Source organism: Leptospira weilii (genome assembly GCF_006874765.1).
Taxonomy (GTDB): Bacteria; Spirochaetota; Leptospiria; order Leptospirales; family Leptospiraceae; genus Leptospira; species Leptospira weilii.
On the sequence record NZ_CP040840.1, the window covers coordinates 1,720,001 to 1,777,671 of the forward strand.

The 57,671-nt window shown below is 41.7% G+C and carries 49 protein-coding genes and 1 other RNA gene (2 of these 50 running past the window's edge); 24 read left to right on the forward strand and 26 right to left on the reverse strand.

Annotated features, from left to right (window positions below; translation table 11 throughout):
• Together FHG67_RS08110 and FHG67_RS08120 are read left to right on the forward strand one after the other, a co-directional pair.
• Positions 1-540: the 3' portion of an enoyl-CoA hydratase-related protein gene (locus FHG67_RS08110; protein WP_061230904.1), read on the forward strand. 234 nt of this gene lie to the left of the window's left edge; the window shows 540 of its 774 coding nt (coding positions 235-774); its start codon lies beyond the left edge, outside the window; it ends in the stop codon at positions 538-540.
• Between the two features lie 1,075 nt (positions 541-1,615).
• On the forward strand, positions 1,616-2,161 hold the full coding sequence (locus FHG67_RS08120) for a DUF192 domain-containing protein (protein ID WP_004495409.1): 546 nt from the start codon (positions 1,616-1,618) through the stop codon (positions 2,159-2,161).
• Positions 2,162-2,191: 30 nt separating this feature from the next.
• Here FHG67_RS08120 and FHG67_RS08125 read toward each other — a convergent pair whose 3' ends face one another.
• A complete protein-coding gene (locus FHG67_RS08125; protein WP_002556510.1) occupies positions 2,192-2,797 on the reverse strand; it encodes a DUF3332 domain-containing protein in 606 nt (201 codons plus the stop codon).
• 165 nt (positions 2,798-2,962) lie between these two features.
• On the opposite strand from FHG67_RS08125, the gene FHG67_RS08130 reads away from it, so the two are divergent.
• The 4 genes from FHG67_RS08130 (at position 2,963) to FHG67_RS08145 (ending at position 6,163) form a co-directional block, all read left to right on the forward strand.
• Complete coding sequence (locus tag FHG67_RS08130) at positions 2,963-4,417, forward strand: MBOAT family O-acyltransferase (RefSeq protein WP_004495410.1); 1,455 nt, start codon at positions 2,963-2,965, stop codon at positions 4,415-4,417.
• Between the two features lie 130 nt (positions 4,418-4,547).
• Positions 4,548-4,907 carry a PilZ domain-containing protein gene (locus tag FHG67_RS08135; RefSeq protein ID WP_026054498.1) on the forward strand — a complete coding sequence of 120 codons (360 nt, stop codon included), beginning with the start codon at positions 4,548-4,550 and terminating at the stop codon, positions 4,905-4,907.
• Positions 4,908-4,970: 63 nt separating this feature from the next.
• The gene (locus FHG67_RS08140) at positions 4,971-5,594 is read left to right on the forward strand and encodes an RNA polymerase sigma factor (RefSeq protein WP_002556497.1); all 624 of its coding nucleotides are present in this window, start codon (positions 4,971-4,973) and stop codon (positions 5,592-5,594) included.
• 5 nt (positions 5,595-5,599) lie between these two features.
• Positions 5,600-6,163 carry an LIMLP_12425 family protein gene (locus FHG67_RS08145; RefSeq protein ID WP_002556506.1) on the forward strand — a complete coding sequence of 188 codons (564 nt, stop codon included), beginning with the start codon at positions 5,600-5,602 and terminating at the stop codon, positions 6,161-6,163.
• 112 nt (positions 6,164-6,275) lie between these two features.
• On the opposite strand, the gene FHG67_RS08150 is transcribed toward FHG67_RS08145, so the two are convergent.
• The 3 genes from FHG67_RS08150 to FHG67_RS08160 all read right to left on the reverse strand — a co-directional run bounded on the left by FHG67_RS08150 (position 6,276) and on the right by FHG67_RS08160 (position 8,204).
• Positions 6,276-7,217 (reverse strand): tetratricopeptide repeat protein, encoded by a 942-nt coding sequence (locus FHG67_RS08150; RefSeq protein WP_061230905.1) that lies wholly within the window; start codon positions 7,215-7,217, stop codon positions 6,276-6,278.
• 64 nt (positions 7,218-7,281) lie between these two features.
• Positions 7,282-7,569, reverse strand: a complete 288-nt coding sequence (gene hpf / locus FHG67_RS08155; RefSeq protein ID WP_002556490.1) for a ribosome hibernation-promoting factor, HPF/YfiA family — start codon at positions 7,567-7,569, stop codon at positions 7,282-7,284.
• A 185-nt stretch (positions 7,570-7,754) separates the two neighbouring features.
• Positions 7,755-8,204 (reverse strand): tetratricopeptide repeat protein, encoded by a 450-nt coding sequence (locus tag FHG67_RS08160; RefSeq protein ID WP_002556493.1) that lies wholly within the window; start codon positions 8,202-8,204, stop codon positions 7,755-7,757.
• Positions 8,205-8,331: 127 nt separating this feature from the next.
• Here FHG67_RS08160 and rnpB point away from each other — a divergent pair.
• Positions 8,332-8,728: RNase P RNA component class A (gene rnpB / locus FHG67_RS08165), an RNA gene on the forward strand.
• A gap of 238 nt (positions 8,729-8,966) precedes the next feature.
• On the opposite strand, the gene FHG67_RS08170 is transcribed toward rnpB, so the two are convergent.
• Complete coding sequence (locus FHG67_RS08170) at positions 8,967-9,908, reverse strand: histone deacetylase family protein (RefSeq protein WP_036086916.1); 942 nt, start codon at positions 9,906-9,908, stop codon at positions 8,967-8,969.
• A gap of 983 nt (positions 9,909-10,891) precedes the next feature.
• Between FHG67_RS08170 and FHG67_RS08180 the strand changes: the two genes are divergently transcribed.
• The gene (locus FHG67_RS08180) at positions 10,892-12,070 is read left to right on the forward strand and encodes a putative glycoside hydrolase (protein WP_004495400.1); all 1,179 of its coding nucleotides are present in this window, start codon (positions 10,892-10,894) and stop codon (positions 12,068-12,070) included.
• Here FHG67_RS08180 and FHG67_RS08185 read toward each other — a convergent pair.
• Positions 12,065-12,865 carry an enoyl-CoA hydratase/isomerase family protein gene (locus FHG67_RS08185; RefSeq protein ID WP_002626824.1) on the reverse strand — a complete coding sequence of 267 codons (801 nt, stop codon included), beginning with the start codon at positions 12,863-12,865 and terminating at the stop codon, positions 12,065-12,067. The two genes, FHG67_RS08180 and FHG67_RS08185, sit on opposite strands and share 6 nt — an antisense overlap.
• Positions 12,865-13,392, reverse strand: coding sequence for a hypothetical protein (locus FHG67_RS08190; protein WP_002626822.1), 528 nt, complete (start codon positions 13,390-13,392; stop codon positions 12,865-12,867). Before FHG67_RS08190 ends, FHG67_RS08185 begins: the two co-directional genes overlap by 1 nt.
• Before the next feature lie 350 nt (positions 13,393-13,742).
• On the opposite strand from FHG67_RS08190, the gene FHG67_RS08200 reads away from it, so the two are divergent.
• On the forward strand, positions 13,743-15,029 hold the full coding sequence (locus FHG67_RS08200; protein ID WP_002626820.1) for a DUF1577 domain-containing protein: 1,287 nt from the start codon (positions 13,743-13,745) through the stop codon (positions 15,027-15,029).
• Between the two features lie 915 nt (positions 15,030-15,944).
• Here FHG67_RS08200 and FHG67_RS08205 read toward each other — a convergent pair.
• From FHG67_RS08205 to FHG67_RS08215, 3 genes are all read right to left on the reverse strand, one after another.
• Positions 15,945-17,150, reverse strand: coding sequence for a tetratricopeptide repeat protein (locus FHG67_RS08205; protein WP_004500298.1), 1,206 nt, complete (start codon positions 17,148-17,150; stop codon positions 15,945-15,947).
• Between the two features lie 242 nt (positions 17,151-17,392).
• Positions 17,393-18,088, reverse strand: a complete 696-nt coding sequence (mtnC, locus tag FHG67_RS08210) for an acireductone synthase (protein WP_004495436.1) — start codon at positions 18,086-18,088, stop codon at positions 17,393-17,395.
• A complete protein-coding gene (locus FHG67_RS08215) occupies positions 18,089-19,477 on the reverse strand; it encodes an MFS transporter (protein WP_004500258.1) in 1,389 nt (462 codons plus the stop codon).
• A gap of 265 nt (positions 19,478-19,742) precedes the next feature.
• Between FHG67_RS08215 and FHG67_RS08220 the strand changes: the two genes are divergently transcribed.
• A complete protein-coding gene (locus FHG67_RS08220) occupies positions 19,743-20,693 on the forward strand; it encodes an alpha/beta hydrolase (RefSeq protein ID WP_004495392.1) in 951 nt (316 codons plus the stop codon).
• 230 nt (positions 20,694-20,923) lie between these two features.
• On the opposite strand, the gene FHG67_RS08225 is transcribed toward FHG67_RS08220, so the two are convergent.
• Positions 20,924-21,922 (reverse strand): hypothetical protein, encoded by a 999-nt coding sequence (locus FHG67_RS08225; protein ID WP_016759601.1) that lies wholly within the window; start codon positions 21,920-21,922, stop codon positions 20,924-20,926.
• Positions 21,923-22,048: 126 nt separating this feature from the next.
• On the opposite strand from FHG67_RS08225, the gene FHG67_RS08230 reads away from it, so the two are divergent.
• The 3 genes from FHG67_RS08230 to FHG67_RS08240 all read left to right on the forward strand — a co-directional run bounded on the left by FHG67_RS08230 (position 22,049) and on the right by FHG67_RS08240 (position 25,034).
• Entirely contained in the window at positions 22,049-23,137 is a 1,089-nt protein-coding gene (locus FHG67_RS08230) for an endonuclease/exonuclease/phosphatase family protein (RefSeq protein ID WP_004500338.1), read from the forward strand.
• A 352-nt stretch (positions 23,138-23,489) separates the two neighbouring features.
• A complete protein-coding gene (locus tag FHG67_RS08235) occupies positions 23,490-23,948 on the forward strand; it encodes a VOC family protein (RefSeq protein ID WP_002619019.1) in 459 nt (152 codons plus the stop codon).
• A gap of 289 nt (positions 23,949-24,237) precedes the next feature.
• A protein-coding gene (locus tag FHG67_RS08240; RefSeq protein WP_415857783.1) for an IS5 family transposase occupies positions 24,238-25,034 on the forward strand; the annotation gives its coding sequence in 2 pieces (ribosomal slippage) (positions 24,238-24,583 and positions 24,583-25,034; 798 coding nt in all).
• Positions 25,035-25,271: 237 nt separating this feature from the next.
• On the opposite strand, the gene FHG67_RS08245 is transcribed toward FHG67_RS08240, so the two are convergent.
• Genes FHG67_RS08245 through FHG67_RS08270 form a run of 6 tightly spaced genes read right to left on the reverse strand, consistent with a single transcriptional unit; the run spans position 25,272 to position 35,899 of the window.
• Entirely contained in the window at positions 25,272-26,732 is a 1,461-nt protein-coding gene (locus tag FHG67_RS08245; RefSeq protein ID WP_002619020.1) for an adenylate/guanylate cyclase domain-containing protein, read from the reverse strand.
• A 24-nt stretch (positions 26,733-26,756) separates the two neighbouring features.
• Entirely contained in the window at positions 26,757-27,131 is a 375-nt protein-coding gene (locus tag FHG67_RS08250; protein ID WP_002619008.1) for a DUF1987 domain-containing protein, read from the reverse strand.
• Between the two features lie 2 nt (positions 27,132-27,133).
• A complete protein-coding gene (locus FHG67_RS08255) occupies positions 27,134-27,688 on the reverse strand; it encodes a SiaB family protein kinase (protein WP_004500278.1) in 555 nt (184 codons plus the stop codon).
• A gap of 37 nt (positions 27,689-27,725) precedes the next feature.
• Positions 27,726-33,080 carry an AAA family ATPase gene (locus FHG67_RS08260; RefSeq protein WP_004500339.1) on the reverse strand — a complete coding sequence of 1,785 codons (5,355 nt, stop codon included), beginning with the start codon at positions 33,078-33,080 and terminating at the stop codon, positions 27,726-27,728.
• 23 nt (positions 33,081-33,103) lie between these two features.
• Complete coding sequence (locus FHG67_RS08265) at positions 33,104-34,078, reverse strand: ketoacyl-ACP synthase III (protein ID WP_002619002.1); 975 nt, start codon at positions 34,076-34,078, stop codon at positions 33,104-33,106.
• Between the two features lie 33 nt (positions 34,079-34,111).
• Positions 34,112-35,899, reverse strand: a complete 1,788-nt coding sequence (locus FHG67_RS08270) for a CoA-transferase (protein WP_002619007.1) — start codon at positions 35,897-35,899, stop codon at positions 34,112-34,114.
• A 417-nt stretch (positions 35,900-36,316) separates the two neighbouring features.
• On the opposite strand from FHG67_RS08270, the gene FHG67_RS08275 reads away from it, so the two are divergent.
• The 3 genes from FHG67_RS08275 to FHG67_RS08285 all read left to right on the forward strand — a co-directional run bounded on the left by FHG67_RS08275 (position 36,317) and on the right by FHG67_RS08285 (position 39,152).
• Positions 36,317-37,186 (forward strand): acyl-CoA thioesterase, encoded by an 870-nt coding sequence (locus FHG67_RS08275; protein WP_002618993.1) that lies wholly within the window; start codon positions 36,317-36,319, stop codon positions 37,184-37,186.
• A 216-nt stretch (positions 37,187-37,402) separates the two neighbouring features.
• Positions 37,403-38,161: a glucose 1-dehydrogenase gene (locus FHG67_RS08280; RefSeq protein WP_002619024.1), complete on the forward strand. Its 759-nt coding sequence runs from the start codon at positions 37,403-37,405 to the stop codon at positions 38,159-38,161.
• A 172-nt stretch (positions 38,162-38,333) separates the two neighbouring features.
• Positions 38,334-39,152: a PP2C family protein-serine/threonine phosphatase gene (locus FHG67_RS08285; protein WP_004496277.1), complete on the forward strand. Its 819-nt coding sequence runs from the start codon at positions 38,334-38,336 to the stop codon at positions 39,150-39,152.
• Here the strand turns inward: FHG67_RS08285 and FHG67_RS08290 are convergent.
• Complete coding sequence (locus FHG67_RS08290; protein ID WP_004496271.1) at positions 39,127-39,654, reverse strand: SiaB family protein kinase; 528 nt, start codon at positions 39,652-39,654, stop codon at positions 39,127-39,129. The two genes, FHG67_RS08285 and FHG67_RS08290, sit on opposite strands and share 26 nt — an antisense overlap.
• A 10-nt stretch (positions 39,655-39,664) precedes the next feature.
• Complete coding sequence (locus FHG67_RS08295; protein ID WP_004496275.1) at positions 39,665-40,957, reverse strand: beta-ketoacyl-[acyl-carrier-protein] synthase family protein; 1,293 nt, start codon at positions 40,955-40,957, stop codon at positions 39,665-39,667.
• 698 nt (positions 40,958-41,655) lie between these two features.
• Between FHG67_RS08295 and FHG67_RS08305 the strand changes: the two genes are divergently transcribed.
• Complete coding sequence (locus tag FHG67_RS08305; RefSeq protein ID WP_004502266.1) at positions 41,656-43,128, forward strand: adenylate/guanylate cyclase domain-containing protein; 1,473 nt, start codon at positions 41,656-41,658, stop codon at positions 43,126-43,128.
• Positions 43,129-43,466: 338 nt separating this feature from the next.
• Here FHG67_RS08305 and FHG67_RS08310 read toward each other — a convergent pair whose 3' ends face one another.
• The 6 genes from FHG67_RS08310 to FHG67_RS08340 form a co-directional block, all read right to left on the reverse strand.
• Positions 43,467-45,311, reverse strand: a complete 1,845-nt coding sequence (locus tag FHG67_RS08310) for an ATP-binding protein (RefSeq protein ID WP_004502269.1) — start codon at positions 45,309-45,311, stop codon at positions 43,467-43,469.
• A gap of 618 nt (positions 45,312-45,929) precedes the next feature.
• On the reverse strand, positions 45,930-46,934 hold the full coding sequence (locus FHG67_RS08320) for a lysylphosphatidylglycerol synthase transmembrane domain-containing protein (RefSeq protein WP_004502032.1): 1,005 nt from the start codon (positions 46,932-46,934) through the stop codon (positions 45,930-45,932).
• Positions 46,935-46,948: 14 nt separating this feature from the next.
• Positions 46,949-47,299, reverse strand: a complete 351-nt coding sequence (locus FHG67_RS08325; RefSeq protein WP_002618785.1) for a histidine triad nucleotide-binding protein — start codon at positions 47,297-47,299, stop codon at positions 46,949-46,951.
• Positions 47,296-48,192 (reverse strand): ROK family protein, encoded by an 897-nt coding sequence (locus FHG67_RS08330; RefSeq protein ID WP_004499374.1) that lies wholly within the window; start codon positions 48,190-48,192, stop codon positions 47,296-47,298. Before FHG67_RS08330 ends, FHG67_RS08325 begins: the two co-directional genes overlap by 4 nt.
• A complete protein-coding gene (locus tag FHG67_RS08335; RefSeq protein ID WP_142499733.1) occupies positions 48,189-48,854 on the reverse strand; it encodes an ABC transporter ATP-binding protein in 666 nt (221 codons plus the stop codon). Before FHG67_RS08335 ends, FHG67_RS08330 begins: the two co-directional genes overlap by 4 nt.
• On the reverse strand, positions 48,851-49,375 hold the full coding sequence (locus tag FHG67_RS08340; RefSeq protein WP_002618788.1) for a hypothetical protein: 525 nt from the start codon (positions 49,373-49,375) through the stop codon (positions 48,851-48,853). Before FHG67_RS08340 ends, FHG67_RS08335 begins: the two co-directional genes overlap by 4 nt.
• 114 nt (positions 49,376-49,489) lie before the next feature.
• Between FHG67_RS08340 and FHG67_RS08350 the strand changes: the two genes are divergently transcribed.
• Positions 49,490-51,055 carry a tetratricopeptide repeat protein gene (locus FHG67_RS08350; protein WP_002618781.1) on the forward strand — a complete coding sequence of 522 codons (1,566 nt, stop codon included), beginning with the start codon at positions 49,490-49,492 and terminating at the stop codon, positions 51,053-51,055.
• A 105-nt stretch (positions 51,056-51,160) separates the two neighbouring features.
• Here FHG67_RS08350 and FHG67_RS08355 read toward each other — a convergent pair whose 3' ends face one another.
• On the reverse strand, positions 51,161-52,786 hold the full coding sequence (locus tag FHG67_RS08355) for a long-chain fatty acid--CoA ligase (protein WP_004496280.1): 1,626 nt from the start codon (positions 52,784-52,786) through the stop codon (positions 51,161-51,163).
• 609 nt (positions 52,787-53,395) lie between these two features.
• Between FHG67_RS08355 and FHG67_RS08370 the strand changes: the two genes are divergently transcribed.
• From FHG67_RS08370 to FHG67_RS08395, 6 genes are all read left to right on the forward strand, one after another.
• Positions 53,396-54,790: an NHL repeat-containing protein gene (locus tag FHG67_RS08370; protein ID WP_244947484.1), complete on the forward strand. Its 1,395-nt coding sequence runs from the start codon at positions 53,396-53,398 to the stop codon at positions 54,788-54,790.
• A gap of 529 nt (positions 54,791-55,319) precedes the next feature.
• Positions 55,320-55,547, forward strand: coding sequence for a hypothetical protein (locus FHG67_RS08375; RefSeq protein WP_004496278.1), 228 nt, complete (start codon positions 55,320-55,322; stop codon positions 55,545-55,547).
• The gene (locus FHG67_RS08380) at positions 55,544-55,846 is read left to right on the forward strand and encodes a type II toxin-antitoxin system RelE/ParE family toxin (protein ID WP_004496273.1); all 303 of its coding nucleotides are present in this window, start codon (positions 55,544-55,546) and stop codon (positions 55,844-55,846) included. Before FHG67_RS08375 ends, FHG67_RS08380 begins: the two co-directional genes overlap by 4 nt.
• Positions 55,847-55,950: 104 nt before the next feature.
• The gene (locus FHG67_RS08385) at positions 55,951-57,144 is read left to right on the forward strand and encodes an LCP family protein (protein ID WP_061231038.1); all 1,194 of its coding nucleotides are present in this window, start codon (positions 55,951-55,953) and stop codon (positions 57,142-57,144) included.
• Between the two features lie 6 nt (positions 57,145-57,150).
• A complete protein-coding gene (gene rsfS / locus FHG67_RS08390; protein WP_002618786.1) occupies positions 57,151-57,522 on the forward strand; it encodes a ribosome silencing factor in 372 nt (123 codons plus the stop codon).
• A 29-nt stretch (positions 57,523-57,551) separates the two neighbouring features.
• Positions 57,552-57,671, forward strand: partial view of an MBOAT family O-acyltransferase gene (locus FHG67_RS08395; RefSeq protein WP_002618780.1) — the 5' portion only. 1,419 nt of this gene lie beyond the right edge of the window; 120 of the gene's 1,539 nt are visible here — the first part of the coding sequence; its start codon is at positions 57,552-57,554; its stop codon lies beyond the right edge, outside the window.

Consider the following 57,671-nt stretch of genomic DNA (forward strand, 5'->3'; position numbering starts at 1 on the left):
GAAGAATTTTCCAAGTTGGGAAATGCGGTATTCCAAAAATTGCATCAATCCAGAATCGTTTCGATCGCAGCGATCAATGGTTTTTCCCTCGGTGGGGGAATGGAACTTGCCCTTGCGTGCGATATACGAGTCGGATCGGAAAAGGCGAAGTTGGGATTGCCCGAGGTTTCCTTAGGATTGATTCCCGGTTTCGGAGGAACACAAAGACTTGCGAGATTGATCGGTTATGCACGTGCGATCGAACTCGTGGTTACCGGCGATATGATCACCGCCGAAGAGGGATATAGAATCGGGATTCTTAATAAACTTGTAAAAGAAGGAGAGGATCTATTATCTTTTTCTAAAGCGATTGCGGATTCCATTCTGAAAAAAGGACCTCAGGCGATCGAAAGAGTCAAAAGAACGATCCAACAGGGATTGGATGTTACTTTGAAAGACGGGATTTCCATCGAAGAAAAAGCGTTTGGCGCATGTTTTGACGGAGGACAATCCAAAGAGGGGATGACTGCATTTTTGGAAAAAAGGCCGCCTCGATTTTAGTAGGACTTTACACCACTACTCATCTCTACATAATAGAGTGTCCAAAATTCTGCGCCTAAACGCGGGATTTGTGCTCAAATGAACGATACTCTATTTTATTGGGATCGGTAATGCCTAACGCTAAACCGGTAATGAGATCTCCTTTCGATCGTAGATCGAAAGGACCGACTTCTTTGTGACTACGCTTCGCTCCGTCACTGCGTCATAACTAACCCCACAAATTAAGAAGGCTTTTGGAATAATAAGAGTCAAAGACTGATATTTTTCAAGTGTTCCGACAAGAATGAGACTTTTTACTTGCAAGAAGTATGATTTTCTGATAGAGAAAAACCTTCCCGAGCCTTTCCACCTATTTCGCGGCCCGTAGAAACATAAGAGAGAGCGAAATAAAGTTTATTCGCCCCACCACCCAAAATTAGGGAAACTCGGGCACAACGTTTCCTAACCTCAGTAAACACCTTCCTATGGGTCGGTGTTTAGGGCTCGTTGAAGGAACGTAAGCGCAGAGTTTTCCTAAACTCAAATCTCGCTCCCGAAGGATCGCGAGATAGGTCGCTCTGAAGGAACTCAGACGCAGAGCTTTCCTAGGGGCCGCTCTGCGGGACGTAAGTTTCACTGTCGTAATTCCGACAGATTTATCTTCGGGTCCAATTACTTGTGGGGTTGGTTATGCACTGCGTGAGCACTTCGATCTCCGGCGCGTCTCAAGGTAGAGTTCGTTTCTTTTTTACATGTTTTCTTATTTCGATGGTATTGGATTGGCATGGGAAAGTTCAATCTCTTCTCTGCACTCCTATGGTACTAAAAAAAGAGTTGTTGAAAAATTAATTTCCTATCCATTTCTGCTTCATTGAAATGGACGTTTGAAGCCGTTTTGTTAATCCGAATCATAGAATTTTTCAACAACTCTAAAGAGTATCTGATTCTTTCGAAAGGCTTCAAAACTGCTTTCCCAAAGCGATTTTTTCTACAATAACCTGAAGAAATATAGTTTAAAAGGAAAGCTCGATGTTGCTTCGGCAACGTAGGTCGTTATTACTAGTAACTGCCTCAACTGTTCAAAGGAAAAATAACAATGCTCGCACCCAAATTCAAAGTTTTATTTACAGCGTGCCCCAAAATCCCAGTTTACTTTGTCAGAAAGATCAAGCTGGTAACTCAATGTCTCGCTTCTATTGGCGCTCGACGGGTTCTGATACTCAGTTTTATTTTTGGAGTTTCATACAACGTTTCTCCTAGGGAACTCGAAAGAATTACGATTTATGTGGATGAGCATCCGCTTCTCGTAGAAATCGCAAATACGCCTGCGGACCGTGCCAGGGGTTTGATGTATCGAAAGTCTATGGGTGAAAATGAAGGAATGCTTTTTGTTTTCGCAAAACCGGAATATTTGAGTTTTTGGATGAAGAATACTCGGATCCCTTTAAGCATCGCGTATTTCAATCAGGATAGAAGAATCACGGATGTGCACGATATGAAGCCCAATCAAACGACCGAATTGTATCATTCAAGCGAAAAGGCTTTGTATGCTTTGGAAGTAAATCAGGGTTGGTTTTCTAAAAGAAAAATCGGCAAATACGGAGTGTTAAAAATTCCGGATCGAGTGAGAGCGGTTCAGTAATCGGGGGAATTCCCCGATTACTAAGATATATTAAAGAGATTCGGAAACTAGTTTCGCTTCCAGGTCGGTTAACGTTTTTGTATCGACTACTCTGCTGGACTTCAGTTTGCCTTGTTCCGCCATTTTCAGGATCGTTTTAGATCCAATGGTTTCGGAAGAAATTACGACCTCTTCTAATTTGCCGTTTTTTTGCGCGAAAAATTTTCCGGGTTCGGCGCGAAAAACGATCAGGTTTTGATAATCTCCTTCTTTTTCGAGTTGGATATCCAATCTTTTCCCAAAATCGGAATAACTCAATAAAAGTTTTTCTCCGTTTTCCTCGTAGGTCTTAACGTATTTTCCGTTTTCGTCGTATTCGTTATAGCCCACCGGGTTGCTTCCTGACCAGAATTCGATTAGGTTAAAGAGAATTAAATCGAAGAAAAATCCGATCCCATAAAGAATACTGAAAGGAAAATACATTACGAGAGTCTTAATGAGCTTCGCCAATAAGCCACTGCCGATATTAAAACTGTCGTTTACTTCGTACACTTTTTTAACGATTGCAAACTTACCGAAACAGTTTGCAAAAGAAACGAGAAAAATCATCGGTGCAAGAATCGCTACGACCGTTTTACGAAATTTGTTTTGTTGCATGAAAGGACAACTCCTTGATCGAATTTTTGAAAATTGAATCGCTTCCGGGAAATTATGCAAGGTTTTTCTTTTTTCAAAGAGTAAATTCGAGTTTGAGTGAGAGGCATAATTCCTTGACCGGATCTAGGTTTTAAAAAAGATAGAAGGAGATCGGGAGCGAAAGGTTTGCTTTTTCCAACTTTAGAATTTTTCGTATTTTTTATCTTCGTATTCCTGGTTTATTGGTATTTGATTCCCTACTTTTTCGGAAACGATACGAAAGCTCTCTCTTTCACTCATTTTTTTTTGCTAGTCGTCAGCTATTATTTTTACATGAGTTGGGACTGGAGATTCGGCGGTTTGATATTACTTTCTACCGTGATCGATTTTGTTCTCGCCGCGAAGATCGATTCTTCTCGGGATCAAAGGACCAGATTCGCGCTGATCACAGTCAGTTTGGTTTTGAATCTCGTCTTTATATTGGGTTTTTTCAAATATTATAATTTCTTTGCGGACTCCATCAATTTATTTCTCGGGCATTTCGGAGTAAAAAATGCGCTTCCGATTTTACACGTTATTCTTCCCGTGGGAATCTCCTTTTATACGTTTCAATCTTTGAGTTACACGATCGACGTGTATCGAAGGCAAATTCTTCCCGAAAAAAGTTTTTTACGATTTGCATTGTTCGTTTCTTTTTTCCCTCAACTTGTAGCGGGGCCGATCGTGACGGCCAAAACCTTTTTACCTCAATTGGACACGGCTAAAAATTTAACGGAGATTCGATTTAGAAAGGCGATCCGTTATTTCATCCTGGGTTATATCAAGAAAGTTGTGCTTTCGGATAACGCGGCTCCGATCATCGAAAAAATCTTCGGTCATCCAGAAAACTACGGAACGGTCGCGCTTTGGTTAGGGGCTACTTTATTCCTCATACAAATTTACTGCGATTTCAGCGGTTATACGGATATGGCTTACGCATCCGCGTTGTTGTTAGGCTACGAGTTACCGGAGAATTTCCGAATGCCTTTTATTGCAAGAAGCGTTACGGAGCATTGGAGAAGATGGCATATCACTCTTTCCACTTGGCTTAGGGATTATGTGTATATTTCCTTGGGAGGAAATAGAGCGGGGGCTTTTCGCCATAGATTCAATCTTTGGTTTACGATGTTTATAGCCGGTTTTTGGCATGGGGCGGCTTGGACGTTTATCATCTGGGGAAGTTGTCAGGGGACGATTTTACTTTTGGAAGCTCTTTATGGAAGTTTAAAGGAAAAATATTTTCGAGATTTTCGGATACTTCCGGATAAAATATTGGCGCCTATTCAAATCATTCTTACCTGTTTCGTGTCGGTAGCCGTAGGAACTTGGTTTCGCGCCGAGTCGTTTACGAAAGGCTGGACCATGTTGAAAAAGATGTTCATTTACACGGAAGGAGGTTTGCGTCCTTATATGCTGAAGACTGGAATTCCGGTTATCCTTTGTGTGATTGCTGGTCAGTGGCTTGGTTATTTCATCTTCGAAAAAAAGAGGGAATGGAATCCGCCCGTATGGTTCGAGTTCTCGTCTTATCCGATCATCGCGGTGATTTTGGCACTTTTGACCCCGGATTTGGAACTGCCGTTTATCTATTTTCAATTTTAATTATAGAAAGAATTTCGGTTAATAAGGATTATACTAATGCGAACTATGTCTGAAGGAAAATCGATTTAAAAAGGATCGGGACAAAATCTTTCTGGACAAACATTTGTTTCGCTTCGACTCTGATCCGGATATGTTTGGCAATCCGGACGAACAACCGAGAAGTCGTAGATACTATCCGGGTATTTATGCCGATTATATCATACAAATCGAATTCGGTTTAATTACACTTCATGCGGAACTCGTTAACATTTCCGAGACTGGAATTTGTATCATCTTAAACGGAGAGGATTTGGACGTTACGGAGCCGGTTTACGGTTCCGTAATAGAAAAGGAATCGGGAAAACGTCTTGAATTCGAGGGTGATATCGTATGGGCTGGTCCGGAAGTGATCGATCATAAGACAAGATTTGCCTATGGGCTCAGATTTCGTGTGCCTATGGTTTTGACGGAATCTTTGGTTTTGATCAATCTTTCTTTGCAAGATCCCTAATTCTGTCCTATCTATCCTAAGTTTCCGGATTGCCATATCCGCTTTCTTTGGGATCTTTGAATCATGGATTCATCTTCTACAAAGATAGAGCGGAAACAAATCATTCCTAAAAAACCGACCTTAAGAGAGATTGAAATCGGTCTTCTCAGAAAGATCAAAGAAGGGGACGACGAGGCTTATATTCAACTCGTCAATCCGTTTCGGGAGAGGCTCTATCGCAAAGCGGTTTCGATGGTGAAGGATGGAGACGATGCGGAGGATATCGTTCAAGACGCGCTCATCTCCGGATATAGATCGATTCGTAACTTTCGTGCGGATTCTGGAGTTTACACCTGGCTTTATCGAATCGTAGTCAATAAATCCAAGGACATGTTAGCGAAACGGAAACGAGCTAAAGAGAATTCTATGGATGATAAGGAATACCAGGTAACGGATGATCGGGTAGGATTCGAAAAAAAAGTTGAACTTAGTGATGAGTCCAACTATCTAATTAGCAAAATCAACGACTTGGAAGATCTCTATAAAGAGGTGATTGAACTTAGATACTTCGAGGAAATGTCTTACGCGCAGATCGCCGAAGTTCTGGGAACCAACGTGGGAACCGTAAAGAGTAGGCTCTTTAAGGCGAAAGAATTCCTGAAACATTTGATCTTACAAGACGGCAAGGGTGAAGGATACTTTAGGTAAGAAAGATGGAACGTTTACAGTCAAAATTCAAAATTCCGCTTTTTCTTCGAAAGGAAGACGGAGATTTACTTAAGATTGAAAATTCGCTCGTGAAAACGATGTCCGAACTCAGGGACAAAGAGTTACGTAGTATTAACTTGAGCGAGGAGTTTTCGATCCGATTGAAAAATCAACTCAAAGCAATTCGGCCCGAGCCCAAAAAAGGATGGGAAAGAATCCGGGAAAACATCCTCGCCAATCGTGGTTTACAATTTTCCTTTTCAGCCGTTTTGATAACTGCAATCGTATTCGTAACTTATAATCGAATTCAAAGTCCCGACGTTCCCAATTTATCCGAAAGATCCGGTACCATATTCGAGCAATCTTCAACGGGAGATTTTCAGGACATTCCTTCTTCCGGTAAATTCCGATCCGAATCGGACAAAGTTCTTCTTAGGCAAATTCCTTCCACTGCGGAAGCCAGAAAAACGATCGATTCTCTCCGAAAATATTTTTCTGAAAGAGGAGATTTGGGAATTGCGGAAGAATTGGATCGAATTCTCGAACAAACCCAGGGAAATAATCCTTAACTTTACGCTCAAGTTTTTAGGGCAAAGTCGTCCTTGTCCCGTTAACCGAAAGTGGAAGTTCCTATAGGAATCGAATGAACCAAAAACGGTGTGCAAATAGGATAGAAACTTTCTATTTCTTAATACCGCTTTGTCTTCTTTGAAAAAAGCCCGGGTCTACTGAGTCCAGGATCTTCTTGGATTCTTGGTAGATTTCGCCGTATTGCATTCCTCTGTAAACGTCCAGAAGCAGACAAGCATGTTGTAAGATTCTACAACGAATCTTAAAGTCATAGAGATCTTTTCTAGAATTCAAAGTGTCTTTCAAACGGATTAGATTTTGATAATATCCTAGAATTTCTTTTTCGGAATAATTCCTGGTTTCCTCGAAAATTCCCTGTTCCGCCAAAACGACCGGAAGAACTTCTTTCAGGTCAGATTCTTCTTGATAAGAACTTTTTAGTTTTTCGATCCAGGAAAAGATCGGCTCCGATTTCAAAATCGCCAGAGGCGCAGCGGAAGGGTCCTTTAAAAAAGCTTCTCGAAAAAGAAGGATGGCTCTTCTTTCCTCGCCGGTTTGAAAAAAGGATTCCGCTTTCAAGTAAAGGAACTCGGGGGAATTCCTTTCCACGGAAGAAGAATAATTTAAAATTTCGATCGCATTTCGATAATCTCTAAAGCGAATGAGTTCGCGTATTAGACCCAACAGTGCGGAGGGATCTTGAAAGTGAAGACCTTCCCTTTGAACCGAGATTTTCAACTGACCGACAGCTTCTGCTAAAACCGATTCGGAAACGGCGCGAAAGGAAGAGGTTCCAGTGAATTTTCTCAATTCGAACGCGTTTTGAAATTTAGAAAAATATTGAACGAGAAGATGGCTTCTTTCTCTTCCTTCTTTCGTGTTGTGAATTCGATCTATGCGGTTGTCCCAGTAAGAGGAGACGAAATAACCGGCGATTACCTCCGGATTTTCCGGGTCTTCTCCGAGAAGGAAATCGAAAACTTTTTTTGCCTTATCGAAATCTCCGTTTGAAAGGTATTGGTTTGCTTCTTCGAGTTTTCTGAGAAAGGACATTTGAGGATTGGTTCTTTAGCTTAAGTCCGGTGGAGAATTCCACCGGGCGGAATGCCGAAATCGGTCAGTGATTCGCTTTTTTGTCGTGATGTTTACTCACTTGTTTGACGATTTTGTCTTCCAAACCGTCGATACAAGCGTAGATATCCTTGCTTGAATTCTGTGCGTTGAATTTGTTACCGTCTCCGTGTAAATTCAGGTTTGCAGTGACTTCTCCGTGGATCATTTCAAAAGAGATTTCGAAGGACTGAACCGCATGAAGATATTTTGAAACTCGATCCAACTTGCTGTTTGCGTATTTTTCGGCTGCTTTGGAATGATCGACGTTTTTCCAGTTATAATTTATTTTCATAGGCTGCTCCGAATTGTTATTGTACCGGATAAATTGAAGGGCGACGGGGTCCAAGATCCGGAATTTCAGGTTAGTCTTGAAAGAGGAAGAGTCAAATCAAAAAAAGCCCGCCCTTTTTAGGTGGCGGGTAAGTAAGTTAGAACTAGAGATGGGATAAATTCACGAGGTTTGAGCGAGGGGAAGAATCACTCCGCTTTTGCAACGCTTTCCATATGGATGGAGCATGCTTCTTGATATTTTTTATAAGCTTCTTCTTCCGCATTCAGAGCGGAATCGATGTCTCCGATTTTCTGATAGATCGAAATTACATTTTTAATGTTCTCAAGGGCTCGGCAGGACTTTCCTTGGCGGAACTCGGAAATGGATTTGAGATAAAGAACCAGAGCGTAACCGGAAGATTCTTTTTCTCCCATTTGCTCGCGGACTGTTAGAGATTGGTTGTAAAGATCGATTGCAGAGTTGTAGTCTCTTACTTTTTGTTTGAGGCTTCCCAAAGCGCTTAACTTATTTGCGAGCTGGATTTCATTCTCAGGTGTGAATTTATTCAGTTCCTCTTCTACCTTTTCGGCTTCTGGAATTGCGTAAAGTCCTGTAAAAATGCTTAAAAAGAGGGCAATTGTCGCAAACTTGTTCATCTTATCACCTCAACTCCAGTCTTCTTGCATAAATATATGCAAGTGGCGTACCAAATTTTTAGGAGGTTCTGAGATTCTTTCTTTTTTTTCTCGTTTTGCTGAGCCTTCGCAAAATAGTCGAAATCAAACATTCTGCTGGATGATCGCGCTGCTTTTGGGAAACCAAGAGGGTGAGGAAAGTCCGGACACCAGGAAACACGGGACCGGGTAATTCCCGGAATTTTTTCTTTGAGAGAAATTTTAGAGAAAGAATATGGAAAGTGCAACAGAAAGGATACCGCCTCGTCGGAGAAATTCGGCGCGGTAAGGGTGAAATGGCGGGGTAAGAGCCCACCTTCGATTTCGAGAGAGATCGGGAACGGTAAACCCTCCCGGGTGCAATCTCAAATAGGCAGCCTTTTTGCCGTTTCCGCAGGGCTGCGGGTAGAGAGCAAAGACTCCGATCGGTAACTTTCGGAGCAAGATAAATGATCATCCATCTCTTCAGGAGAGGACAGAATCCGGCTTACAGGCAGAATGTTGGTATTTCGGTTTTAAAATCTCGTTTTCGTTTTGATCAATTTTTGTGTTTAGAATTTATTAGGGGACTTCTGTGGGAACTCCAGCGTTTTGCTAGAAATATGTTGAATAGAGTCGTTGAAAAATTAATTTCTCTATCCATTTCTGCTTCATTGAAATGGCGTTTGAAGCGGTTTTGTTAATCTGAATCATGGAATTTTTCAACGACTCTAATGATTGTAGTTGAATTTCTTTTGAGGTTTTTTAAGAAAAAAAATTGAAAACCGCTACATGAGCTTCTACGGATTCCGATAAAGCGGTTAAATTATAACCGCCTTCTAAAAAGGATAATACTTTACCTCCGCAGATTTTGTCGGCACTTTCTAAAACGATTTTAGTTAAGTCTTCAAACCCTTTAGTTGTGATATTCATTCCTCCCAGAGGATCTTCCTTGTGCGCGTCAAAACCCGCGGATATTAATACGACATCCGGTCCGAAATGCTCCATTGTAGGAATTACGACTTCTTTGAATTTTTGAATATAGGCTTGGCTGTCGGAATTCGCTTGCATCGGAATATTTTTTGTAGTCTCAATACCTTCGTTTTTTCCGGTTTCACTGGAAAGGCCGGTCATAGGGTAAAATGGAAATTGATGAATCGATAGGTAGAAAACATTTGGATCTTGGTAAAAAATTTCTTGGGTTCCATTTCCATGATGAACATCCCAGTCGATAATAAAGATTTTCTTGAATCCATTCTTCTGTAAATACCGAGCGGTAATGGCAACGTTGTTTAACATACAAAAACCCATGATTCGATTGTGTTCCGCATGATGACCTGGAGGTCTAAGAAGCGAAAAACCGTTTTTGATTGTTCCTGAAAGTAAGGCGTCTGCAAGGGTTATTCCGGAGTTTGCGGCGGAATAAGCGGCAATCCACGATTTTTCCGTGAAAGGGGTATCGGAATCAAAGTAACCTCTTTTTCCTTTTGAACGTTCAATTTTTTGAAGATGAGTACTGGAGTGAATTTCATGGAAGAACTCACTGGGAACCTTCTTCATTTCGGGGAAGAATAAAGAATTAAAATAACTGGTTTGACGTAACTTATTAATACATACAAGTAGTCTATCGGAACTTTCATAGTGTGGAATTTTTGGATCCGCGTTATGATAAAGAAAATCTTCTGAGTAAATGAAACCTGTCTTCATTTTCATTCCTATCACTTCGTTCAATATCTCTATTCGCCTAACGTAATAAACTTTTCGACCTGAGGATCTTAGAACTCATAAGGCGATATTGTCGCCCCGCTTTTTAATCGCTCAATGACTCGGCGCCGGGTCTTATCGTATTTGATTTCAACGACAAACTCGTTAGCTTGCTCTCGGTCGTGTGCTGCAAGCATTAGGAGCGCGTTTTTTATACCTCGCTGCGCTCGCCAACTGGGGCCCTGGTTCGACGTATCGAGGGATACCGCGAATGATTCGTGTCTGGTATTTGAGGCCGAGAGCGAACGCTGCTTGGAGTAATAACAGGAGCGCTTGTACACGGCTTCCTCGGTTCTCTATTCGAGTGGAAAGTGAGAATGCCTCTTCAACTTCGGCTGCAGCCAGCTTATATTGTGCCCGTTGGATTAGAACGGCAATCGGCCAGGCCGAACTTGCACATACGGCATATGGATCGTCCTGAGACTTCGCGGTTTGGAGCGATTCTTTTAGTACCTTTATTGATTTTGCGTCCGGCCGCATATGCTTTGCAACATGCGATAGGGCCTGCGTGCGATACCATGGAGCGTCGATCCGTTTTGCTCGCTCATATGCAGCTTCCGGGTCTGTCGTGGCCAAGCGGGCAACCTGATCACGCAAGCTAGCGTTAGACATATTTGTCCTCGTATAGAGAATTAAGTTTTCAAAGGCCTTTCTGAACACATACAGGCGGTACCAAATCCGCAAGAGAAAAACCAAAAATTTTAATAAAAAATGCCATATTTAAATTTGAACTGTTTTTTAGTTGAATGTAATGAATTCCGACATTTATTAAAGAACGGAGTGTTTATTACTGATCCCTATAAAATAGAATATCGTTAATTTGAGCACAAATTCTGCATTAGGCGCAGGGATTTTGGACACTATTATATAGAGATGAGTAACTTACAACTTACCGCAAGACTATAAGGTTTCGTATTTTTTATACTGTGAATAAAATTATCATATTCATTCTTACTTTTTTTCTATGGGCCTCTTCTTTGTTTCCTGATTTTGATTTTCCTTTTCCTGTAAGAAACACTCAGAAGAATTCGACTCAAACGACTTCTTCCGAGTCTCGAAATATAAAAACCGAATCTTCCGAAGTTCGAAAAAAAAACGAGAGTGATAAACCAGCTATAAAGATAAAAGCGGAAGCGCCTACGGTTCGGTTGAAAACGCAAATTTTCAAACCTGATCAAAGTATGGACACAAAGGTGGAAGCCGTGGCGACTCAGGATAAAGAAAGTTCTTTGAGGAGTTCCGAACTACAAACGACTTCTAACATAAAAGTTCCGGAATTTTCAAGAGGGATCTATATTTCGCAAAGAACCTTGAAGAAAACAAAAGAATTTTACGATCTCAGGAAAAAAGGGAAACAATACGGAGTTAACTTTCTTGTAATTGATATTCAACCCTCGGCTCCGTCGAAGGAAACTGTGGAAACTTTGATAGCCGAAGGTTTCTATCCTGTTGCCAGAGTCGTAAATTTTGACGGAGGGCTTCCGACCGAAAAGCCGTCTAATCAAAGGGTCGCTTCGATACACAAATCGATTCGGTCCGCTTGTAAATCTGGTTTTCCAGAAATTCAATTGGATTATATTCGTTATGCGGATAACCTTCGATTGAAACTAACTTACGAAACAAGGTATAAAAATATTGCCGCAATTATTAAGGATATCAGAAAGGAAACTCTCGAATGCGAGAACCTTCCCTATCTTGGGGCCGATATTTTTGGCCGCATTCCATTCAACGAAAACGATATGATCGGACAAAAAGTGGAAGTGTTCGCTCAGGTTGTAGACGTTCTTTATCCGATGCTTTATCCGTCGCATTTTTACGGTATGCCGACAAGAATCAAAAATCCCTATCAAACGGTATATGACGGAACGATTCTTACCATTAAAAGATCTCTGAAGACAACGAGAGTCGTTCCGTACATTCAAGGATTTAATATGTCCGTAGGGAAGTCCGGACTCTCGCTTTCGGATTATATCAAAGCGCAGATAAAGGCCAGCTACGATAGTGGAGGGAACGGCTTTGTGGTCTGGAACGCTTGGAACGACTATGAGTCTACCTTCCAAGCGTTAAAGGACTACGATAAGGAAACAAAAGAAAACCGATTATAGCCCTTTGAAGATCGGTTTTCTCTTTTGTTCGATTGCTTTGATCGTTTCTTTGAAATCGGCGGAGATGAAATTTCTCGCTTGAGACTCTGCTTCTTTTCTAAGGGCGGTTTCTAATTTTTCCCTGTCGTAAGTGTTCTTCTTTAATTCGCTGAGAGCCAAAGGCGCACTTTCGGACAATGCGATTGCGATTTCAGTCGCTCTTCCCAAGACTTCCTTTTGTGGAACCGAGTCATTGCAAAGCCCAAGTCGGAATGCCTCTTCTCCATTTAAGGTTTCCGCTAAAAATAAAAGCCGATTTGCAATGTGAGTTCCAAATAATTCCTTCACGGTATAACTGGAGCCCATACCCGGATGGATTCCAAGTTTAACAAAGTTGAATTGATATTTAGCCTCATTGGCAAAAACCCGGATATCACACGCGAAGGCAAGTGAAAGCCCGGCTCCGATTGCGTGACCGTTTGCGGCACAGATTACCGGAATGTCCAAACGTCTTACGGATAAGAAAAGATTATAAAATTCGAACATTGTTTTTTTGTTCGTTTCATAGTCTTTGTTTGAAAACGATTTCAATAATTCGAAATTACCGCCTGCGGAAAAGATATCATTCTTTCCGGTTAAAATAACGACCCTCGGTCTGTTCTTTTCAGTTGTTTCTATCAACCCATCGATGATTTTTTTGAATTCCAAACCCATTTCCCTGGTCATAGAATTTCTGGTTTCAGGGTTATTGAAGCTTAACTTTAAGATCTTGTTTCCGGAACCTAGATCGATTGTGTCTTGGTCGATGAATCCCATTAAACTGCCTTTTTCTCCAGCTCGAAACTTTCATACCAGATTCGGTCGGATACGGTCAACGGTTTTTCCCCAATTCCCATCTGAGTGTAATATTCGAGAAGGACTTCCAGATGAACCGCTTCCTGGTCCTCTAACGTCCAGAAGGTGGAATCAATGGATTTTGAAATAAGCGCCTGTCCTCTGACCGAATCTTGAAAATATTTCGGCTTGCCTGAAAAAATCAAGTGAGCGGAAATAAGATCGAATCGAATCGTTTCCAGGATTTTTTTGAATTCGATCTCCGACTTATCGAAATATCTGGATGCAATTTCGGTTTGAAAATAATCTCCCCAGGTTAGGATATCCGGTTCCACTCCGGTTCTTTCTTTAATTTGCGCGATTTTGTCTTCTTCAATAAAAGGAGTGGTCGCAAATCTATCAACAAGTTCCTTCAGAGCGATCAGATCTAGGATTTTTCCGGTTGATAGCTGCCCTTGTTTCATCATATCGAACAATTCCGGGTTGAGTTCCGACTTTTTTATATCCATACATTCTTTTTCGGGTCATTCCCAAAGCTTCCCGTGGATTTTTTCTAGGTATATCTCAAAAACTCTTTTTTCTAAGGATAGATTGCTGTTATTCAAAGTCATTCTTCAGGTAGACCGAAATGTACTTTCTTTCCGGAAAGTTCTGTTTTTTACACGGTTACTGGGTTGAACTGTAAATTGAAATGCGCCGTGTTTTCGGTTGAATGTAAAAAAAATTAATGGGACTTTATGTCTCTCATTGCCGATCCGGGAGCAGATTTAAGAAATGGGCTCTCAATCTTTGTAACTGAATTTCGACCCTTGAAAAACCGATATTCAAGATGGAAGTTTCCCTTTAACAAAATAAACGTATGGCAGTCGGAAGATCGGACAGTTTACAGGAACTCATCACAATTCTGGAAACGATGTTCGGAGAAACGATCATCGGAACCGACATCAATCTCGTAAAGCATCTATTCTATTATCTTAAAGCGGACGGAGTGGAATTCCCGTTTGACTATGACGGACAAAGATTTTTCGCAATCGTAGAAAACATAGAAGAGACGACCGTAGATCTAAGAATTCCAGGCGCAACGCAAGGATTGACTTTAAGGGCGAAAATCAGTTTTGAAATCATGAATATTCTCTATCAATTCGAAGTCGTAATTCTCGAATTTTTAGAGGAGTCGATCGTTCAAATTCGGATTCCGTCGGAACTCCAAGCCGCTTCTTTTAGAAAAAACATCCGGGTCGCGGTCGACGATCTGTTTATGAATTACGTGATACTTTTCAGGTCGCTTTCCGGCGGCGGAAGGGAGATCGGCAGAAATATTCAAGTCGAACAGAGATTTAATAATCTCATGCGCGAAATCAAAAAAGATAATCCCGATCTGAGATTGGTTAATATTATAATTTCAGAATATATTTCGAATGTTTCGAAGGGATACGAGGTCGTGTTTTTTTCGCAGAACCGGGAAGAAACCTTTTTAGATTCCTTTATTCGGAGGAATGATCGACCTCTATTTATCCCCGATACGTCCTTAATCATCAATTATATCCGTGAAAACGAGGATTCCGAATCGATTGCCGGAAATTATCGCGAAGAATATATTCGAATGGTTCTTGAAAACGGACAGGACTACGCGGATAAATTTTTTAGGGAGCTGCAAAAAAAGGAAATCAGAGAGTTCGTGATCTCTTATCTCGTCCTGCCGATCCGATTGTTCAACGACGTTGTGGGTTATGTTCGTGTTTATACTTCGGCTATGGATCGTTACTCGATCACTCCCTCTCAAGTGGGTTATTTGATTGAGCTTACGGAAATTTTCAGTTATTCTATGACCAAAATTTTCATTCGGGAAGACAATTTCAGACACACGAAGGCCGGGACTCGTGTTGTAGATATCAGTATAAACGGACTTTTATTCGAGATCGAAGAGAAAAGGATATTTCAGTATTTAAAAAAACATAATATTATAAAAATGTTTGTTCCGGTTTCGGAGAAGACGCTGATTCTGAGAGGGGAAGTTGTCCGATATATCGTCGTCGAAGATGGCAAATATCATCTCGGTGTGAACTTTTTCGACTCCAACCCGGATGATATGTTGATTCTTCAAAAATATATCTTTATGAGAATGGGACGCGTCCTTTCCGAATAGACGTTACTGATCTCTCTATAATGGAATTCCCGAGATTCCGCCTTTAAACGGGGATTTGCGCTAAAACTGACGATACTCTTTTAACGTGAATTCGGTATAACAAAATGCGAAAGCGATTCTATGTTTTGACCTGGCTGCCGATCCATAGAGAGGCAGCCGCTGAGTTAATGCCGATCCATAGAGAGGCAGCCGCTGAGTTAATGCCGATCCATAGAGAGGCAGCCGCTGAGTTAATGCCGATCCATAGAGAGGCAGCCGCTGAGTTAATGCCGATCCATAGAGCCATAGAGAGGCAGCCGCTGAGTTAATGCCGATCCATAGAGAGGCAGCCGCTGAGTTAATGCCGATCCATAGAGAGGCAGCCGCTGAGTTAATGCCGATCCATAGAGAGGCAGCCGCTGAGTTAATGCCGATCCATAGAGAGGCATTCGCTGAGTTAATGCCGATCCATAGAGAGGCATAACGTTATCCACAAATACTTGGATCCGAAAATAAATCTGTCGGAATTCCGACAAATCTTCTGTGAAACTTAGTTCCCACCCTTATTTTTGGGTGGTGGGTGATGAGCGACCCGTAGGGAGCAAATCATTGAGCCTGGAGGCGGGAAGGTTCGGAAGATTTTTCTCTATCAGAAAATCATACTTTTTGCAAGTAAAAAGTCTCATTCTTGTCGGAACACTTGAAAAATATCAGTTTTTGATCCTTATTATACCAAAAGCCTTCTTAATTTATGGGTAAGGTTATGATAGAGAGGCATTCGCTGAGTTTCCTGGGTCGTTCGATGGATTGATCGTTTCTGAATTCAATGTCTCACTCCCTATGGGTCGTTCGACAGGTCGCGAGGTGCGACGACTTATAAGGAGTCGTTGCACTTTAGTTTTTTATTCGCCCAAACTTTCAACCTTCGAACTCACGTTAATTTATGGATTTCAAAACGTACGGATCTCCCGGAATGGAAGCGGGTTTGAAAGTTTTATATTTTTCTAAAGAATCCGCGAACTTATTCTTCAGAATTTCGACTTCTTCTGATTCCCCCAAACCGCTTTGGCCCGTTTCGGAAGTCAATTCGCCGATCTTATCCAGATAAAGTTTACACGCTAAAAGATATGTTCTATAATCGGAGGGGTTGAGTTTATTCGTATCCTTAACAAGTTTTTCGGAAATTTCGAAATATGCGTCCGATCTTTTTCGATTTGCGGAAGCCTGAGTTTTGTCGGATTTGGATTTTTCCCTATAGAGATAATAGTAGGTTAAAGCGGAATTAATGAGAAGTTCTGGATCCGATCCGGTCAGTTTGAATGCTTCCTGAATGACCTCCATCGATTTGGAAAGAACGGACTGATTCTTAAAGCCTTCCGTTTCGTATTTACGGTTGAGGTAGTCTATGTATTCCGTATAAAATTCGAGTTCTTCCTGCGAGTTCGCGAATCGTTTCCGATTTTTCCAAGCCATCGAAAATTCCGATCCGGCCGATATATACGCTTCCCCCGTTTTTTTATAGAGAAGCCCTAAACGGAAATGGCCCATCGGCGAGGAAGGGTCCAAGCTGATCGTATGTTTGTAGGCGCGGATCGATTCCGCGATTTCGTTTCTGGAAAAATGGTAGTCTCCTTTTTTTCTTTCGACGATCGCTGGTTCTATTTTTTCCGAAACCAAAGGAGCCGCTACCATGAGATTTTTATCTTTTACGAGCCCGAGATTTCCGATCCCCCTCGCTCTTTTACCGATAAAAGAAGTTTGAAAGATAGACTTGATCTCGATCTGCGCGACGATGTTTCCGTTTTTGTAATTTTTATGATCAAAATCTTTTTCAATAAGATATAAGGTTTGTCCGACTCTAAGTCCGGGATCGAAATTGATTTTGATCGTAACCAAGTCGGCTCTCGTATCGACTCCGATGTTGAGGTATTTGTTTTTTCCTTCTTCTTCGATCGGTTTCACTTTATCATAAAGTACGGTCTCGCCCACGAGAATCATCTTTTCTTTTTCAGGTTTGCCCGGTTCTCGGAAGGCGTAGACGAGTTCTCTTGAGTCTGCTTTCCCGAAGGATGAGGTAAGAAGAAGGATTGAAAAAAAGATTCGAAACGGTCTCACCTTATAAGAATCGGTCGATTTTTCCATCTTGCTTCGAAAAAAGACGAGTATTACTCATCCTTATAAAATAGAATACCGTTCATTTGAGCGCAAATCCCGCGTTTAGACGCAGAATTTTGGACACTCTATTTTATAGAGATGAGTAAAATGTTTTGGAATCGATTCGAAAATGATTTTTTGGAAATTATTTTAAAAACATCTTAGAATCGGCGTTTAAACAAAGATAAGGTATTTTTGAGACGGCGTATTTCGTATTTTTATATTGAATTTTAAGGATTGAAATCTTCGAAAGAAGAAATTTTAGGATGGGAATGTTTCGGTTGTGGATAATTCCCGGGACGTTCTAGTAAAGTCGTTTTAAATTCCGCGTTTCTTGCGGCGTCGGCTTCTTCCTTGATATCGGTGAAAAATAAGATTTTTTCCGGTGCGATTCCCAGTTGTTCCGCGATTTTTGAATAACTCGCGGATTCCCTTTTCCCTCCAATTCCAGTATCGAAGTAAGCGGAAAAATATCCGGTCAAATCCCCCAAGTCCGAATATTTAAAAATTAATTTCTGAGCTTGAATGCTTCCGGAGGAATATACGGCCGATTTCTTTTTGGCGGATTGAATTCTTTTTAAAAACGAAGGAACATCCGTGAATAGGGAGCTTTTCAGTTCCCCGTTTTCGTAACCGTGCTTCCAAATTCTTCCTTGAATTTCTTTGAGAGGCCCGCTCTTCCGGTCTACGGAAACGAGATATTTGCAATAGTCGCTCAAATGTTGAGGAGAATCCGTTAGCTGTCCCGAATACGTGGAATCACGTTTTCCTTCTTCGAGTAATTTCTCGATCCATTCTCTCTCAAGAGATTTCGATCGAAAAAAAGTTTCGAACTTCCCGATAGAATACGGAAAGAGAATTTTATGAACGAATTCGATGGGAGTTGTGGTCCCCTCGATGTCGAATAGATAGATTTCGAAGTCCAATTAGGTCGCCCCTTTGATTTTTTCGGCTTCAGAAGCCAGATAATCATGCACGTTTTTTTCGTCCTTTTCAAAATTTTTCAATACAATCAGCCAGAAAAAGGCGCAGGGAATCCAAAAAAGAACAGAGATGGAAAGCCCTAAAGAACGGTCTTGCGGAGTCAGACCCAAAATCACCGCGCTCATCGCCGGTCCGAGTCCCTTTCCTAAGTCGTCGGTGAGATTATAGAGGGCGAACATACTACTTCTGTTTTTTGGAATATTCACATTCATTAATGTAGCTCTCACGTTCGGTCCGGTGACGGATATGATAAAACCCGTGACGATGTTGATTACGATAAAAAGCCCTGAATTTGCGATGTTCTCCGCTTTTAAAAGATAGATACAGGGTAAAACTCCGATCAATATGCTGGACATGCAAAAAATGGGAAGATATCGTTTGTTATAGTTGTATATTTTTTGTCCTATGACTCCTCCTAAAAATGTTCCGGCAAACACACCGATCGCCGCATAAGTGAGAAGCATCGTAGCCGTCGTTTTGTCTAGATGATAGGAAGTTTCGTAATAATCCACCAAGAATACGAAAAAAACTCCCCAGGGAACGCAACCCGGAATTCCCTGAAGAAAAATTCCTATGTTCGTTTTGTTTCTGAAAAGGAGTCTAACGTCGCTCCAACGAAGATGAAAACTTTCTTCCGGGAATTTCTCCGCGATTCCATACCATTCCGATTCCCCTCCGCCTCGGATCGGTTCCTTACAGAAGATCCAATAAATGATCGCGAAAAAGAAAGAAGGAATGGAAAGGTAGATAAAACTCGTTCTCCAACCGTTGATCGGATCGGCGTTTCCTAAAACTCCTCCGAGAAGTTGACCTACCCCGAGACCGATTCCCATCGAAAGAGAAACATAAGCGGCGGCTGTGGATCTGGATTTGTCCGAAAAATAATCTCCGAGTACCGTAAAAAGAAGCGGAAATATTCCTCCAAGACCGAATCCGGTAAGAGTTCTATAGATTACGAATTCAGAATAGCTGGTCGCGAATCCGGAAAGAAAGCAGGGAATTTCACCTAAAAATACGGAAAAGATGATAAGGGTTTTTCGTGAATATTTTTGGGATAAATAACCCATGCTTACGGAAACGGCTCCGCCTAGGATGAAGAATAGAATCGGGATAATCCCTCCGATATACCAATCTACATCTTTCTGATTATTAAGACCGAAAGAAGCTCCGATGTTTTTTAAGTTAGGCGCGATTAGATTCTGATCCGCGAAAAGAAAAAAAGCCATTCCCATAATCATCCAGAATGCTAAGATCGAGTTCCATCCGTGATTCGCCAATTCTTCCAATCCAAAAAAACGAAGAGTGCTTTTCTTTAAGGGTCTTTTTTCCATATTTTCTCCGGTTCTATATAGTTTGATTTTTTCCTTTTTTAGGAAGCGAATCCAAACAATGAAGAAAGTGAAGTAAAACTCAAGGAAAGTTTGAATTTGATTTTGGAATTCGGTTTTCTTGTTGCAAACCGCACAACGGGACTATGGAGCCGCTTTAAAAAATGATGTCACGATGAAAAAAATCCATTTTTGATCAGTTCTATAATATTTAGTTGACCCGTATCGTTTTAATGATTCTTTTCTTCCAAATAAATCGGTATTAACAATGACCTTTCATCACAAAGAATTTCACATCTTATCCAGTTCCGATAAATCAAAATTGTACTGCCAATCCTGGACGAAGCCAGACTCCAATCGATTGGTGATTTTTCACCACGGCTTCGGAGAACATAGCGGGCGTTATGAAAACTTGCTTCGTTACTTTGTAAGAAGCGATATTAATTTCTATTCTTTCGATATGAGAGGTCACGGTAATTCGGAGGGAAAAAGGGGACATGCGGATTCTTTCGATTTATATGTGAGAGATTTGGCGGATTTCGTTTCCGAGGTTTTCAAAAGAGAGGAAAAGGAGCGTTTTTTTCTTTTGGGACATTCGCTCGGAGGAGCCGTTGCGCTTCGGTATTCTCAGGAGGGAATCAATCAGGATAATATTCTGGGTCTGATTTTAGGCTCTCCCGCGCTGATGGTGAAAGTGGATTTTAAAAAGAAGATTAAAAAATTCGCGGCTGGTTTTTTAAGTAAAATTTCTCCTTCCCTCATCGTGGACGCGGAATTGGATTTTCAATATCTTTCCCACGATCCAGACGTGATCGAGACCTACAAACAGGATCCCCTCGTTCATGGAAAGGTTTCCCTCAGGATGGGAAGCGAACTTTTGGAAATCGGGTCTAAACTGATCAAAAAAGCGAACGTGCTTCGATGTCCGGTTTTGATTCTTCACGGGCAGGAGGACGGGCTTGTGGACGTAAACGGTTCTACGGAACTTTATAAAAATCTAATTTATAGAAACAAAAGAATCAAAATTTATCCCGGACTTTATCACGAGCTGATGAACGAATTTCCGGAACACAGAGATGTAGTGTTGAACGATATCCAAACGTTTTTAGAGACCATTCAGAGAGAAAAGGTGGACTCCGATCCTTCCTTAAAGATAAAAAAGGAAATTCAGACTTCACAGAAAAAGAGAAACGAGAAAAACGCGGTTTCGAATCTTTAACGGTTTCGAATTTTTTATTTGTTCTCGGAAAGGTTTTTGGATGTGAATTTTTAGTATTTGTTTTCGATTTTCGAATATTTTTTGGGAGAAATTCGGGATCTTATCTCAAAGAGAGTCGTCCTAAATCTACCTCCGTTTTTGTTGCGGTTTCGAATGGATTTTTTTTGAAAGTTACGAATGCCGTAACGGATTTGAAGTCCTTTTCAGGTAAGTTTGTAGGAAAAATGACTTTAGTTCTTTCTAAAAACGAAAATGAAAGAAAGAGTAAAAAGAAATCCTAATATAGCTACTAACCCCAATAAAGAGCGTTCCATGGACCAGGTTCCGTTTTCTATTTTCCGATTGATTTTGTCCGTGTCTGTAATCGGCGCTCCGCCCGAGACCGAGATGGAAATTTCGTATTTGGGGGAAGGGTAGTCTACCTTAAACGCTTTCATATCGGAAGGAACGTCTTCTTGAATTCTTTCCTGTTTGGAGGCTCCGATAAAAGAAATTTCCATGTTCTGCGGCTTTGAAAAGACGGCCCTAAAACCTTCTTCTTTTTCGGCAAGCATCCTATCCTTGAACGTGACGGTGGAAAGATTACTAGCGGGAATCGTATAAGAAATTTGTAATTCAGAACTTCCGGGAAGAATCGCTCTATCTAATAACTTTCCGTTTGCGCCGTCCTTGAGTTGAAGGGGGATTGCCATTTTCGATTCTCCCTGAGTCAGCTGTCCGACTACTTCGTTTGCTTCGGAAGGAACGAAAATTTCGAAAGGATTTTGCTCGTCCTGAAAACTTTTAGGAGGAATCGTATTGTTGGATATTAAATAAATCTTAAAGACTCTTAGGAAGTCTCTCCCTCTGGAAATTTGCATGGCGGATCTCGTTCTCACAAAAGATTTTTCCTTGGTCTTTTCATATACGACAATCTCCTGAACTCCGGAACGAAGGACGGGCACGGGAGGAACCATTTTGTTATAATTGATTCCCGCGTATTTTGCTTGAAGAAGAATTGGCGTCCCGTCCGGAACGGAAAGTTTCGGTACGATAAAAGAACCTTTTGAAGGTCCTATTTCTTTAATAGGAATCATCCCTTGTTGAAGGGCTATAATTCGAAGAGATTCGATACTGCCTTCTTTACCGGTGGTTCCGTTTTTGATACGGATCTTAAGTTCGAGTTCTTCCGAATTGACGGATGTTTGCACTAGGAAGATTAGGAATAGAATCGTAAAGAATGTTTTCATCTTCAGCTTTAAGGCCAATTTTATTTCACCCTTTCAAAAAGAAAATCCTTTACACTCGTTTTTCTTTTACTAATTTTATTCTCTTTGAACATATGTCTTTCGTTTGATAGTTCTTTGGAGATAATGATGGGTTGGTTGAAAAAAATCGCGGCTATATTCGGAATTCTTTTCGGTTCCTTTTTGATTTTGATCTATTCGATCACGTATCATCCGGATCAGGCGGAGCCCGCGAATATTCTTTGTAACGAGAACGCTCCGATCTTGAAAGCGGATTCTAAGATCAAACTTTTGGTCTGGAACGTGCAATATCTTGCCGGAAAAAAAAGAGTTTTCTGGTACGATCTACCCGAAGGAGACGGACCGGACGTTGGTCCTTCCCGAGAGGAGATCGAAGAAACTCTTAAAAAAGTAACCGACTATATTCGTTCGGAAAATCCGGATGTGATCCTTTTACAGGAACTTCATGACGGATCTAAAAATACGTTCGAAGAGGATCAACTGGAAAGAGTTCTTTCTCGGATCGGGCCTGCCTATATGTGCAGAAGCGAAGCTTTTTACTGGAAATCTTTTTTCGTTCCACATCCTAAAATTTGGGGCAGTGTGGGGATGAAACTTGCGACGGTGAGTAAATATAAAATTTCCGACGGAATCCGACATTCTTTACCGCCTATGCCCGCAGATCCGATCTCTACCCAATTCAATTTGAAAAGAGCAATTCTTCAAAACGACTTACCGATTGAAGGCGGGGATAAGTTTACCGTGTTGAACACGCACCTCGACGCATTTTCCCAAGGAACGGATACGATGCGCAGACAGGTGGAGACGATTACCGGCCTTTTGAAAGAGCTGGATCTTGCAGGACATTACTGGGTATTGGGAGGGGATTTTAATTTACTTCCTCCCGGGTTCGATCGGAAACTTATGCATCCTAACGGCGCTTTCTTTTATTCGGATGAACAGGAAATCAAACCTCTTTTTGATCGATGGAATTCCGCTGTTCCATTCAATATTTTGAATGGAGCTGAAAAAGAAAAATACTATACGTATTATTCGAACGATCCGGCGATTGGAAAACCGGATCGGACGATCGATTATATCTTTTATTCTTCCAACTTAAAACAAACAGGATATAAAGTGGATCAGGGAGATATACTTTGGACCGTTTCGGATCATTTTCCCCAAATCGGAATATATCAAACACTCCGTAAAGAATGAGATAGTTGGAGCAAAAGCGTAACGTTTTTTCCTACGGAGTGAAAAACATGACGGAGATTTTTTGTAAAGATAAAGATTAACACTCCTATATAAATAACGTGAGTTCGGCGTGAGAAAAAATTTTTCTAAAAGTAGAAATTCCTACAATTTCAGAATTTGTTCGTAAAAATCGGGATTTGCGGGTTCCCGCATTTTAAGAATAGATTTACAAAGTTCAGATTTGAACTTTTTACAGAAAAATGAATATCATGGATTTCTCTACGAACTCACGTTAAATAGAACGTTTACCAATTAGGATTGCCAAACTAAGAAAGGAGAATTCTTTGGATGAAAGAATTCATCGGACACGAACATGAGACCTTTTAAGATATTGGGAATCCAACAAATTGCAGTGGGTGGAGAAGACAAAAAGAAACTCGAAACTTTTTGGGTGGATATCCTCGGACTTGAAAAAACAGGAACGTTTAAAAGCGAAAAAGAAAACGTAGACGAAGATATACTCAGAATGGGCAAGGGGGCTTACGCGGTCGAAGTCGACATTATGCAACCGATTGACTCAAATAAAAGTCCTAAGGTGCACGAACCGAAACTCAATCATATCGGACTTTGGGTGGACGATATTTATAAGGCCGTAGAATGGCTGACCGCAAAAGGGGTTCGTTTTACACCGGGCGGAATCCGTAAAGGCGCCGCGGGATATGACGTATGTTTTATTCATCCGAAAGGAAACGAAGAATTTCCATACTCGTCTGAAGGCGTTCTTGTGGAACTCGTGCAGGCTCCTACAGACGTAATTAAGGCCCTCGGCTGAAATTTAAAACTGTCGTATAAAATACTTTAAATATTCGTTTTTTTGCGGATATGACTGATCCGTATAAAATCATAACCTTACCCACAAATTAGAAGGGTTTTGGAATCAGAAGGATCAAAAACTGATATTTTTCAAGTGTTCCGACAAGAATGAGGCTTTTCACTTGCAAAAAGTATGATTTTGTGGTAAAGAAAAATCTCCCGGGCCTTCCGCCCAAAAATAAGGGTGGGAACTAAGAACCGGTCTCAAAACTCCTTGTACTTTGAGAGTGTAATACTATAATTGTGAAATGGACAAATATTATTCAGAGATTCCCGAGGGACTTTGGAAACAAATAGCCCCTTTGATCCCAAAAGAGAAGTCAAAGCCGAAAGGTGGTCGCAATCGCGTTCCAACAAGAGTCGTAATGGCAGGTATCATCTATCGAATGAAAACAGGCTGTCAGTGGCGTGCAATTCCGAATGACTTTGGATCGGGTCAAACTTGTCACAGAAGATTTCAAGAATGGGAACGAGCGGGAGTATTCAAAAAGATTTATAAATCTATTTTAAAATATTATGATGTGAAGAATAAGATAGCTTGGGATTGGGCTTCGATGGATTCCGCAATGGTCAAGGCTCCCAAAGGGGGAGTTTAACCGGGAAAAATCCTACAGACCGTGCCAAATTGGGAGTTAAACGGCATATTCTTACGGATGGAAACGGAATTCCATTGGCAATTACGTTGAGTGGAGCGAACGTTCATGATAAACGCAATGTAAAAGATACATTGAATTCCATCTTGGTTTTTTCCGGAAGAAAAAGAAAAAAACCAAAACACCTTTGTTTAGATAAAGGTTATGACTTCAAAGATATAGAAGCATTAATCAAAAGAAGAAACATTCGACCTCATATTCGGAAAAAAGGTGAAAAACCTCTTATTGGTAAATACAAAGGAAAACCTAAACGTTGGGTCGTTGAAAGAACAAATAGTTGGCATAATCGATTCAGAGCTATTTTGATTCGCTGGGAAAGAAAAGCAGAAAACTATCTGGCTTCTCTTTATCTTGCAAGCTCAATCATTGTTTTTAACTTTTTTAATAGGTAGTTTTGAGACCGGTTCTAAGTTTCACAGAAGATTTGTCGGAATTCCGACAGATTTATTTTCGGATTCAAATACTTGTGGATAAGGTTACGTATAAAATAAGAGTACCGTTAATTTGAGCGCAAATCTCGCGTTTAGACGTAGAATTTTGGACACTCTATTATGTAGAGATGAGTAAGACAAAAAGGCGCGGCGTTTTGTTTGAGGTTCTTTTTGAAAGGAATGACCGGTTTAAAAAGATTACTTTTTACCTAGAAGAAAAAAAGTTCTCATCGGGCCTTTACCCTTGACTTCGATGATACCCCTATCTTCAAATGCGAATAAGTCCTTAAGAGAATCGTAAACCGTTTGAGAGCAGTGTATTTTTCCGGGTTCTCCGTGAGATTCCATTCTAGAGGCAGTGTTTACGGAATCGCCCCAAAGATCGTAAACGAATTTATTTTTACCGATTACCCCGGCGACCACGTCTCCTGTATGTATACCGATTCTAATATTGAACTCGTATTTCCAAGATTTTTGAAGATTTTTAAGCCCCTGAATCATATCGATTGCGGCTAACGCGATTTTTTCCGCGTGATCCTCGGTTGGAATTGGAATCCCGCCCGCCATCATATAACAATCCCCGATTGTTTTGATTTTTTCGAGTTGGTATTTGCTTGCAATGTCGTCGAAACAAGTGAAGATCTGATTCAGAATTTCGACCAGCTGGTTTGGGGTCGGGATTTGTGTGGAGAGTTTTGAAAAACCGACTATATCCGCAAACAGAACCGTGGATTTCTTAATATAATCTGCGATTACGCTCTCTCCCGCTTTTAATCTTTCCGCGGTTGATTTGGGAAGGATGTTTAACAAAAGACTTTCCGACTTTTGTCTTTCCTTCTCCAAACCTTTGTTTAACATATTAATTTCTTCTAAAGAATCCTTGAGTTCGCGGTTCCTTTTGGAAAGGGTCTTGTATGCGTCCGCGTTATCCACTCCGATCGCGACGTAATTGGCGAGAGTTCTTAAAATATTGAGTTTGTTTTCGTTGAATTCGTTTTTATTGTAGCTCTGGATCGTAAGAATTCCGATGAATCTTTCCTCTACTTTCAAAGGAAGATAAACCATCGAACTTATTTTTTCTCCGAAATGTTTCTGAATGGTGGAAATGTACCGAGGAAAATCCTTTTCGAGATCGTTCGTAATCAATTCTTGATTGTTATGATAACAAAAAGAAGAAGGGTTGTCTTCGGTAAGAGAATCCACCGAAGGCGCGGGAGTGTAACGCCCTTCGATCAAATTGAATTTATATTTGATTTCGTTTTTGCCTTCTTCGATGATTCCGAACGCGAGAATATCTATGGAGAGCATGGACTTCGTGTTTTCATATACGGAAGTCAGGATGATCTTGGGTTCCAGACTGGCTGTGATCATTTGGCCGATTTCGCTCAGCTGTTTTAGGTTCTGATAGGAAGACGCGAGTCTTTGATTGGAATCCTGCAGTTCCGTTTGAGTTTTAATCAGACGATTCTGAGTGGAATCTCCGATCTTCATGAGTTTGGAAGACTGCTTTAAAAGAGATTCGTAAGCCTCTCTGATTTTTTTCAGCTCTTTTAAAAGAGCTTCCTGATCGAGGGGTTCTTTTTTATCTAAGATTTCGTTGACTTCGCTTAATAATTGAAATTCGTTTTCAAAAAAAGAATTGAAGTCTTTCGGTTCCATATGACTTTCTAAAGCTATGTCGTGTTACTTATAGGATTTAAGTTCGAATGGAAGGGAAAGGTCGGATGAAAATTCTTCTCCTGTCTCTTGCATATCGTCGTCGTCCTCTTTGTATAACCAGAGTACTTTTACCTTGCCGTTTTGGTCGTGGTATTTTTGGAGAGAATCTAGAATATCCATGATCACTTTAGACGAACTCGTATTGAAATAGTCTAACTGAAATTTTACTTGAACCTGCGATTTTGAATTCATCATCGCGTTTAACCAATCGAATACGGGTTTGTAAAATGCGATCGCATTCTCAGGATAAGATTCTCCGATAATTTCGACCAAACCCTGTTCCGTGTCTAAGATGACTTCCGGAGAGGTTTTGGTCTGCTGAATATGCAGTGATTCCATTCTTAATTTTCCTTTGTAAAATATACAGAAAGTGTGAAGAACGAGTGTTTATCGTCCACCGGCGAGATATCGTAGGAAAGAGGTCCGTCCGACTTTCTTGCAATATCGATTAAACCCACACCCGCACCTTTACTCTCTTCGGGTCTGTTTGAGCGCAACTGTCGTTGGTAATAAGCCTTTAACTCATCCCTTGACATAGAATTAATTTTTTCACATTTACTTTTTAGTAATTCGATTTTTTCATTTAATACAAGATTTCCGGCCGAAATATTATAGCCAATTGATTTTTCATCAACCATAATGATGCCAACACCGCTTTCTCTTCCATCTTCGAGGACTTTTCTTTCCGCGGAATAGTGTAACATATTCTGAGCGAGTTCGATGAAAACTGCAAAGATTTTTTTAATTTTCGATTCAGTACTTAAGGAAGTCCGGATCATCGAACCGAATTCAGTCAGAACCTCTTGCGATAAACGGCCTTTGAAGGAAACAATGAATTGATAATCGTAGGCATTTCTATATTGTTTAAACAATTCTAGGGAATTATTTTCTATCATTTCGGTTTAACATACTCCTGTAATTTTGTTCGTTTGATTAAATTCTAAATCCAATCAAAGTTATGTCGTCTCTCTGAACCTCTCCCGCTTGGTATTCATCCAAAAAGGTGGATAGTCTTTCCTTTTGTTCGTGCGCGGGTAAAGAGAGAACGCTTTCTAAATGCCTTATCAAACCTTTGCTCGTGATTCTTTGTCTTTGGGGATTCGGTTGATCCATATACCCGTCTGTTGTGAGGTAAAACATAGTGGATTGTCCCTTTTCCAATTTTACTTCGCGAGTGGAATATGTTCTGGAATCTTCTTTTTGTCTCCCACCGATCGAATGTCTGTCGCCTTTGATTTCTTCGATTTTGTCACCTTTTGAAAAATAGAGCGGTCTTTTAGCGCCAGCAAACAGCACTTTATCTTCGTCAATCCGGCAGAAACAAATATCCATTCCATCTAACGAGTTTGCGCCTAAAGTGTCTTGTTTTAAGGCTTGTCGCACATTTCGGTTTAAATGTTCCAGAACTTTTCCCGGATCTTTGATTCCCGCCTCGTTTACGATCTGGTTGAGCAGGGTGTTTCCTATCATGGACATTAATGCGCCTGGAACTCCATGTCCAGTACAATCGACCGCTGCAAGGAAAACGGATCCTTCTTTTTTGCTAAACCAGTAAAAATCTCCCGATACGATGTCTTTCGGTCTGAATAAAACGAACTGTTCGCGTAAATTTTTTGCGAGAGTGTCATCCGAAGGAAGGATCGCCTGTTGAATATTCAAAGAATATGTGATACTGTCCGTAATACGCTGATTCTTAAGTTCTAGATCTGCGTTTGCTTGAGCCAATTCTCTGGTTCTTTCTCTGACCTTTTCCTCCATATTCGCATAAAGTAATGCGTTATCGATGGAGATCGCAGCTTGAGAAGAAAGGATATTCATAATCTGAAGTCGATCCGAAGTGAAGGCCCCTTCCGAAAGATTATTTTCTAGATAGAGAATTCCGGAAATTTCCCCTTGTTTGATGACTGGCGCGCAGAGAATCGATTTCGTTTTAGAATTTTTAATATATTCGTCTTTGTTGAATTTTTCGTCCTGATTTGCGTTTCTTAAAACAAGGTTTTCCTTGGTCCTTTCCACGTAATAGATGAGGGAGATCGGAAGATTTTTGCTACTGCCGAGAGGGATTCCGGTCAATACCTCCACGTCGTCTTTGGAAATCGAACCTTCGGCTTCCACATAGAGTTTTCCTTCCTTTTTTAAGATGAGTACGCCTCTTTGCGCCCCGGCGTTTTCGATTACGATCTTCATCAATTTGTCCAAAAGATTTTCCAGCTTGATCTCTCCGGAAATCGCCGTGGAACTTTTCAATACGGATTGAAGATCCAAGGTTTGGCCCGAATAAACTTCGGTTGCGGCCGCTGTTGTGCTGGAAATCGTTCGATGGGTGCGCAGTAATCCTGTTCCTCTTTCGCGGATGAATTCCGGAAACTTGGATTTGAGCATACTTTGTTTGAGGTTGGCCCCCCAAAGTCCGTAACGATGGAATGCTTCGTTGATGAATTCTCCGGCGATCTTGACGCTGCCTTTGGATAGCCAGAACATCGCCGCGTTCTCGCAGGCGAGAGCTTCGTCGTTTTGAAACTCGTTCTTTCTCGCTTCTCGAATTGCGGCCTCGTAAGTCCTTGCGGCTTTCCAGTTTTTGTATTCGAGTTTTGCTAATTCCGCGTCTACGAGTAGATATTTGTGGTAAAAGTTTTCGGGACAACTTTCGGCTAGGATGAAAAGTTGTTTCTGGTTCTCCTGAATCTTTTTTAAATATTCTTTTTTGAGATCGGGGGAAACTTTTTTGTAGTTTGCGGCCAGAGCGAGGGAATATAAAAAGTTGTGTTCCAGAGGACCGTATTGACCTCCGAGATAGAGAATCATGTTGTTCGCTTCTTCCGCTTCCTGAAGCGCGAGTTGGTATTCTCCGTACATTAAGAGGGAACGAACCTTCATCACTTTAAAGGTGCAGATCGGAGCCAAACTTTGGTGGTCGTTGCAGAGATCTATGTACTCTTTTTCCAGGTACTCGCTCGAAGAGAAGTCGAGATGACTTCCCGTTTCCCCTCTTAAATTGGAAAGAATGAGAATGGTTCCGAGGATCGTATCAATCGCAAGATTGTTTTTTACTTTTCTTACGAACTTGAGGAGTTGATTGATCTTTGGTTTTAGGATTTCCAGGTTCTTTCCTTGAAACATCACATTGGAAGCGTCGTTCATCGCGGCATAACTTCCGTGTAAAAATTCTCCTGAATCCAAAGCGGCTTGAACGCACTTGATGTTGACTTCTTCGGAAAACTTAAGGTGTTTTACAAAAGAGGAAGAATAGTTCGCGAGAATGTTTGCGGCTTTGGTATATCCGCCCGAGTTCATATATTTCTCGCTGAGTTTTACCGCGAGTTCGCAGAAGTCGTATGCGCCTTTATAATCCCCTAATTTTCCGACGAGTACCATTCCGTAGCAGGAATATCCGTACGAATCGGAAAGGTTTCCGTATTTCAGCAAAAGGTTCGCCATCTTCAGACAGATTACCGGAAAAAGAGCCGGTTCTTTGTTGTAAGCCATCGGAATGGCGCTGATCAAAAGATTCACGGCCCAGATGTGATTCGGGTCCGTCATGAGAGGAGCGTCTAACAGAGATGTTATGTTTCTATTTTTGAGATTCTTTTTCGCCTCTTCGATTTCTTTTTTTACCACCTTTTCGAAACCGGAAATCGGGAGTTCGATTCCCAAAGGTTTTAAGGCCTTGATTACGGTCGGCATTGCGAGATCGTATTTGCCTTGGGCGGAATATTCGATCATCAGCAAGTTATACGCTTCCGCTTGTTCCACGGGAGTTTTTGCCTGCTTTAGAATATTTTGAATCATCTCTTGGGATTCTTCGAAACTCCCATTGAGGTAAAGAGCTTCGGCGAGTTCTTTGTGAACCGCATAAGCAAGGTCGTACTCTTTTTCCCAAAGTACCTTGTCGTCTTTACCCGATTTGGAAAGAGAGAGCAGAAGTTCTCTCGCTTTTTCCGAATACAATTTCGACGGTTTATAAGCCGCTGAGAGTTTCGCTTTTTGCGCGGCTTGAAGATTCAACTGTATTAATTTTCTTTTTTCGGAATTTTCCGTAACGAGTAGGGAACCGGTGTTCAAGTGGTTTACCACGTCAAAGATCGAATCTTCCAAAGCTTTTTCATTTAAGTTTTCCAGAAGAATTCTGCCGATCTTAAGGCGTAAGGATCGTTTTTGATCCTCGTTCAAAAGTTCGTAGCTCGCTTGTTGCACTCGATCGTGTTGAAAGCGGAATTGGATCGACTTTGCAATTTGGAAATTCTTATCCTGATTTTCTTCTATTTCTACCATGGAATCCACGAGTCGGTAGTTGTCTCCGATCGGAACGATCAATTCCTCTTCCATGGTTTCCATAAGTGCCGCCGCGGTTTCCTTCAAAGTCGCGCCCAAAATTTTGGATTGGATTCCGAGATCGAAGTTGCTTCCGATACAGGACGCGAATTTTAAAGTTTCCTGGGTTCTAGGGGAGAGCTTTTTGATTCTTTTTACGAGAAGATCTACCACATTATCCGAAATATCCGTCTTTTTGATCTTATCGAGATCCCAGATCCATCCTCCCGAGATTGCGGAACTTCCTTGCTGATAGGAGATAACTTCCTCTTTGGACAATTGTTTCAGCAGTTCGTTGATGAAGAACGGATTTCCTCTTGTTTTCGAATATACGATTTCGGCGAAACTTAGTGTTTCTTCGATAGGTTTCCGTAAACTGTCCGACAAAAGTTCGTTCACGTTTTCCAAACTTAAGGGTTTGAGTAGAATTTTATCCAGACGGAATCCTTCCTTTTCCAAACCCGTTATCAGAGTGGAAAAAGGATGCGTGGAGTCCACTTCGTTGTCTCTATAAGCTAATATTAGAAAAATATAATTTACGGAGGCGTCTTCGATTAGGTTCTTGACAAGCTCCAGAGAAGATGTGTCGGCCCATTGTAAATCGTCTAAAAAGATGGCGAGCGGATGATCTTGGTTGGCGAAGATTTTTATAAAATTTTGAAATACCAGATAGAAACGGTTCGCGTTTTCCTGAGGTCCTAACTCCGCAACGGGAGGCTGTTCTCCGATGATAAACTCGAGTTCCGGCAAAACGTCTGTTATAACCTTTCCGTTCAAGCCCAGAGTGGTGCGGATTTTGTTTTTCCAGTCTTCGATTCTTTCCGGAGATTCCGTCAGAATTTGTTCGATCAGATTGGAAAATACTTGAATGATTGCGCTGAAAGGAACGTTACGATTGTACTGATCGAATTTTCCGGAAATGGAATAGCCTTTTGATTCCGTAAGAGGTTTGTTGATTTCCTTGACGAGAGAGGATTTACCAACTCCGGAATAGCCCGCTATCAGGACGACGCTGGTCCTTCCGGTTTCCGTCATGCGTTTGAATTCGTTTAACAACGCTTCGATGTATCCCTCTCTTCCGTAGAGTTTTTGAGGGATTTTGAACTCGTGAGAATAATCCGTGGAGCCGAGCGGAAAACTGGGAACGTCCCCCGATTCCAGCCATTTGTCTCGGATGGTTTCCAAGTCCGATTTGAGGCCTTCCGAGGTTTGGTATCTTTCCTCCGCGGTTTTTGAAAGAAGTTTTAATACGACATGAGAAAGGGCTTCCGGGATTTCGCCGCGGACCTTACGCGGATCGACCGGGGATTTTGCGAGATGGAAGTGGACCAGTTCCAGAAGGTCTTCGCTTTCGAAGGGAAGTTTTCCGGTGAGAAGTTCGTAGAAAGTGACTCCGAGAGAATAAAAATCGCTTCTGTAATCCACGGAACGATTCATCCTGCCGGTTTGTTCCGGAGAAACATAGTGAATGCTTCCTTCGAGGCGGTTTGGATTGGACCAGGAAGTTTCTTCTTTGGAGAGCCGGGTGGAAATACCGAAGTCTACGATTCTTAAAATGTCTTCGTCCGGATTGAATATGATGTTATCCGGCTTTAAATCTTTATGTATTACTTTTTTATTATGGATTTCTCCGAGTTTTTCGGTGAGGTCGATCGCGATTTTGAAAAAGTCGTTTAAGTTAACCGGTTTTTTTTTGGAAAACTGTTTGAGCGATTCTCCGGGAACGAATTCCAAGATAAGGGTGAAACCTTCCGGAATTTTCTCCATTCCAAAGGCTTGAATCATTTTATCGGATGAAAGATAGTTCAAAATTTCATATTCGTTTCTCAAATTTACGACAGCAGGATGCAATTCGTCCAGGATCGGGATGTACTTAATGATTACGTTGATTCCGTCCTTCGATCGTACCGCCTTATAAACCTCCGTGGACGAGTCCGTGTTCATTCTTTCTTTTATTTCGTAACCTTCTATTTTCATACGTATCGATGTTCCTATTACGTTCAAAGACGGAATAAGAGTCCTCCCCAATAAAATCCGCCTCCTACGGCGGGGGTAAGGAATAAATCTCCTTTTTTAAACTTTCCTTTATAATAATATTCTGATAATACGATCGGGATGGAGGCGGCGGAAGTGTTTCCGACTCTTTCGAAGTTCATAAGAATTTTTTCTCTCGGGAACTTGGTCCTTTTGAGAACGTCTTGAACGACTACGTCCGTTCCGGGATGAGGAACGACCCAATCCACATCGTCTATGGTAAGATCGTTTTTTTCCAAAAGCAGGTCCATGGACTTGAGAGTGAGATCCGCCGCTTTGCTTACGAGTTCGGGATAACTTTTCACGTAACTCGTCGGCGGAGGTCCGGTTACGATGATACCTGAAAGGTCGCCGTCGTCTTGTAGGAAAGAATCGATGATTCCGAAATTTTTATCTCCCGTATATTCTAAAAAAACACCTGCCGCGGCGTCTCCCGCGGTAAATTCTCCGTAACCTCCCATTCTGGTTCTGACGGAAAATCGTTCGCTCCCGATAACGAGAGCGTTTTTAAATTTGTCCGTTCTCAAGTATGCGGACGCCGTTTGAACCCCATGAACGAAACCTGTACAAGCGGTGCTAACGTCGAAAGCGAGGGCGTTTTTAGTTCCGGAAAGTTTCGATGCTTGGGGAGCGAGATCGGGAAGGTAATAACGATCGGTCCAATTCGCGAGAATATAAAGATCCACATCTTCCGGTTTTTTTCCCGCGTCTTTCAGAGCCATTTCCGCTACTTTCGAAGCCATAAACATTGCGGTTTCGGTTTCGTTGGCCCTTCTTCTTTCGTTGACTCCTATATTTCCAATCACTGCTTTTTCAGCCGGATGCATTTCCGGAAATTTCAAACGGGAACGAATTTCCTCGTTAGTCACGATTCGTTCCGGGAGATAGTGGCCGAAGCCGGTGATTCTGATTCCGTTCGACGTTTGATTTTTTCCATTCATAAGGGACCTCTAATAAATTCGAGTTTCATTTTATTATGGAAGTCTTGTATATACCATAAATTGTTCTATGTAAATCTTTTCCGGATCCAATTCGCGTAAAACGGTAAGTTCTTCCGCCGTCACCGGAGGTTCTTGTTTAAGAGGGATGTCTTCGTCCGGAGGAAGCCAAGAGGTATAACGTAATACCGCTTCTTCCGGTTCCATTTCCTCGTCGGAAGGAGGGGGGATCCAGTGAGAGAATTCGAAAACGTGATCCGAATTCGGTTTTCTTTGAAATCTTCCGAATTGACAGACCGCTTCCATCACTCGATCCCCGACAGAGGTGATGTAGTTTACGTGTTTTACAAATCTTCCTCGATTTGCTTTTGCGACTACGATACAATCCGCTACGGCAGCGATGTCGTTGGCTCCTCCCGAACCCACGAGGAATTTGCCCTTGGACGTTTTTGTGGAATTGATATTTCCGAACCAATCCACTTCCGCCGCACCTAACACTCCGAGGCAGTGATCGGGAACAACGGTTCCTAAGATGCCTGCGATATCGGAGAGCATTGTGCAATTTTTAGCGTGTAATTGACTGAAAAGAAAAACGTCTCCGGTATGAGGTTTCATCGAAAAAAAACCGAGTTCGGTGACAACTTTGACTTCGATTCCTTCTTTTTCCAGAAATCGGGCCGCGGTCCAAGCCGAGATATGAGCCGCGCCGATTCCCGCGAGGATTGTTTTATAACCGTTGGTTTTGACGTATTCTTGGATGGCTCTCGCCGCGAGAATGATCATCTGCTCCGAGTCGTTTACCGTTTTCGGATTTTCCAGTTTGACGGCTTTGTTTTCTTCGGGAATACTTTTTAATTTCTTAAGACGAACGCTTCCTAGGCGTTCCAGATATTCAGCGTGACCGCCTTTTAAGTTTACAAAGTTTGCATACCATTTCTCGGCCCGAGAAGGTGCGTTTGCAGCTTCGTTGGCCTCGATCTGAAATTCATAATCGTCCAAGTATGTGGAAAGCCCTTTGAATGCGGGAATCCCCGGAAGATTATAAACCCGAAGGGATTGAGGATGTGCGCCGAATTCCGCGACGGAAAATGCTCTTACCCGATTTCCCGGAATCGTAACCATTTCCGCAGGAACGGAGCCTCTGGGAACGATTTTTTCCACGGTTGCGATCACCCCTTCTTTTGCCGCGAGAGCTCCCCAGTAACCCTCTCCGCTGGGAGGGCAGAGAACTAAGTTTCCTTCCTCGTCTCCGACTACCGCGTGTAAAAGAGTGAAGTCCGGATTTAAGGGGAGAATGTACGCAAGGTCCACTCCTTTCTTACCTTTATAATTCGGAGAATGGGAGCCGTTTGCGCTAACGGGACAATGCCCGGGGTCGGGCAATAGGAATGCGGTTTTACCTAATTTGTCTAAAATGAGATCGCTTCCTAAAAGAGAGTTTGTGATAAAACCCGGAAGACGCATTGCGCCCGCCATCAGTCTTTGAACGATGCTGAGAAGAGACCAAAGTTCCAGTTCGAATGGTTTCCCTTCTAGTAAATTAGAATATAATGAATTAGGAGAAGGTTTCGGATAATTATCGCCTGCAAAACCGGTGATCATTTTTTTAACGATCTTTGCGATCGTGAGAGCGTGCGCGCTGGAATGAATTCCCGCCATGCTAATCACGAATTCGGGATTCGAATTTTGAAAACAACGGGCGAGGGAATAGATAAGCGCGTTAGGTCTGGACATAGTCGCCGAAATATGCAAATACATTCCCGGGCTTACCATTTCTCGGATCATCTCATCGGGGTTTTTAAAGATCTTCGCATTTTTTTCCAATGATTTTTATTCCCTGAGTAATACGGACGCGACGAACCCTTCGTCTCCAAATTTGGACGAATCTTTCTTGTTATAGTCCTACGAGGAAGTAAATCGTTATAAAAAAATTTCTTCTTTTAAAATTATAAAATGTTTTTATACAATTCTTTTCTCGGGCAGACGCCGAATGAATTAAAGTCTACTATAACGATAGAAAGTTTTACTTTTGAGAATGCTATAGCAAGAACTTTTTTATAAATTGAAACAAAACTCGGGACTGATTCAAGACAAGTATTCCGATAACCGAAATTAAAAATTAGAAAGAACGGAATCCTTTCTTGTTAGGAAAAAATTTTTTTCATGTCGAAGAGGAAACGTAAATTCGAATAATATAAAATGATCTTATGTCCCAAATACTTGTGGTATAGTCGATAAGCGATGACAGAGATACAGATTGAATTTCCGGAAAGGTATCATTTTTCAACAGAGCTTTCCATACGTAAGACAGATCTCGCTTTGGATATTCACGTGTCTTTCGCGTCTATTCTCGATATCGTGATGGAAGCGCATCTTCAGTTCTTTCAGTATCTGGGTTTTTCCGTCACGGATATTTACGGAAAGAGTATTATATTCGCGAATGCTGGAATTCTCTATCAAGGGGAATTACTCTATAACGATCAAGTCAAGATCGATGTCGTATTGGACAATCTACAAGAAAAATCTTTCGATCTTACGTTTCGTTTGTCCAAGAATCAAAGGAGAGAGAAGGTCGCACTCGTAAAAATCCGGGTTTTATTTTTTGACTATTCTATTCGTAAAGTAGTGTCTGTTCCCGAGGGTTTTAGAAAAATTTTTACCGAAGAAAAAATTCCTTCTTATTCTTCTCCTCCGGTCGGTATTCAGGAAAAAACCTCATCGAAAAGTGCGACCCAGATCTGGAAATTTGATAAACTGGAAGTATTGCGTCTTGCTCACGGTCTAATTCTAAAATTATATGCGCTTGGAAATAAAACGGATATATCTAGAATCAAAGAGCATGGATCTCTTCTCGAACATATCCGTTCGGTCTCAATTCTTTTGCCTGTTCGAATTGCCGGGGCTTGGGGAAGTAGAATTCTCTCGGAAAAGATCAAAAATATTTTAAAAGCAAAGGTGCATCTTGAGGAGCTTAGGTACCTTTTGATTCTCGTTCAGGATCTAGGGATCTATTCCATCGAAAGGGAATTATCAGATTTGGAAATCATCAACGGACATCTAAAAAAATATCTTGTCCGAGTCCGAAACGGAAAGACGAGGAAACTGATCTAAAGTCGAGTTCCGATTTGAATTCTTGTTTTGGCGGAATTTTTTTCGGTTATTTCGATATATCTCTTTTCTAAGAATAAGGGCTTAAAGCGGAATCGTCTCGAAATACGATCGGTGCCGAGACACGAAGATACTAGAAAATCTGATTTTCGGATCGGTTTGGAAAAAATTTTTTACAATAAATTCTAAAATTCTAATATAATATTCGGAGAAAATACCATGAAAGACAAAGTCGCCGTGGTGACCGGCGGAAGTACCGGAATTGGAAAAGCCGTCGTAAACGAGTTCGTTTCGAAAGGTGTCAGAGTTGTATTTTGCGGCCGTAGATTCGATGAAGGAAAAAAGCTGGAATCTGCAATTTGTTCTCAAGGCGGAGAGGCGCATTTTGTGGTTTGCGATGTGACTTCCGGCGAGCAGGTTCAAAAGATGGTCGATACCGTTTTGGAAAAATTCGGAAGACTGGACTTTGGGATCAACAATGCGGGAATCATGGGACTCAATCATCCCCTGCATGAGTATCCAGAAAATATTTGGGATAGTGTGGTGAATGTGAATCTCAAAGGGACGTGGCTTTCGATGAAATATCAGATTCCCGAAATGATTAAGATCGGGGGAGGGGCAATTGTGAATGTTTCTTCTATATCCGGAATTAACGGGGTTGTCGGAATCAATCCTTATGCCGCGGCAAAACACGGAGTTATCGGGCTTACGAAAAGTGCTGCCTTGGAATATGCAAAGAAGAATATTCGGATCAACGCGATTTGTCCGGGCGCGGTAAAGACTGAAATTTTAGACGAGCTTTTTCATCTCGCGAAAGATCCGGCGGAAGCGGAAAGACAACTCGTGAAATTACACCCGATTCATCGGATCGCCGCTCCGGAAGAAATTGCAAAGACTGTGGTTTGGCTTTGCAGCGAGGATTCTTCCTTCATCACGGGAACTGCAATTCCAGTCGACGGCGGATATTCGGCAAAATGAAAATTCTCCAAAAAAATCTTTGGACGGGATGTTTTAAAATGAAAATAATGATAAGGTCACTGGTTGACCTTAAAAAAATCATTGAACGAAGATTTCTTCTTGAAGTTCCTTATTGGTGACACATATTTATAATAAAATTTTGGAAATTATTTCAATTTAGCAGTATTTCTCCATGATTATCAACTACTTTGGAATTACGGAAAAAGGAAATTTTCGCTCGCACAACGAGGATTCTATGTACGCATCCGGAGAAATTGTGGCCGGAAACGTTTCGGGTTCTTTTTCTTCTTCCGGAATTCGAGATTCTGCGGCGACTCCTCTGATTCTTGCCCTTGCGGATGGGATGGGTGGACATATTTCCGGAGAAGTTGCAAGTCGTATGACACTTGAAAAGCTCGCATGGACGGAAAGGGCGGTTCAACCTTTGGAAGAATTGCCGCGGGCCGGTTGGCAAAGTTTGTTCAGTATCATCAACCATGAAATCAATGATCATGCCAAAGCGACCGGAAAGCTGGGAATGGGAGCTACGTTAGTCGGCATATTGTTTGGAAAAAGAAAGGTCCTTGTCTTCAACATGGGGGACAGTCGGGCTTATCATTTTTCCTCCAAAGGGATCCATAAAATTACGGTCGATCATTCTTTTGCGGGTACTATCAAAGGAAACCAGATCTCTAGGAGTTATATCACGAGCTGTATCGGAGGGGGAACTACGGATCTTCAGATGGATCTTTTCGACATCACGAGTTCGCTCAACACAGGGGATCGAATTTTGCTTTGTACAGACGGATTGACGGACGTCATCAAAATAGATGATTTGGAAGAAATCTTAAAGAACTCGTCTAACGTAAAAGAGGCCTGTTATCATCTTTTGGAGGAGGCGAACCTAAGGATGACGAAGGATAATACCTCTATAATCGTGATCGAAGTTCAGGGAATGATGTTTACCCGTTCCGAGTCTCGGAAACTTACCCCAAGCGAAAAAAAACTGTGAGAGTAAAGAAGAAGTTTCCGTTCGGAGTTTTTTCGAAAGAGGAGCGAAACGGAAAATCAGATTTTCTTAATATTTCCAAAAAACCCAAACCGGCGCCTTTGCTGTATTTGGGTCTTTCTCCCTTGATTCTCTCCAGGTACAATTCCTTTACTTCCGCTTCCGTGAGGGATAAAAAGTGATCCAATTTCGTTTGTAAGGAAGACGCTGTTTCTGGACTCAAAAAATTTGCGGTAGAGAGCTTTAAAATATGATCTTTTTCTTTGACTAGGATCAAACCGACTCCGTAACCCCCTTCTTTTTCCAAAGAATAGTGACTTACGTTCTGAACCATTTCCACAAACACATTTAGGATCTTGTTCTTTCGTTTTTCGTTTGCAATTCTGCTCTTAAGTATTTGCGTAAGATCTCCTAAAATTTCATGTGTCACTACGCCCTGGTAATAGAGAACCGATCTTAACTTTTTTAAATAATCGTATTGTTTATACAATTTGTCGAATCTCATTTTGTTTTCCTTAAAGAAGATCCGGCGGTGCGGCGAGACTAACAAAGGAAGATTGGCTTCCAATTGCAAAGGCCATCGAAATCGCGTTTCTAAGCCGAGTCTTTCTCGCACCTTCGGTGATATGATCGTGATCGCATTCCGGGTCCACCTCCTTGAGGTTGATTGTTGGACAAAGGATTTGTTTTTTTAGCATTAGAGCGGTTGCGGCGACATTGATGATTCCCGCCGCTCCGAACGTATGACCGAAAATTGGTTTGATGGAGCCGAGAGGAGCCCATTTGTTTCGGGAGAGTCCGTTGTATAAAATATTGAGCGCGCGACTTTCGGCCATATCGTTGTTGATTGTCGCGGTTCCGTGTCCGCAGAAATAATCGATATCTTCGAGTTTGAGTCCGCTAATTCTCAAAAGTCGGCTTAAACCGATCGCTGCTTTTTTACCAGTCAGATCCATTCTCATCGCGTGGTCTGCCTCGTTGTAACTGTAGGTTCCTAAAACTTCCGCGTAAATTTTAGCGCCTCTGGCGAGAGCACGATCCATTCTTTCCAAACAGAGAACGGCCGCTCCTTCTCCTAGAATAAAACCGTCTCGATTGCGATCGTAAGGTTTGATTGCGGACTTCGGATTGTTTTCTTCGGAAGACATGACCGAACTCGCGGGATCAGAATACATCATTATCAGAGGTTTTAGGAGAGGAAACTCGTGACCTCCGGCATACATCACTTCTGCTCTTCCCTTTCGAATCGCTTGATAACAGAGACTGATCGCGTGATGTCCGCCGACGCAAGCGGCGGTGATCGTAGTCACAAATCCTTGAATGTTTGCGTAGATTGCGGTAAGGTTGGTAGGATTGGAAGCCATCGAAGTGAGAACGGAATAACGATCGAAGATATTCAGGTTTTTTTCTTTGTGGTAGAGTTTCCAAGCGTGTTCCCACCAGGCGAGAGAGGATCTCGAAGAAGAATCGATAAAACCTACTTTGGACGGATCTACGGAGTTCTTTTCTAATTTTGCGTCTTTTCGAGCTTCCGCCATAGCGGACATAATAGCGAATGTTTCCCGGTTGTAACGCTTTGCGTATTTTTCTTCCAGGTCAGGTAGGAATTTTTTCCAGTTGAAGTCGTTCATCTCCGCCGCAACTTTTACGGTCATATCGTCGGTCTGAAACCTGGTGATTTTATCTATCTGCGAATTCCCTTCGGAAAGATTTTTCCAAAACATATCCACAGAATACGTATTCGGAAGGATGATTCCGATTCCAGTAATGGCAACTCTTGAATTATGATTGGTGTTTGTTTTATCCATACTTTTTGATTTTACTGATTGTCCTAAAATTCAGATTTTCTATCGCCACGAAATGCCTCAGGTTACAAGATTTTCCATCCCATGGAGATCAGTATTTACTGAATCGTTCTCGGAATGGTTTCTTATATTTCTGGAAACTAAGAGCAAATAACGTATACTTTTCTTTTGATCCTTCCTATAAGCGAATTTTAATCCTCTTACTAATATACACTCCTTTCTTTTTAAAAAGCCACGTCCTGAAAAAAAGTAGTATTCGGGAATTAAGTTTCTCTAATATGAAGCGGGGATCGGTTTTTTACGGAAATCGAAAGAACGGTTCACCCGAAATTGGAAGTCTCTTAATGAACTCCGAATACTGTTTTTAATTCGATTTAGAAGATAGTTTTAAGTAAGAGGTTGGACGATAAAAATCAAATCAAAAAAACGAAACGAATTGTTTTTGCATTTTTTTCCGTCTCGATCCTGAAAATCGAATGGAAACTATGCTTCTTTGACTGAAGAATCCAAGAATATTCTAAAATTCGATTCTTTTCTTTTGAATAAATATTTCTCGAGTAATTTTCACTATCCAAAACCCGTCTCGTAGAAGTGCGTTCGGTTTGAAACAAGTGTAATAAAAAAAGTTACAAAATACTTGACAAGTAATAGAGGTTCGAAAGACTGGGACCGGTTTTAAGCTAAGAAACCGGGAGAACGTTATGTGGAATGAAACCCTTTTCGAGCAGAAGAAAAAATCTTTGGAAGGATTTGGAGTTTTGTCGAAAAAGTCCATTGCCCGATTTGTGGAAAACATAAAGGTTCTGGACGAATGGCAACTCCATCGGATCAATCCGATTCGTTTTGCAAAGCAGAATGATTTTGAAATAGGGGAGACACTTGATCTCTTCCTTCATTCCGCAAAGATCGGTTTTCTTGATTTTGCATACAACATGATTTGCCCCGCTTGTGGAGGTGTCGCCGCTTCTCACACGTCTCTGGATCAAATCGAGGAAAAAAGTTTTCATTGTTATATCTGCAACATCGACGTGCCAGCTACTTTGGATGATCAGGTGGAAGTCAGTTTTTCGGTAAATCCATCTCTTAAGAAACAATTCCTGAATCCTTTAGCGAATGTGGAAGCGTATCTCAGATATCATATTTCCGCAAACTTTCGCAAGTCCAAAGAACTCCTGAATTTCATTTTTTCGAATATTCAAGATTTGATCGTTATGGAACCGGGTGAGACAAAACAAATTCGTTTGGATGCGATAAATGTTCCCGCGTATCAATTCAGTTCTGTGGAAAATAACTCGGCCGTCTTTTTGTATTTTGATTCTAAGGAAGTCACAAAGGATAGGATCGTCGAGCTCAGTCTTCTTTCTACCGGTTTTACTCCTGTCGAATTACATCTTTCGCCGGGAGAATACGAGGTTAAGGTTTCTAATCGGACGATTGCGACTTCCGGTTTTTTAATCATTAAACCGAACTTGAAAAAAATCCTGGAAATTATCAGGGAACATCCGACAGTGATCGAACCGTTTCTAACCGCGAAAATGCTTTTGAACAACCAAACCTTCCGGGAATTATTTCGCGTTCAACAATTAAACAGTCAATTGAATTTAAACGTAAAAAGTCTTACTATCCTTTTTACGGATTTGAGAGGCTCGACCGAAATGTACGATAAAGCGGGAGATATCCTCGCATATCGATTGGTTCAGGAACATTTCCGTTTGCTCGCCGAAACCGTAAAAAAGTTCAACGGCGCTATCGTGAAAACGATGGGAGACGCGATTATGGCGACCTTTTCTAATCCGCTCGAAGGATTATTTGCTTCGTTAGAAATGATGTTCCGTATCGATCGGATGAACGAGGAATTTAAGGAACACGGACATGAGATCGGTTTGAAAGTCGGTTTAAACGAAGGCCCTGCTCTTGCCGTCATCAACGACGAAAGGCTCGATTATTTCGGTCAAAGTGTTAACATCGCGGCAAGAGTGCAAGCGCTTGCGTCCGCAGGAGAAATTTGGGTGACCGAGCCGATTCTTTCCAGCCCTGGAATTCAGGAAGAATTAAATCTGAAAGGATATGAATCCGAAAGACACGAGGCTTTTCTTAAAGGAGTGGGTCAAAAAGCCACCGTTCACAAATTGTTCAAGAACGAAGAACAAAGGGCGTTTGTAGGATCGGTTTAAATTTTTCGAAATAAATTCAAGAATTTGAATATGTTTCATTCAAGAATTCGTGCCCGAATTTATTTTTTTAATTCCTATGTCGGCGAAATCAAATGATCGGTTTGCCGTCCACGCAGGGAATCGCTACTCGGACGTATGAAAATGGTACCAAAAATTAACGGGCTGTTTTTGCAAAGATATAGAAGCGCACAAAATTGTGCCGAATTCAGAATTGTTGGCTTTTTTTGAAGAAGATCTGACATTCTAAATTTTGAAACAAACTTATTACGATATTCTTTTCATGAGTCCGAGTAATATATTCGTTTTGTTTTTCTAGTTCCAATTCGACACTTTGCGCGTCATGCGGCTTGGAGCCATACGCTAAATTTGGTTCGACCAGGAGCGGTTTGGAACTCGATTTTTCCCCCGAAACTATCGATTATTTTTTTACAAATGTCAAGTCCGAGCCCCATCCCTTCCCCGTGCTTTTTTGTGGTGAAAAAAGGATCGAAAATTTTGTCTTGAATCGTTTCTGGAATTCCTGTTCCGGAATCCGTCCAGGAAACCACAACCCAAGAATCCTGTTCTCTCGTCTCGATTTCTATCTTTCCTTTGTAGTTCATGGATTGAAGGGCGTTGTTGAGAAGGTTGATCCAGACTTGATTCAATTTGTCCGCCTCTCCCAAACATCGTTTTTCGGTTTTGTAATTCTTTACGATTTCGACCTCATAGGTAATTTTATTATGATATAATATTAGAATGTTCTCAATTTCCATCTGAACGTCGATCGCGTAAAGTTCCCCTTGGCCCCCCTCCGTTTTTGGACGTAGGTAACTTTTAAGTGCGTTTACGACCCTAGAAGCCTTGTCCGTGGCGATCCATATCACGTTGCTTACGCGTGCGATCGTAATAAAGGAAGCCACCGCGGTTAGAATTTCGGCGATTTTTTCCGACCGTAACAAAGGAATTAACCGCTCCCCTAACTTGTGTATGCCCAAATCCGTGATCGTACGCGCGACCGAGTTCGGATTTTTAATTCCGGAATTTTCCAAATCACGGGCCAACTCTTGACGGATTCCGCGATTCGGTAAAATCGGAGATTCGGATATATGTTTCAGGCTTTCTTCCAAGATCGTATTGAAACGTTTCGAATCTTCTGGACTTAAATTTGAAAGCAGAATAGGAACATTTTTTAATTCATTATTCACGACTTCCGATATAGATTTACAGGAAGAAGAAATCGCGCCGAGGGGAGTGTTTAATTCGTGACTGATTCCGGCGGCCAATTGACCCAAGGCGGCCAACTTTTCGGAAAGTACGAGCTGATGCTGAGTGTCTCTAAGATTTCGCATTAATTTTTCTAGATTACCGATCGCATTCATTAGATCTTCGTTGGATTTTGCGAGTTCCGCCGTTCTCGTTTCCACCTTTTGTTCCAGGTTTGCATTGAGTTCCAGAATCATGGATTCGTTTTCCTTGTTCCTGGTATTGTTTACGATAAATATGGTTCCGAGTCCGATCAGGATTGCTACGGTGGAAAATAAGATCATGTCGGCGCCGCTTTCGGCCTGTTTGACTGGCATGCTGATTTCGAGGATTCCCCTTACGTCTCCGATCTTCCAATCTTTTTTCGGAGATTCTGGATGAGTGTTGTGGCATTGAATACAAGAAGCCTGCATTCGATCGGCAAGAGCGTATCTAACGTAAGGTGTTGAATCGATTTCTTGAAACGTATAGTAGGGTATATCTGGATTTTTTTGCAAACGATTCAATGCGTCCTTTTGAAAGTCGTCAAGGCCGCCGTATCTGTGTCGATTGGGAAACGGATATTCGCTATATAATTCTACTCGAATCCCTTCGAACTGACGTGTAAGATGTTCTCCGAATTCTTTTACGATCGTTGCTGGAAGAGGAATACTTTTCGGAACCGTTCTGTATTTGTAAGTGACCTCCGTTCCTTCCTGCAACGCCTTATTTACTATATTATCCGAATAATAAACCCGAAGCGCGAGCATCTGTTGCGCGACGGTTTTTACGTTGCGTATTGCGGTCGTATCCGTATTCTTTTTTTGATAATAAAGGAGAAGACTTCCTAGAAGAAGGATTAGTAAGATACAACCGAAAAGAAAAGGCAGAAGGATGCGTGTTTCTATTTTCAGAAAATTCAGATTTAATCCCAGAAAGGACGGTTTTTTTAAATTCATGGTTCCGCCGGATTTAATTTTACGGTTCGATTATATCGCGGTAAACATGTGCTTTCATCCAATTTATTTGTTTTTTCTTTTATACGTTTCCCTTTTCTTCATTAAAAAAGAAAACTCGTTCCGGACAAGCCCGCTCGTTTCAAAACGAGTTGTAACCGGACTCGAAGTCTTTCAAACCAAAATCGCGAAAAAATGTCTTTGGAACGGGAGTGGAATTTTTGTTTGCTGTTCTGTTGGAAAATATTCGAACTCTGTGCGTGATTTAGTATATTATTTTTTTATATTTAACATGAGTTTGGTGTGAGAAAGCTTGGGCGAATAAGAAACTAAAGTGTTGCTCTCTACCATCACCTTACCCGCAAATACTTGGATCCGAAGATAAATCTGTCGGAATTACGACAAATCCTCTGTGAAACTTACGCCCCACAACGCGACCCTTAGGAAGCGTTGTGCCCGAGTTTCTTCGAGCGACCTAAACACCGACCCATAGGAAGGTGTTTACTGAGTTTAGAAAAGCTCTGCGCCTGAGTTTCCCTGATTTTTGGGTGGCAGGGAAAATAAACTCTATTTCGCTCTCTATGGGTCGCGAAATACGTTTGGACCCCGCATATTTCTACGTCATTCTGCGGTTTCCACTTCGATGACTTCTTTGAGGGAAAATTCCGCTTTTCCAAGCCCGCGTTTTTTTCTGTCTACGATCCAGTAGAGATAAAGAATTACCGCGAATACACTTTGTAGGATGAATTGTGCTAGATGGACGGTTGTGGCATAGAACAAACCTTCGGAAGCCTTTTTACCCATCAGAACGAAAGAAGATGTGACCGAGGCGTGAAATACTCCCGCACCGGAAGGTGCGGAAGGAACCATAACGCCGACTGCGCCTGCGAACATGATGAGTATGATTTCGGGATAACTCATCGGAATTCCGACAAGTTTGAGAAGAATACCGTAACTGAGTGCGTAGCCGATTAACCAAGTCAATGCGGTAAGAAAGGCGGGAAGAATGAATCGTTTCAGAACTAAAAAATTTCCCAAGTCCCGAACATAATGTGCGAGTTTGTGGTTGAACCATTCTTTTTTACCGAAAAGACCTGCGACCCAGGCGAAAACCAATACGATCGTCTCATTCAGAAATCTCACCGCGATCAAACTTAGGAAAATTCCGGCGATTACCAAAGAGGATACGATAAAAAAGGAATCGCTGCTTTCGTCTTTGATGTCTAAAAACATCAAAGCGCAGATTCCCGCGGAAAATATAAAAGAAAAGTCTAATACTTTTTCGATAAAGAGCGCGGTCACCAGAGTGGGGTATTGAAGCGACGATTCCTTTTTGCAAAAATATAAACGAAAGATGTCGCCTCCTCTTGCCGGAAGGAACATATTCGCCCCCACGCCGATAAAGGAGGAAAGAAGCGCATAACGGAATCGAATTTGTTTTCCCATGAGAAGATGCCATCTCCAGGAAAAAAGAAGCAAACCCCAAGCGGAAGAGATACAAAATGGAATGAGATAGATCGGGTCCCAGCGTTCTTGAATCCTTGCGAACTCGCTCAGATCGAGTTTTGAAAATAAAAATCCGAGAGCGGCTACGCTGACGACGGTTCCAAATAAAATACGTTTCAATGCGATATTCCCGACTAACCCGGAGGCCAGAGCAGTTGACGTTCCGCCAGAAGATGAAAATGGATGTGAAAAACGGTTTGTCCTCCGTTTTTTCCGGTATTGTTTACAATTCTGTAACCGTTTTCCGCAAAACCGAGATTTTTTGCGGTGTCTCGAATTTGGAGTAGTATGTTTCCGAGTAGGGAGGAATCTTCGTTTCCGACCTCCCTGAGAGACGTTATGTGCTTCTTTGGGACGAAGACGATATGAGTCGGAGCCTGGGGAGAAATATCATAAAAAGCTAATATTTCCTCGTTTTCGAACGCAATCTCGGAAGGAATTTCCTTACGGATTATCTTGCAGAAAATACAATGATGGTCGTTCATTCTTGGTTCTCCATACAAAGCGCTGCCGCGCCTAAGGTTCCGGATATGTTTCCTCCGGGCAGAATTTGGGTATAAGTTCTGAAAATCGGAAAGATAAGTTCTTGAATTCTTTCTTTGAGAGAGTTGCCGAATAGATCCCAAGAATACACAAGCCCTCCCGTAAAGACGATCCTTTCCGGATTGATGGTATGAATGAGTCCCCTACAGAGTTGTGCGAGGGCTTCGATTCCTTCGTTTAATAAAATTGATGCGACGGTTTCTCCCTTTCGATTTCTATCGAAAAATTCTTCGGCGGAGTTTAAAGAATTTCCCGTTTTTTCCTGATATCGATTTAAGAATCCGCTCGCGCTAAAATACGCTTCGGTGCATCCTCGTTGTCCGCAACCGCAGAGGGAGCCGTTTGGAAGATACGTAACGTGTCCCGCTTCCATTCCGCTTCCTTTGTAGCCGTCAAATAATTTTCCTTGATACACCCAGCCTCCTCCGAGTCCAGTTCCTAAGGTAAGAATCACCAAACTTGGGGATCCTTTTCCAAGACCGAAACGATATTCTCCGAGTGCGGCGAGGTTTGCGTCATTGTTGTAGTAAACTGGAATCGAAAATTTTTTTTTTAGATAAGCAACTAACGCTACGTTTTTCAAAAGAGGTAGGTTCGCCGATTGAATTAGAATTCCGTTTTCGCAATCGATGGGTCCCGGACTTCCGATTCCAATTGCGGCCAAAGAGGAATTTTTCATTTCCGATACGATACTGGCAAGGGAATCCAGGAATTGCGGCTCGTCCGTTTCCACTCCGGTTGTTCGGGAAGTGCTTTCTAAGATGGTTCCGTCTTGAGCTACTAGATTAGCCTTGATACTTCCCGCTCCGATATCGATTCCGAGATAGGATTTCATTTTACCACCCGGGTAAAGGCTCCTTCTCTCATTTCATAGATTGTTTTTGCGTCGAAGGCGAGATTCATATCATGGGTTACTAATAGAATTGTAAGGCCTCTGGAATTAAAGTCGTAGAGAAGGTTTCGGACGAGTTCGCTGTTTTCGGGGTCCAAATCTCCCGAAGGTTCGTCTGCGAGAAGAAGTTCCGGCTCGTTGATAAGCGATCTCGCGATCGCGGTCATCTGAATTTGACCGCCGGAAAGTTTGCTCGGGTAACTCTTTCGAATCGATTCGAGATGAAGACTTTGAATGAGGTATTCGCATTTTTCCAGATATTCTTTTTGGCTAAACTTTCCCACGAGAAGAGCGGGAAGAAGGATATTTTCCTCTACGTCGAGATGAGGAAGCAGTTCCGAAAACTGAAAGATGAGTCCGATGTTTCTCGCGCGAAAATTGGCGAGTGCGCCTTTTCCCATGTCGCTGACTTTGGTCGTATCGAAATAAACTTCTCCGCCGGTGCTGGAAAGTATTCCTGTGATCATGGAGAGAAGAGTTGTTTTTCCAGAACCGGAAGGACCTACGATTGCGACATAGTCGGACTGATTCATGTCGAAAGAAACTCCGTTTACGGCTTTCGACTTTCCGTATTCTCGGGAGAGATTGTTGATTCGAAGTATCATTTTCCCCTCCGAATCGATCGGTACGGATCCAAAAAGGTGAGAATCAAGGATAGAATCGCTCCGATTCCAGAGATGAGAAAAATACAAATGAATAACGCTTTTCCATAATCGAATAAACTCGATCCTTCTGCTACCCAAGGAGGAAAAAAGACGGTCGCGAGTGTACTTAAGGAAAACCCGATTCCGTGTAAAATCCAGAGTTCTGCGACCAAAAGTCGAATTGCTCCGGTTCGATTTCCTCCGACGGCCATCATAATACCCGCGTCAGACGTTCGTAGCAGGGTTCTTGTGATCGCCATAAAGATCAAACCGGCGGAACTGAGCAATAAAACCAACTGCGGATAATTCCGAAAAAGTTCGATACTAGAAGAGTTGGAAGGGGCTTTATCCATTCTGAGTAGAAAGATTCCAAAGATCAGGAAAAAACAAAATAAAGCGGAAAATCCTATATGAAGAATACTGATTGTGATATCCCGTTTTACAATAGAATATGCGAATCTGAAGTAGGTAAGTTTTCCCATCTGGTTTTCGTTTCTGTAAAATGATTGAATTTATCCCAAGACCGGATAATGCCCGAACTTAATTTCCGGGATTTTATCCATTTACCAATTGGAACCTGAAAGAAAAACAAAAAAATGATCTTCGTCATTCTTGTAGCCATTGGAATCATTCTGATCGTTGCGTCTGGATCCTTCCTGATTCAGACCAAGAAAGACGCTTATGAAAAGGCTCTGGCCCTTGCGGCAATGGGGAATTATGTGGATGCTCGAGTGATGATTCGGGATATTTTGGATAATTCTCCTTCGAACGTCCGAGCACATTATGTGATCGCGAAAATTTACGCAATGGAAGGAGATACCATCAACGAAGCCCGGCATCTCGAGAAAATCAAAAAAATCGGTACATACGAAAAGGGAATCAACGAGGTCGCCGTTTCCAACCGAATCGCGGATATCTACTACCAGCAGGACTTATTCGAAGAAGCTCTCTTTCATTATTTGGATACCGTGGCAGTCGATCCGGAAAACCCGGAAGCGAACGTCCGAATCGGTTTTATGGCTTTAGGCCAAAAAGAATTCATGATCGCGGATCGGTTTCTCGGTAAAATTTCCGACGAGAAAATCAAAACGGCTTCCATTTTTATCGGGAAGGGAGTGATCTCTGCGATTCTTCGAAAAGGAAATCCGGTCGATTTTTTTGCAAAAGCGTACGATCTCGAACCCTCTTCTCCGGTCGGAGGTTTTTTATACGCTCTGAGTTTGACTAGAGACGGTAAATACGACGAAGCCGTTCGAATCGCAAATTCCGTTGCGGATCTGATCGAAGACGATTATATACGTTATACGATCTTTCAGTTTTTGATGTGTTGTTTTATTCTTCAAAAGAATTTGAGCGAGGCTCTCAAACACTCGAGACTTTGTATGGAGATGGCGAGAAATAGCGGTTGGAAACAGGAGATGATCGACTCCGATGTTTATTTTTCTCTTTTAGCGGTCAAACTCGGTAAGCTGGAAGAAGCGAGCGAATATCTCATCGAAGCAGAATCTGAAAGGATCGACGATCAAAGAATTTTGGAACTCGCGAACTACAAGTTTCAATTGGAGACCAAAAGAATCGAAGCAAATAAAGTCGCACCGGGAGGTTTTTCCTTGGATGACGAGATTGCGAGAATTTTTGGCGAACTCTTTCCGGTGGAGCGTTTTTATGAACTTTCCGGACTTAAGTCCTCCAAATCCTTTCATATCAAAGGGATCTTGGACGACCAAGGGAATAAACTTCTTTCGGACGTTTCTAAAATCGGAGTCGGAGTCTTGGATCACTATCGTCAATTGAAAGGGGTGGAATTTAAGAATCTCTGTGTTCGAGTCGTGATGGCTTTGAACTATACCGTAAGTCGCGAAGTTCCCAACAAGGAAGGGGACGGTCTCAATCTTACGGGTTTGAACAAAGCGGATAAGGAAACCCGCTCCTTATTTAAATTCCGTAAATGGAAGGACGCCAAAATTTCGGATATCTTTCTTCGGGATACGATTAGTCAGTTGAACGAATTGGGTTTGGATAAGGCCTTTATCATCGGAGATGCGGAGTTTACGGAAGGCGCTAAACGTTTTCTTGCGGATAATTCTTCCTTGCTCGATGTAATTTCCGGAAAGGACTTAGAAGAAATCCTTAAAAAAGCCATTCATCAGGAGGCAAAATAAGCATAACGTTAAAACACTGCAAGAATGCTGAAGTGTTTTTCCTATTTTGAAAAGATGTATGGGATCTTTGCGTTTTCGACGGAATCGTTCGCGTTTTCAAAAAATCTAATATTTACCCGAGTTCATTCCGGATCGAAGTACCTTTTTGTCGAACTTGCCCACGCTCGTTTTTGGAATCGCTTCGATCAATCTGATATCGTCACTGTGAGGCAATTGCCAGTTCGCAAAGTTTTCTTTGAGAATTTCCAGAACCGATTTCTTATCTACTTTTTCCCCTTCCTTTGCTACCACGAAGACTACGGGAACCTCTCCTCGAATCTCGTCGGGTTTGGCCACAACGGCCGCCTCTAAAACTCCCGGGGCTTTCAACACGTAACTTTCCATTTCGACGCTAGAAATCCATTCTCCTCTCGTTTTGATCAGATCTTTTTTGCGATCCGTGATTTGAATATAACCGTGTTCGTCGATCGTAATTACGTCTCCGGTTCGAAACCATCCGTCTTCCGTGAAAGATTCCCTGCTCGGGTTTCCGTAATAGGAAGCCGTGATCCAAGGTCCTCTCACGATCAATTCTCCCGGAGTTTTACCGTCTTTGGGAATGTCTTTTCCTTGGTCGTCAATTCCCTTGAGTTCCACTCCCGCAACCGCCGGACCTTGTTTTGCAAGAAGTTGCATTTTTTCTGATTCTTTTCGATCGTTCATCGTGGTCCTGAGTCTGCATACCGTTCCGACGGGGGATAACTCGGTCATTCCCCACGCGTGAAGGATCTGAATTCCGAAATCATTCTTGAATCCCTCGATCATGGATTGAGGCGCTGCAGAACCTCCGACGATCATGGTGTGCAATTTGCCGAGGTCGTAGGAATTTTTTTTGAGATGTTGATACAAGACGTTCCAAATCGTGGGGACTCCGGCGGCGATACTCACTTTTTCTTGTTCCAATAGGGAAGCAAGTCCGTGACCTAACAGATGTTTTCCGGGAAATACAAGAACCGCGCCAGTCATCACGCAGGCAAAAGGGATTCCCCATGCGTTCGCGTGGAACATAGGAACCACGGGAAGAACCGTTTCCTTTTCGCAAATACCCAGACTGTCCGACATACAGATGGACATACTGTGTAGGTAGACGGAACGATGACTGTAAACGACTCCTTTCGGATTTCCTGTCGTTCCCGAAGTATAACACATCCCGGCGGCCTGATTTTCATCTAACTCCGGCAAGGCGACTTCCTTACTTCCGTTTTCGAGGAACGTTTCGTAATCGATCGCGTCCGGAAGAACTGCTGATTCTGTCGTTTCGAGATCGTCCATGACGATGAGTTGAGGCTTCTTTTTAAACTGAGAAAGTAAGTCGAGAAGAATTCCGCCCAGGCTTTTATCCACAAAGATCACGGAGTCTTCCGCGTCGTTGACGATGAATACGAGCTGTTCCGGAAAAAGTCGTACGTTTAAAGTATGCAGAACAGCGCCCATCGAAGGCGCCGCAAAGTAAACTTCGAGGTGTCTATAGTGATTCATTCCGAAAGTAGCGATTCGATCGCCGGGACGAATTCCAAGTTTTTGCAAAGAATCGATCAGCTTCTTTACTCGTGACGAAAACTCTCCGTACGTGTAACGATGTACGGATTCGTCGTTCATCTTCGTCACGATTTCTTTTTCGGGATGTATTTCGGAAGCTCTACGTAAAATAGCGGGAACGGTCAATTGATAATTCATCATCGTAGATTTCACACGATTCTCCCCGGTTTAAAACCTATTGGATTGATCCGTACGGAATTTTAGGAATCCTTAAAAGTTCGTCAATAAAAGTTCGGGGAAAAAACTAAATTACTCCCCAAGAACCGGATTTGATTCGGAAATTTTTTGAGTAAAATTTGATTTTTTAGAATGGAGGACGATTTTTCGAAAAAAAAATCAGGATCCGTAGATTACAAAACGATCATTTCTCATCGTATTCATGAAAACTTTTAAAAATTATATTCTTAATCTTAAGATTCTTTCATTTTGCAGAGACTAAAAAAGGCATTTCCTTCAGTAGATTTTAATTGTTTTCGTTTCAAGAACGAGAAATTCCGTTTTGTTTTCAAAATCAGAGCCCACAACAAAATCGAATCTTAAAAGTTTCATTTCAAAACAATAATTTCATTTTGTTTTCAAATTCTTTTTTCAAAACAAATCGATTCAATCTCTCAAAAATAAAAATTATTTCCAAATTCGTTAAAAAGCCGAAACTTAAGAATTCATATTATAACATGAATAAAAAAATGGGGAATTCAAGCGTTAATTTTCTTGGATTTGACCGGATATATCGAAATTCCGGAATCGAACACGGAGAAAAGTATGTTATTTGAGAACTCTAAAAAAACTCTCTTAGTTTTAAGTATTCTTTTTTTAGCAGGAGGTGCATCCTGTAAACAATCATCGGAAGACAATTCGATGATGACCGCAGTTCTCACTGCAATATCGGAAGGCAATCTCGGAGCCGTAGCATCGGTCAAAGAACCGGTAGTAGCACATACCGTAGCACCGGGAAGCATCGATAGTACTGATTTCGATCCTAACGCAGATGTACCACTCCCCGTCGGCGATGATGACGGCATGGTTACGATACCGACCAGCGCGTCCGTAGATGCTACGGGTAACGTTTATATCAGCGGAGTCACTTATCTTGCGGGCCAAGATTACAAAGGTTGGATCAAAAAATTCGCTCCTAACGGTACCGAAGATATTACAAATTGGAATAAGGAATTTACGATGGGACACAATGGTGGGATTTATACGGCCGCACAACGTGTCGCCATTTCTCCGACAGACGGTGCCATCTATGTGGGAGGAACTACACAACCAGTATTTAACAGTTCCCAGAATCATTTTTGGATCAAAAAGTTCAGTTCGAACGGTGTCGAAAGTACCGTAAATTGGAATAAGGACTTTGCGAATATGATCCTAAACGACATTACGGTGGGGAGTGACGGCACGATATTTGCGACCGTAAAAAATTACAATGTAATCGGCGGAGAAAGTCAGGTTCTAAAGTTTTTTTCAGACGGAACCGAAATGGCTCAAAACGCTTGGGACGGAATTTCCGATATCTTTCTTCCGGTTTCCACCAGACGAACTAACGTTGCTTCCAAAAACGAAAAGATCTTTTATCTCATAGACAACACAATGGTCTCCGGTGTAGCAACCGCAAGAGTGAAAAAAGTGGATATGAACGGAGCCGCATCGCTTTCTTGGGAGCGTCAATTTTCTATGGGATATCAAGGAGGCGCTCAAGGCTGGGTCTATGACGCGTTCTCCATCAACGGAAATCTCTATATTTCTTCGACAACCTATTTGTCTCACGCCGTAGGAACTCCGCAAAAACCGAGAGTGGTCGTTAAAAAATATACTTCAACCGGTACAGAATCTTGGACCCAAGAATTAAATCTCGGAAGTCTTCCGGCTCCGACTTCCATTCTTTCCAATGGGAACAACGAAATTTTCGTATCCGGATACGCTGCGGATCCGATTGCTGGAGACAAGGGTTGGTTGAAAAAATTCAGCGATGTCGGAGTAGAGAACACCGCCAATTGGGACAAAACATTTACCGGAAATGCATATACTGCGGCTAAATCCACAGTTGTGGATTCCAACGGAAACGTCTATGTGATAGGCGGAACTTTAGACGGAGACGGATCGATCAAAAAGTTCAGCAATACCGGAACTGAAATTTTTACTCAAACCTGGGATTGATACATTCGATCCGCTTCTGACCAATCCAAGTCAGACATCTTCTTTCGTAAGACAAGAGTTCCCAATTCTTGTCTTACGAATTTCAAAGCCTAAAGCACAAATCAAACTGATCCTAAAACGCACAGTCGCCTTCCAAGAAAAATAGAAAAAAATCCGTAAGGATTTTAAATCCGAATTTTTTCCAACCGAAAATCCTATCTTAAAAACACGCGAGGTTCGGCGTAAGAAATCGATGATTCATTTTTCTGAAAAGAGCCGGGATCTGAACTTTGTAAATCTATTCTTCAAATGCGGGAACTACCACAAATCACGATTTTACAAACAAATTCTGAAATTGTTAGAAATTTCTTTCTCATTTTCTTACGCCGAACTCACGTTAAAAACAATCCAAAATTTCAAAAAGAAATTCGAGATAAAATATACTGACCGGGGGGATGGTCAAGAATCCGTCAAAATAACCGTTTGACAGACAGGTTTTCCGGTATTTTTTTAAACTTGATTTTTCATAAATCGAAGGGAAACTAAATCCGTGAATATAATTCCCAAAACGACAATCGCTGAAATTCAAAACATGCAATTGAACGAACAGATAGAGGCGCTTTCTTCAATTTGGGATCAAATTGCATTCAAAAATCCGGGATTTGATGTTTCGAAGGAAGATAAGCGGTTGTTGGATGAGCGCGTTCTTCGTGAAGAAGATATACCTAGTAAACCTTGGGAGAATTTAAAAAAATCGTTTCTTAAAAAACAAAAGTGAAACTTCTCCCTGTTCGAATCAAGCCGGGTGCCGAGCAGGACATTGTTCAAGCGGTAGATTACTACAATCGCAAAAAAGAAAATCTTGGTTTTGAATTCGTTTTAGAAATTGATTCCGTTTTTGATAGGGCCAGTCGTTTTCCTGAAATCGGTCCGTTTGTTTACAAGGATTTTAGACAACTGTTGACTCGTCGTTTTCCTTTTAGAATTTTTTACAAAACCTCAAAAAATCATATCGATGTGTATGCGGTTTTACATCAAAGCCGTGAATTTAGGAAGCTACTTCAATCGCCTACTTGAAAACAAAGAGTATCGATCTACTGAAATCGATTTCGCAAGCATAGAATCGATTCTTCGTTTTGAATCGTTCTCTTTGAAACGAGGAACGATCTAAAAATAACCGTTTGACAGACAGGTTTTCCGGTTTGGAATGGAATCGGGGCGTAGGTTTGGAGTCGAAAGATACTTTTAAAAAAACATCGGGTTGGCCGCTTTATATCGTGGCGGGGATTTTGCTGTTTTCAGCTCTCATTTTTCTGATCGGCAGGTTCAATCGGACCGGACTGGAAGAAAAAATAGCAACCGGTAAACCGATTTACTTTTTATTTCATGCTGTCGGAGATTCGGAGGAATACGAGTTCGGTCTTTTAGCCGTTCTCTTTCCGTCTAACAACCGTTGTGCGTTATACTTCATTCATCCGATCACTTCTTTTGACGATCCGGACGATTCTTTGGATCTTCTCAAATCAAACGCTAAATCTTCAGTCAAAAGTGCGATCACCGATTTGATCGACGCCAAACTTCATTATACGATTTCCCTTTCCGCTTCCAATTGGATTCGTATCGTGGACCTTCTCGGCGGTTTAAGCGTTTATACGGATAACAAAACGGTTCGTAATTCCTCGCAATACAATCGGGAGGCCGGCGTTTATACGATGTCCGGCGCCGACGTTTACGACTACACGAGTCAGATGGACAAAAAAGAAACCTTGGATTTCTTGGAAAGGATTTCTCGCCAAGAGAGTGTGGTTCTTACTCTTTACGAAACTCTTTTTCAAAGAAAAGAATTTCTAACGACTCCTCTTTTGGTATTCGCACACGGTTTGATCGAATCCGATCTTTCTAAAGAAGATTTCGTAAGCCTCGTTAAGTTTGTCAATTCTAGAAGAATTCAGTTCGGAATTTCGGAGCTTCCGGGAGAGCCTGCAAACGATCCGAAGACGAAAAAACTCTATTTAAAAACGGATATCGCAAGAGCTAGAGTCGCTTTTCGTAAATTTCTCAAGGATATGAACTCGGATGTTTTTGTAGATGCAGAGTTTGCCAGAACGGAAGTTCTCAACGGAACCGAAGTTTCCGGTCTTGCAAAGGATGTTCGTGGAATTCTTTCCGATAAGAGAATCAAAGTGCTTGCGGCGGATAACGCTTGGAAAAAAGGTTTCCCGAAAACCGTAGTGATTGATCGCTCCGGCAATACCGCGATCATGGATCGGATTTCAACCGTTTTAGAAAAAGCCGAAGTGCATCATGTACTAAGAAAGGATTTGGGTTTGGATGCGACCGTCGTCGTCGGTTCCGATTACGAACCGAGAAAATAGAGATTCATGAATCCTGCTCCGAAACAAAGCCCGACTACTAAAGAAGTTCTTCAAGTCATCTACGATATTATGGCGGATAAAAAATGTGAAGAGATCAGCGTCTTAAATTTAGAAAGCGTCAATAGTTATTTGAGTTTTTTCGTAATTTGCACCGTCAATTCTGCGGTTCAAGCGAATGCGGTCGCAAGAGAAATCAGAAAGACATTAAAAGAATATAAATTAACTCATAAAGAAGCGGATAAAACGGGAGCTTCCGCGACTTCGGGTTGGACGCTTTTGGACTTTGGAGAAATCATCATTCACATTATGACTCCGGAAAAAAGAGAATATTATAATTTAGACAGACTCTGGCGAGACGCCAAAAGAATGGAACTCTAACGCCGTCCTTTCCTGATCGGTCTATCGAAATGATTTTTAATTCAGCGGTTTTTATTTACTTTTTTCTAGTCGTATTGGCGGTTTGTTATTTTTTTGCCGTTGGAAAAACTTCTAGAAACATTCAAAACTTCTTTTTGTTGGTCGTATCT

What these genes read in the sequence shown, in the direction of transcription:
- FHG67_RS08125 (WP_002556510.1), bottom strand. Translation starts at nt 2,797, where the DNA reads ATGCAACAAAACAAATTTCGTAAAACGGTCGTAGCGATTCTTGCACCG.
- rsfS (WP_002618786.1), top strand. Translation starts at nt 57,151, where the DNA reads ATGAATCCTGCTCCGAAACAAAGCCCGACTACTAAAGAAGTTCTTCAA.
- FHG67_RS08335 (WP_142499733.1), bottom strand. Translation starts at nt 48,854, where the DNA reads ATGATACTTCGAATCAACAATCTCTCCCGAGAATACGGAAAGTCGAAA.
- FHG67_RS08290 (WP_004496271.1), bottom strand. Translation starts at nt 39,654, where the DNA reads ATGAGATTCGACAAATTGTATAAACAATACGATTATTTAAAAAAGTTA.
- FHG67_RS08225 (WP_016759601.1), bottom strand. Translation starts at nt 21,922, where the DNA reads ATGAAAACATTCTTTACGATTCTATTCCTAATCTTCCTAGTGCAAACA.
- FHG67_RS08200 (WP_002626820.1), top strand. Translation starts at nt 13,743, where the DNA reads ATGGCAGTCGGAAGATCGGACAGTTTACAGGAACTCATCACAATTCTG.
- FHG67_RS08350 (WP_002618781.1), top strand. Translation starts at nt 49,490, where the DNA reads ATGATCTTCGTCATTCTTGTAGCCATTGGAATCATTCTGATCGTTGCG.
- FHG67_RS08135 (WP_026054498.1), top strand. Translation starts at nt 4,548, where the DNA reads ATGTTTGGCAATCCGGACGAACAACCGAGAAGTCGTAGATACTATCCG.
- FHG67_RS08295 (WP_004496275.1), bottom strand. Translation starts at nt 40,957, where the DNA reads ATGGATAAAACAAACACCAATCATAATTCAAGAGTTGCCATTACTGGA.
- FHG67_RS08185 (WP_002626824.1), bottom strand. Translation starts at nt 12,865, where the DNA reads ATGGGATTCATCGACCAAGACACAATCGATCTAGGTTCCGGAAACAAG.
- FHG67_RS08255 (WP_004500278.1), bottom strand. Translation starts at nt 27,688, where the DNA reads ATGATAGAAAATAATTCCCTAGAATTGTTTAAACAATATAGAAATGCC.
- hpf (WP_002556490.1), bottom strand. Translation starts at nt 7,569, where the DNA reads ATGAAAATAAATTATAACTGGAAAAACGTCGATCATTCCAAAGCAGCC.
- FHG67_RS08215 (WP_004500258.1), bottom strand. Translation starts at nt 19,477, where the DNA reads ATGGAAAAAAGACCCTTAAAGAAAAGCACTCTTCGTTTTTTTGGATTG.
- FHG67_RS08325 (WP_002618785.1), bottom strand. Translation starts at nt 47,299, where the DNA reads ATGAACGACCATCATTGTATTTTCTGCAAGATAATCCGTAAGGAAATT.
- FHG67_RS08340 (WP_002618788.1), bottom strand. Translation starts at nt 49,375, where the DNA reads ATGGGAAAACTTACCTACTTCAGATTCGCATATTCTATTGTAAAACGG.
- FHG67_RS08330 (WP_004499374.1), bottom strand. Translation starts at nt 48,192, where the DNA reads ATGAAATCCTATCTCGGAATCGATATCGGAGCGGGAAGTATCAAGGCT.
- FHG67_RS08265 (WP_002619002.1), bottom strand. Translation starts at nt 34,078, where the DNA reads ATGAATGGAAAAAATCAAACGTCGAACGGAATCAGAATCACCGGCTTC.
- FHG67_RS08280 (WP_002619024.1), top strand. Translation starts at nt 37,403, where the DNA reads ATGAAAGACAAAGTCGCCGTGGTGACCGGCGGAAGTACCGGAATTGGA.
- FHG67_RS08120 (WP_004495409.1), top strand. Translation starts at nt 1,616, where the DNA reads ATGCTCGCACCCAAATTCAAAGTTTTATTTACAGCGTGCCCCAAAATC.
- FHG67_RS08150 (WP_061230905.1), bottom strand. Translation starts at nt 7,217, where the DNA reads ATGTCCTTTCTCAGAAAACTCGAAGAAGCAAACCAATACCTTTCAAAC.
- FHG67_RS08170 (WP_036086916.1), bottom strand. Translation starts at nt 9,908, where the DNA reads ATGAAGACAGGTTTCATTTACTCAGAAGATTTTCTTTATCATAACGCG.
- FHG67_RS08190 (WP_002626822.1), bottom strand. Translation starts at nt 13,392, where the DNA reads ATGGATATAAAAAAGTCGGAACTCAACCCGGAATTGTTCGATATGATG.
- FHG67_RS08220 (WP_004495392.1), top strand. Translation starts at nt 19,743, where the DNA reads ATGACCTTTCATCACAAAGAATTTCACATCTTATCCAGTTCCGATAAA.
- FHG67_RS08230 (WP_004500338.1), top strand. Translation starts at nt 22,049, where the DNA reads ATGGGTTGGTTGAAAAAAATCGCGGCTATATTCGGAATTCTTTTCGGT.
- FHG67_RS08140 (WP_002556497.1), top strand. Translation starts at nt 4,971, where the DNA reads ATGGATTCATCTTCTACAAAGATAGAGCGGAAACAAATCATTCCTAAA.
- FHG67_RS08160 (WP_002556493.1), bottom strand. Translation starts at nt 8,204, where the DNA reads ATGAACAAGTTTGCGACAATTGCCCTCTTTTTAAGCATTTTTACAGGA.
- FHG67_RS08370 (WP_244947484.1), top strand. Translation starts at nt 53,396, where the DNA reads ATGTTATTTGAGAACTCTAAAAAAACTCTCTTAGTTTTAAGTATTCTT.
- FHG67_RS08260 (WP_004500339.1), bottom strand. Translation starts at nt 33,080, where the DNA reads ATGAAAATAGAAGGTTACGAAATAAAAGAAAGAATGAACACGGACTCG.
- FHG67_RS08245 (WP_002619020.1), bottom strand. Translation starts at nt 26,732, where the DNA reads ATGGAACCGAAAGACTTCAATTCTTTTTTTGAAAACGAATTTCAATTA.
- FHG67_RS08205 (WP_004500298.1), bottom strand. Translation starts at nt 17,150, where the DNA reads ATGGAAAAATCGACCGATTCTTATAAGGTGAGACCGTTTCGAATCTTT.
- FHG67_RS08305 (WP_004502266.1), top strand. Translation starts at nt 41,656, where the DNA reads ATGTGGAATGAAACCCTTTTCGAGCAGAAGAAAAAATCTTTGGAAGGA.
- FHG67_RS08310 (WP_004502269.1), bottom strand. Translation starts at nt 45,311, where the DNA reads ATGAATTTAAAAAAACCGTCCTTTCTGGGATTAAATCTGAATTTTCTG.
- FHG67_RS08250 (WP_002619008.1), bottom strand. Translation starts at nt 27,131, where the DNA reads ATGGAATCACTGCATATTCAGCAGACCAAAACCTCTCCGGAAGTCATC.
- FHG67_RS08275 (WP_002618993.1), top strand. Translation starts at nt 36,317, where the DNA reads ATGACAGAGATACAGATTGAATTTCCGGAAAGGTATCATTTTTCAACA.
- FHG67_RS08145 (WP_002556506.1), top strand. Translation starts at nt 5,600, where the DNA reads ATGGAACGTTTACAGTCAAAATTCAAAATTCCGCTTTTTCTTCGAAAG.
- FHG67_RS08235 (WP_002619019.1), top strand. Translation starts at nt 23,490, where the DNA reads ATGAGACCTTTTAAGATATTGGGAATCCAACAAATTGCAGTGGGTGGA.
- FHG67_RS08285 (WP_004496277.1), top strand. Translation starts at nt 38,334, where the DNA reads ATGATTATCAACTACTTTGGAATTACGGAAAAAGGAAATTTTCGCTCG.